Below are 57,671 nucleotides of genomic sequence, written 5' to 3' on the forward strand. Positions count from 1 at the left end.
CAATGTCGGATTACGGGCACACCGAGCCTAGGCGAGGTGCCGAGTGTTGGGGCAAGAGCCCTTTTGGTTACTTTTGGCTGGGCCGGCATTCCGGGCTTTTCCAAAAGTGACCCGCTGTAAGAGCGGAACCATAGTCGACCATCACCCAAATAACGGATATGCCCCCCATCCCCCAAAAACCCAAAAAAAATGCAATTAACTGATCATCATCTACCAGCATATTAAAAAAGGCTGATTATTAGCATATGACTACAAAGCCTTTTACAGACGTTTCTTAGACGAATACCTTTCAATCCAGCGACAACACACTCGACCCGACCCCTCGCATGGTGGAGGTGAGCACCGACGATACCCACCTGCGAGGGCCCCCCTGATCATGACGACCTGACCACACTTCCCGCCGCCACACCTTCCTTGCGTTTTCACAGCCGGCCCTGCCGAGCCACGGATTCGCTCGCCTATAAAAACTGCCTGATCAGGGGTTGCCTGTATGAGTCATTCCACACTGTTCCCACAAACCATCTACACCTTGCCCTACGACAATAATCGCCTGGCGCTGGGCGCCGTACCCACCCATGACGACCCGCTGCAAGAGCGCCTGCACCGCAAGCAACGCCTGGCCGCCGCCTATCGCCTGTTCGGCCGCCTGGGTTTCGAGGTAGGCGTGGCGGGACATTTCACCGCCCGCGACCCGGTCCATCCCGAGCAGTACTGGATCAACCCGCTGGGCGTGCCGTTCTCGCAGATCACCGTGTCGCACTTGTTGCGCGTCGATGGCAATGGCCAAGTGGTGGAAGGCGAGGGCCTGCTGAATACCAGCGCCCTGGAACTGCACCACGACCTGCAACAGGCGCGCCCGGACGTGGTCGGCATTGCGCACTTTCATGGTTTTCATGGCCGCGTCTGGTCGTCGTTGGGCCAGCTGTTCGAGCCGATCACCGCCGAGTCCGGCGCCTTCCTCAATGACCAGGTGATCTTCCCGCGTCACGCCCTGCGCACCGCCAGTGGCGCGCTGGAACAGGACCGCAACATCGTCAGCCAGGCGTTCGTCGAGACCTTCGCCGAGAACAACCTGCTGGTGTGGCAGAACCATGGCCTGTGGGTCACCGGCGCGACGGTGGAAAGCGCCGCCTGGCGGTTCATCCTCGCCGAAGACACCGCCCGCGTGCACCTGGCCGCGCGGTCGGCCGGGCAGCCGCTGGTGCCGCCGGCGGACGCCTTGGAGGACGGCATCGACAAGGCCCGCCACGAGTTCTTCGCCTGGCTCAACTTCCTGCCGCTGTGGGACCAGATCCGCACCGAAGAACCCGACCTGCTCGACTGAGGCACCTGCCATGCACACCCTGACTCGTCGGCAATTACTGTTGGCTGGCGGCACCCTTGCGGCTGGCGCGCTGCTGGGCGCCCAGGCCGCCGAACCCTTGCGCGTGTGGCGCTACAAGGGCACCGCCGCGTCGTTTCTGGCCGACGCCGGCCAGGCCGACACGCCGTACCCGGTGGAATGGGTGGATGTCAGCGGCGGCAACCTGGTACTCGAAGCCCTGAGCAGCGGCCACCTGGACTACGCGTTCATGAGCGAGATCCCGCCGATCTTCGCCTCGATCGCCAAGGTGCCGATTGCGCTGGTGGCCCAGTACGCAGGCGACCGCAACGACACGAGTCTGGTGGTGAAAAAAGGCGCTGGCATCCGCACGGTCCAGGACCTCAAGGGTAAGACCATCAGCTACGTACGGGCCACCAACACTCACTACTTTGTGCTGAACATGCTCGCGCAGAACGGCCTGTCCCTGGCCGATGTGACGGCGGTACCGCTGCCGATGCAGGACGCGCTCACCGCGTTTCGCAACGGCCATGTGGATGCCATCGCCACCGGCGGCATCAGCGCGCTGCAAGCCACCAGCCAGATGGACGGCGAACTGCTGGCGGACGTCAGCCGCTACTACTCCGGCAACTACGTGATTGCGACCACGCAACAGGTATTGGCCAACCCTCAACGCCGCAGCCAGGTAGGCGATTTCTTGCGGCGTGAGCAAGCCACCTGGGCCTGGGTCAACGCCCATCCCGAACGCTGGGCCGAGCGCAGTGAAGCGCTGACCGGCATCGATCGTGCCCTGTACCTGCGCCAGTTCCAGCAGCGCAGCCGGCCGGGCCGCCTGCAAGGCATCGATGCCGACGCCATGGCCTCCCAGCAGCAGGTGGCCGACCTGTTTTATGCCAACCATTTGATCAGCCAGAGCGTCGATGCACGACCGCTGTGGCGTGACGACTTCAACCCTATTCTGAACAGTTGACCTGCCATGAAACCCATTGCCTACCGTTCCACCCTGCAACTCGCTCCCTTGATATTCGCCGGCTTTTCCATGCTGCCAGCCTACGCCGCCACCAGCGATGACACGCTCGACACGGTGATCGTCACCGGCTCGCGCGGCAGCGAGGCGCGCACCGTCACCAGCAGCCCGTCGCCGATCGATGTGATCAGCGCCCAGCAACTGGAGAAAACCGGTTCCAGCAGCCTGCGGACCGCCTTGCAGAAAACCCTGCCGTCGTTTTCCCAGCGGCCTTCGGGCACGTCCAACGACAGCATCGCGCGGCCCTACAGCCTGCGCGGCCTCAACGGCTCCAACGTGCTGGTGCTGGTCAACGGCAAGCGCCGCCACAACAGCGCGGTGATCAACCTCGACTCCACGGCGGCCTACGGCACCAACCCGGTGGACCTGGACATGATCCCGGTCAGCGCCATCGACCATATCGAGGTGCTGCGCGACGGCGCCTCGGCGCAGTACGGCTCGGACGCGATTGCCGGGGTGATCAACATCATCCTCAAGCAGAACGACAACGGGGGCTCGGTCAGCACCTCCTATGGCGAGTACACCAAGGGCGACGGCGGCACGATTCGCCAGACCCTGAACAACGGTTTCGCGCTGCCCAACGACGGCTTTTTCAACCTGTCGCTGGACGCCAAGTCCCAGCAGACCGCCGTGCGTGCCCGCGATGCGACGGGCGCGTTCTACTACCCGCAGGCCAACGGCTCACCGGACCCGCGCGAGGCCAACGACAAGGACGTGCAGAAAAACGGCCTGCCGAAAATCAAGGCGATCAACGTCGCCTACAACGCCGAACTGCCCCTGGACGACGTGACCCTGTACTCGTTCTCGACCCTCAGCCAGCGCGACGCGCGGGGCGGGCAGAACTACCGGCGGCCCAACTCCACCAACATCATCCCCTCGATTTACCCCGACGGTACGGCGCCGTTCTACACCCTGCGCGAAACCGACTACCAGGTCGCGGCCGGCGGCAAGGGCAAGATCGCCGAGTGGAACTGGGACTTGAGTTCGACCTTTGGCCGCGACAAGGGCGTGGCCGGCGCCGACGAGACCCTCAACGCCTCGCTCGGCCCGTCGAGCCCCACGCACTTCACCACCTACACCAACTATTTCGACCAGTGGACCAACAACCTCGACCTGACCCGCGCCTTCGACATCGGCCTGAGCAAACCGCTGCAAGTCTCGGCCGGCCTCGAGCATCGGCATGAGCGCTACAAGACCGAGTCGGGCAACCCGCTGTCGTACATCAACGGCGGCTATGTCTACCCCAGCGGTCCGCTGGCCGGGCAACCCGGCGCGGTGGGCGCCCAGGGCGCAATCACCCTGACCCCGGATGACGAAGGCCAGGCCAGTCGCAACAGCTACGCCAGCTACCTGGATGTGGGCCTCAACCCCACCGAGAAACTCTATGTGGGCGTGGCCGGGCGCTTCGAGCATTACGACGACAGCTCAGGCAACACCAGCAGCGGCAAGCTCTCGTTGCGCTATGACTTCACCCCTGAATTCGCCTTGCGCGGCACCCTCAGCAACGGTTTTCGCGCGCCGTCGCTGTCGCAATCGGTGTATGCGCAGACCGCCAACCAATACACCACCGTCAATGGCGTGGCGCAGTTCGTCGAGGCCAAGTCGGTGCGGGTCGATTCGCCGCTGGCCCAGGCGCTTGGCGCAGAGGATCTGAAGCCGGAGAAGTCGCGCAATATCAGCCTCGGCTTCGCCTACAAGCCGGTGCCCGAAGCGAATATCACTGTGGACGCCTATCAGATCGAGATCAGCGACCGCATCGCCCAGACGGGTTTCCTCTACGGCAGCGGCGTCGACCAGATCCTGCAGGCCAACGGCTTCCGCCCTGGCTACCGGGTCAAGTACTTCACCAACGCCGCCGACACCACCACGCGCGGCATCGACCTGGTCACCGACTACCGCGTCGATTACGGCGCCTTCGGCACCGTCAAATATGGCGTGGCGGCCAACTACAACAAGACCACGATCGACAGCATCAAGTCGACGCCCGCCGCACTCACCGCCGTCGGCAGCAACCTGGCGCTGTTCGACCGCGTGGCCCAGGGATACCTGACCGTGGCCAACCCCAAGACCAAGCTGATCCTCAGCGCCAACTGGAAGGTCGACAAGTTTGACATCAACGCCGGCCTGACCCGCTACGACAAGGTCATCGCCCGCGACACCAACCCGGCTTATGACGTGACCTACGGCGCCAAGTGGCTCACCGACCTGGAGGTGGCCTACAACCTCACCAAGGACCTGAACCTGGCGGTGGGCGCCAACAACCTGCTCAACGTCAAGGCCGACAACAACGCGTTCCCCCAAGGCGATATCAACGGGTTCCCCAAGTTCGGCAGCATCTCGCCGTTCGATCCCTACGGTGCGTTCTGGTACACCCGCGCGACCTACACCTTCTGATGAGGACTGCGACATGAGCCAACAAGAACGACAGATACTGCTCGGCGCCTTCATTCCGAGTGCCGGGATCATGGGGTCGGCCTGGCGCCACCCGAGTGCCGCCGCCGACTCGTTCCGCGATTTCGAGCACTTTCGCTGGATCGCCGAAAAGCTTGAAGCGGCGCGTTTTCATGCGTTGTTTTTCAACGACACGGTGAACGTCGACCTCGACCCCCTGGCCCTGGCGCGCGGCCCCAACAGCGTGCGCTGGGACCCGCTGGTGCTGTTGCCGGCGCTGGCCCTGGCGACGCGGCATATCGGCCTGATCGCCACCGCCAGCACCACCTACAACGAGCCGTACAACATTGCGCGCAAGTTCGCCAACATCGATCACCTCAGCGGTGGCCGGGTCGGCTGGAACCTGGTGACCTCACTGGGCGGCGGCGAGAACTTCAACCGCGATGACCACATCAAGCACGCCGACCGCTATGAGCGCGCCGAAGAGTTCTACGACGTGGTCACCGGCTTGTGGGACAGCTGGGCCGATGATGCATTTATCCAGGACAAGGCGTCCGGGCAATGGCTGGATACCGACAGGCTGCACGTGCTCAACCACCACGGCAAATACTTCCAGGTGCAGGGCCCGCTCAACGCCGCACGTCCGGTGCAGGGCTACCCGGTGATTGCCCAGGCCGGCTCCTCCGATGCCGGCCGGCGCTTGGCGGCGCGGGCCGGGGAATTGATTTTTACCGCCCAGCACACCGTGGAGCAGGGCCAGGCGTTCTACCGTGAAATCAAACACACCGCTGCCGGGTTGGGACGTAACCCCGAGCACCTGAAAGTACTGCCGGGCGTCTCCACCGTGATCGGCCGTACCCAGGCCGAAGCCCAGTCCAAATACGATCAACTGCAGGAGCTGCAGGACCCGAAGGCGTTCCTCAGTTCGATCTCGCGCTTTACCAGCTTGGGTTTCGACCTGTCGGAGCTGCCGTTCGATTCATTGGTGCCGCTGCCGCCCGAGCAGTTCGATACCAACACCCACAAGAGCCGGCAGAAGCTGGTGTTTGACCTGATCCGCCGCGAGCGCCCGACCGTGCGTGAGCTGTTCAACAAGCTCACCGCCGGTGGGCATCGCATCCTGATCGGCACGCCCGAAAGTGTGGCGGATGACTTCCAGGAATGGTTCGAAAGTGGCGCTGCCGATGGCTTCAACGTGATGTTCTCCGGGCTGCACCAGGGCATCGCCGATTTTGCTGATGGCGTGGTGCCGCAGCTGCAGCGCCGCGGTTTGTTCCGCCAGGAATACCAGGGCCAGACCCTGCGCGAAAACCTCGGCTTGCCGTATATCGCCAACCGTCGTCAGGGAGCGCGTTCATGAAGCCGTATTCAGTCGCACTGTTGGCGCTGCTGCTGGCCGGCTGTGGCGGCCCGTCCGGCGAGGTCAGCCAGGCCGACCCGTCCAAGCCCCACAGCGGCGGCACTCTGCGCGTGGCCCTGGACGGCGACCCGCAATGTGTCGACCCGCAGCAGGCGGGTAATAACACCGCGCTGAACGTCGGGCGGCAATTGGTGGACTCCCTCACCGACCAGGACCCGGTCACCGGCGCCATCGTGCCGTGGCTGGCCGAACGCTGGGAGGTGGATGCGGATTCGCGGCGCTTCACCTTTGTGCTGCGCCAGGGCGCGACCTTCAGCGACGGCGCGGCGGTGGACGCTGCGGCGGTCAAGGCCAACCTGGAAGGCATCCTGGCCCTGGGCGCGCGCTCGATCCTCGGCTCGACCTACCTGGCCGGGCTCAAGCGCATCGACACCCCGGACAGCCACACGGTGGTGGTCGAGTTCGAGCAGTCCAACGCGCAATTCCTGCAAGCCACCTCGACCATGACCCTGGGACTGTTGTCGCCCGCCAACCTGGCCTTGTCGTCAGGTGAGCGCTGCCAGGGCCAGTTGGTCGGCTCGGGGCCGTTTGTACTGAAGTCGTTCGTGCATAACCAGAAAGTGTCGCTGAGCCGGCGCGAGGACTACGCCTGGGGTTCTTCCTTGGCGGCCCACACGGGCAAGGCCTGGCTCGACGGCATCGAGTTCCTGATCATTCCCGAATCCGGCGTGCGCCTGGGCAGCCTGGCGTCCGCGCAGATCGAGGTGAACACCAGCGTCGCGCCACAGGATGAACCGGGCATCGAAGGCCAGGGCCTGGTGCTGTTGACCCGGGCCAATCCCGGCGTGGTGTTCAACCTGGCGCTGAATGAATCGACGCCGCTGTTCGCCGATATCAAGGTGCGCCAGGCGCTGAACAAGGCAATCAACCGGGCCGAGTTGCAGCGCATCATTTCCCGCTACCAGAAACCCGCCACCGCCTTGCTCGCCACCAGCACGCCGCTGTATCGCGACTTTTCCAGCCTGTTGGCCTATGACCCTGACGGCGCGCGCCGGCTGTTGGACGAGGCCGGCTGGCAAGTGGGCGCGGATGGCGTGCGGGTCAAGGACGGCAAGCGCCTGGCGTTTCGCCTGGATTACTGGCAGCAGACGCCCATCCTGGAGCTGGTACAGCAGCAATTGAAGGGCGTGGGCATCGACTTCCAACTGAATAAATCCACCATCAGCCAGGTCACGGCGATCCAGGCCGGTGGGGATTTCAGCGTGCGCTTTCTCAACCTGACCCGCGCCGACCCGGACGTGCTGCGCACCGTGTATGACGCCCGGGGCTACAACATCAACAAGCGCGAACCGGGCGAGGTGGACCGGCTGTTGAGCGAGTCGTCCAAGACCCTCGACAGCGCCAAGCGCCAGGGGCTGATCGACCAGGCCAGCGAGTTGCTGCTGCGTGACGGTCATGCGATTGCCCTGGTGGAGTTGGCGACGGTGCTGGCCCACGGCAAGAAGGTCCAGGGCCTGCATTACGAAGCGTCCTCGCGGCTGCAGTTCTTCGACACCTGGTTGCAGCCATGAGGGGCACCGCGCTGTACCTGTTGGGCCGTGGTGGCCAGGCGTTGCTGGTGCTGTGGGCGGCGTTCAGCCTGTCATTCGTGATTCTGTACGCGCTGCCCAGCGACCCGGTGAGCATCATGCTCAACCAGAGCGGCGAGCAGAGCACCGTCAACCAGCAGCAAGTCGCGGCGCTACGCGCGCAGTACCTCCTCGACGAGCCGCTGGCGGTGCAGTACGGCATTGCCCTGTGGCATGCCGTGCAGCTGGATTTCGGCAACTCGATCCAGAGTGGCCAGCCGGTATCGGCGTCATTGGCTGAGGCCTTGCCGAAGACAGCGGCCCTGGCGTTGGTGTCGCTGGCGGTGGCGCTGGTGCTGGGCGTGAGCCTCGCGCTGGTCGCCAGCCTGACCCGCCGGCGCTGGCTGCGCGACCTGTTGCTCGGGTTGCCGGCGGTGGCCGTGTCGTTGCCGACCTTCTGGGTGGGGCTGCTGTTGTTGCAGTGGTTTTCCTTCGGCTGGCACTGGTTTCCAGCGATGGGCAACCAGGGGTTTGCCTCACTGGTCCTGCCGACCCTGACACTCGCGATTCCGACCAGCGCGGTGATCGCCCAGGTACTGGCGCGCTCGTTGGCCGCCACCGCGCGCCTGCCATTCGTGGATGCTCTGCGCGCCAAGGGCCTGAGCCCGCTGCGGGTGCTGTTGACCCATGTGCTGCACAACGCGGTGATCCCGATCCTCAGCTTGAGCGGGGTGATTGTCGGCTCGCTGCTGGCCGGCTCGGTGGTCACCGAGACCGTGTTCTCCCGTGAGGGCGTCGGACGCCTGGCCCAGGGTGCGGTCAGCACCCAGGACATTCCGGTGGTACAGGGCGTGGTGGTGTTGGCGGCATTGATCTTTATCGCGGTCAACCTGCTGGTCGACCTGTTGTATCCGTTGCTCGACCCACGTATTCGCGGAGCCGCACGATGAGCCTTGCCTTGACCGCTGTTTTGCCGCGTCCGCACCACTTGCGCGCGTTGCGCCGCCGCCCGTTGCTGCCGCTGGGCGTGATCGTCCTGCTGCTGGTGTTGGGCTGGGCGTTGTGGCCGCAACTGTTCACGCATTTCGACCCGCTGCTCGGGGTGCCGGCCAATGCCTTGCAGAGCCCGTCCCTGGCGCACTGGTTTGGCACCGACCACCTCGGCCGCGACCTCTATAGCCGTACGGTGTATGGCGCCGGGCTGTCGTTGCGCGCGACCTTGCTGGCGGTGCTGATTGCGTTGGTCAGCGGCATCCTCCTCGGGGTGTTTGCGGGGTTCTTCGGCGGCTGGGTGGACGCGGTGCTGATGCGCCTGGTGGAAGTCTTGATGGCGATCCCGGCATTGCTGCTGGCCATGGCGGTGATCACGGTGCTGGGGTTTGGCACGCTGAACATCGCCCTGGCGGTGGGCCTGTCGTCGGTCGCGACCTTCGCGCGCCTGGTGCGCGGCGAAGTGTTGCGTTGGCGTGCAAGTACGTTTGTCGAGGCCGCATCGGCCTGTGGTGTCGGGCCGTGGACCATTATCGCGCGGCACATCCTGCCCCACGCCAGCGCGCCGGTGCTCGCGTTGGCCGCGCTGGAATTCGGCAGTGCGGTGCTGTCGGTCTCGGCCTTGAGTTTTCTCGGCTTCGGCGCGCCACCGCCGCAACCCGAATGGGGTTTGCTGGTGGCCGAAGGGCGCAACTTCATGATTGCCGCCTGGTGGTACACCAGCCTGCCGGGCCTGGTCGTGGCTGCGGTCGTGGTGTCGGCCAACCAACTGGCGCGGGCGTTGCAACAGGATCAAGGAGGCACACGATGACAGACCACCTTTTGCTCGACGTACGCGACCTGCGTATCGCCTATCACGGCCGCGATGGGCGCACCGAAGGCGTGGCGGGCATTGATTTCCAGCTCAAGGCCGGCGAGATCCTGGCGATTGTCGGCGAGTCCGGCTCGGGTAAATCGACCACAGCGGCAGCCTTGGTGGGCTTGCTGGCGGGCAACGCGCAGATCGAATCCGGCAGCATTCGCCTGGCAGGCGAGGAATTGACCACCGCCAGCGAACGCCAGTGGCAAAGCATTCGCGGGCGCAGCGTGGGCTTTGTGCCGCAGGATCCGGGCTTGTCCCTCGACCCGGTCAAGCGCATCGGCCACCAACTGGTCGAGGCCCTGACCCTGCACGGCGTGCCCAAGCCGCTGGCGCGCCAGCGCAGCCTGGCACTGTTGCGCGAAGTCGGGCTGGCGGACGCCGAGCGTGTTGCTCGCGGTTATCCGCATCAACTCTCCGGCGGCATGCGCCAGCGCGTGCTGATCGCCATCGCCCTGGCCAATGACCCGCCGCTGGTGATCGCCGATGAGCCGACCAGCGCGCTGGATGTGGGCGTGCAGCGGCAGATTCTCGACCGCCTGCAAACCCTGGCCCGTGAACGTGGCACGGCGGTGTTGCTGATCACCCATGATCTGGGCGTGGCCCTCGACCGCGCCGACCGGCTGCTGGTGATGCACCAGGGGCGCATCGTCGAAACCGGCGACGCCCGTCGCGTCTTCGAGACGCCGCAGCATGCCTACACCCGGCAGTTGCTGCAGGCGGCGCCAAGCTTGTTGGTGCAGCAACGCCGGCAGGTGAGTGCGCAGCGTGTGGAGGCCACGCCGCTGTTGACGGTGCAGGGGCTGCGCAAGGATTTCTCGACCTGGCGCCACCCGACACCGCTGGCGGTGGACGGGGTGTCGTTCCATCTGCCGCGTCACGGCACCACCAGCCTGGTGGGGGAGTCGGGCTCGGGCAAGTCGACCACTGCGCGCCTGATTCTCGGGTTGGAGCGGTTGGACAGCGGCAGCGTGGTGTTCGATGGGCAGGACATCAGCCACGTGTCGCGCCGCGAGTGGCTGGCGTTGCGGCGGCAGATCCAGGTGGTTTACCAGAATCCCTATGCGTCGCTGAACCCACGGTTGAGCCTGGAGCAGATCATCAGTGAGCCGTTGCAGGCCTTTGCGTTGGGCGACAGCGCCTGGCGCCGCCAGCGCGCGGCGACCTTGCTGGAACAGGTCGAGTTGCCGGCGCGGTTGCTGGGGAGTCGGCCGGTGGAGCTGTCGGGCGGGCAGCGGCAGCGGGTGGCGATTGCACGGGCGTTGGCATTGGAGCCGCAGTTGCTGGTGCTGGATGAGGCGTTGTCGGCGCTGGATGCGTCGATTCAGGGACAGATTCTGACGTTGCTCGCGGACCTGCAAGAACGGCTGGGCTTGAGCTACCTGTTTATCTCCCATGATCTGGCGGTGGTGCGGCAGATTTCCGATCATGTGGTGGTGATGCAGGCGGGCAAGGTGGTGGAGCAGGGCGCTTGTGAACAGATCTTCACCGCGCCTGCCCATGACTACACCCGTAGACTGCTGGCCGATATTCCCGGCCAGCACACCCCCTGCAGGCGCCGGCTGGCCGGCGATGAGGCGCCTTCTTTGAGCGTCAATTCGGCGACCGCCATCGCCGGCAAGCCGGCTCCTGCCAGGAGGGTGGTGCAGCTTTAGGCCTCGATAAGCTGCGGGCTGCCACTCTCCACGACAAAGTGCTTGAGCGTCGACACCGTGGCGTTGGGGTCCAGGCGATCGGAGATCGCCTGCATCTTCACCGCCAGGCGCTCCGGCGTCAGGTCCAGCGACAAATACCCACGGGGCCGACTGTCGTAAAAGCGGATCTGCGGATTCGCCGGCAATATGGACTGCACTGCCTCGTAGCTCGGCCCATTGGAGGTGATCGAGGTGCCGACAAACTCCGCCGCCACCAGTTTCGAATCCGGATCCTCCGGCCGCTCATACAAATGGTTGGCCCAGAACGAGTGATAGTCCCCGCTCAATACCACCGGGTTCGCCACTCGGCTGTCACGCAGGTTGTCGATCAGCCGCCCGCGCGCCGCCTGGAAACCGTCCCAGCTGTCGGTCCAGTACCGCGCGCCATCGGTGCCCGGCCGTTCCGCCCGCAACGGCGCCACCAGCAGATCCTGGGCGAGCAGGTTCCAGCGGCTGTCGCTGCGGCGCAAACCGTCGTACAGCCAGCGTTCCTGCTCAAACCCCAGCAGCGTGCGCTTGGGATCGGAGAGGTCCACGCAGCTGCTCAGTTCCATATGGCCTTTGCCGAAATTCGGCGCCTGGTAGCACGGCTGGCGCGAGCGGTACTGGCGGCCATCGAGCACCGGGATCGCGGCGAGATCGCCATAGGTGAAACGCCGGTAAATCTGCGGACTGCCATTGCTGCCCAGCGGCGGGCGCCGCAACGGCATGTTCTCCAGGAAGGCCTGGTACGCCGCCGCCCGGCGTTGCTGGAAGGCCGCGAGGGTCACGCCCGGATCCTTGGAGGACACACCGGAGTAGTCGTCCTGCACCTCATGGTCGTCCCAGGTCGCGATCCACGGTGCAGCGGCGTGCAGCTGTTGCAGGTCCGGGTCGGTCTTGTGCAATGCGTAGCGGTACCGGTAGCCGGCCAGGTCGGTGGCTTCGGGGGCGCCGTATGAGCGGGCCAGGCCCTGTGTGCCGGGGGCGTTGGTGTATTCGTAGATGTAGTCGCCGAGAAACAGCACCAGGTCGGGACGCTCGTCGGCCATGTGCCGATACGCACTGAACAGCCCACGCTCGTAATGGGCGCAGGAAGCGACGCCCAGGCGCAGGTGATCGACTTTGGCGTTCAGTGCCGGCAGGGTCAGGGCGCGGCCGGTCGGCCCGCGCTCGCCCAGGGCGATGAAGCGATACCAGTACTCGCGGCCCGGTTGCAGCCCGTGCAATTGCACATGCACGGCGTGGCCGTTGATTGCCAGGGCCTGGGTCCGTCCGCGCTGGGCAATGCGTTGGAAGTGTTCATCCAGGCCGACTTCCCAATCCACCGGGATGCTCGCCGGCAGCGCGTATTCATTGCCGGGAAACAGCGGCAGCGTGCTCAGTCGAGTCCAGATCACAAAGCCATCGGGCCAGGGATCGCCACTGGCGACCCCCAGCGTGAACGGCGTGGCGACATTCGCCAGCGCGCTGCCGTAACGCAACACCAGGGGCGCAGCCGCCACCCCGGCCAGCAGGCGCAGGGCCTGGCGGCGGTTCAGATCAAAAGTCATGACAGGTCCCTAGAATTTGTAGCTGGCCTGGACACCCACGGTGCGTGGGTCGCCCGGCGTGGCGATTTGGGCGTTGGACAGGAACGAGCCGTGGTACAGGTCGTATTTCTTGTCGAACACGTTGCGGGCCCACAGCGCGCCCGACCAGTTGCTGCCCTTGGGCGTCACACCCAGGCGCGCATTCGCCAGCCAGTAGGCCTGGGTGGTGGTGCCGTTGCTGCCGGTGATGCGGTCGTGGAACGAGTAGTCGCTCTCGGCGCTGAAGGTAAAACCGCCGACGTCCCACACATATTGCAGCTGGCCGCCGTAGCTGATTTTCGGGAAGTTGGTCAGGCTGGAACCGGAGAAGTCGGTGTACACCGGGTAGGCAAACCCCACCGCGCGGGTCGCGGTGCTGTTCAGGCCCTGGTAGTCGACGTACTTGCCTTTCTTGGTGCCGAAGTACTGGCCGAGGGTCAAGCCCGACACCGGCTCCCATTGCAGTTCCAGCTCATAGCCGTAGATCTTCGACTTGGGAATATTCACCAGCCGGCCGACGTTGCCCACTGCCTGGCTGATCCACACCTGCGACTGGTATTGCTGGTCGCGATAGTCGTAGTAGAACGCCGAGCCGTTGAAACGCAGCGTGTCGCTCAAGTCACTCTTGAAGCCCACTTCATAGGCCAGCAGTTTTTCCGGTTTGACCGGTGCGATCTGCTCGGCATAGCTGGAGTTGTAGGCGGTAAAACCACCGGACTTGATCCCGCGGCTGACCGTCGAATACAGCAGGGTCGACGGTGTGAGCTGGTACTCGAGGCCGAGCTTCCAGGAGGTGGAGTTGCTGTCCAGGTCGCTGTCGGCGGCCGGGAAACTCAACTGCCCGAGACGGTACACGCCGTTGTTGACGAGGATGCGCTGGGTGGAGAAATCCTCGAGTTCGCGGTGTTCTTTTTCCTGGCGCACACCTACGATCAATTTCCAGTCATCGGTCAGCTGGTAGTCGCCCTGGGCGAAGGCGCTGTAGGTGTTGGATTTCTGCGTGTAGGAGGTGTAGGTGCCGTAGCCGAGGTTGGCGCTGAAGTCCGAGTAGAAGTTTTCGTCCAGGCGGTCCTGGGCGAAATACAGGCCGGTCTGCCAGTTGAAGCGCTCGTTGTCGTGTGAGGCCAGGCGCAGCTCCTGGGAGAACACTTCGATCTTGGAGTCGAAGTATTCATCCGATTGCGGGATCACCGACGCGTCCCAGTCGATGTATTCGCGGCGCCGGAAGCGGTCGGATGCGGTGATGCTGGTCACGCTCAAATGGTCATTCAGGTCGAACGTGCCCGTGAGCGCGAAACCGGTGTTGTCGTTGTCGCGATGCGGCTTGTCACCTACCGACAGCCCGGTGAGCTTGGCAAAGCCCGGGGTGAGGCCCCAGCCGGTTTTCTTGCCGTCGTTTTCCGGGCTGATGCTCGCGTAGGCGGCGCCGTTGGCGTTGGGTTTCAGCCCCTGGTACAGGTACGAGCCGCGGCTGTCGGACTTGTCCTCACCGGCATGCACGCTCAGGTTGAAGTTGATGTCCGGCGTGGCGTCCCAATCGAACTGGCCGCGCACCGAGGTGTTGTCCTTGTCGCCCAGGCTTTGCCCGGTCACCCGGTTCTCCTGCCAGGCGCCGCCTTGTTCGGTGATGAACGCCAGGCGTGCGCGCAGGGTGTCGCTGAGCGGCCCGGAGAGAAAACCCTCGACGTTGCTGGCGTTGTAGGAGCCGTAGCTGGTGGTCAGCCCACCGTGGAATTCACGCGTGGGTTTGTTGGTGATGAAGTTGATCGCGCCGGCTGTGCTGTTGCGCCCGTACAGCGTGCCCTGCGGGCCACGCAGTACCTCGACGCGTTCCAGGTCGAAGAGCTGGCCCTGGGTCTGGATCGGGTAGGGCAAGGCGACCTGATCCAGGTACACGCCGACGGTGGAGGTATTGTTGCTGCCGTAATCCTTGAGCCCGACGCCGCGAATGCGGAACAGCGGGTTGCCGCCGCCGTACTGCGGCGCGATGTCGAGGTTGGGCACGTAGTTCTGCAGCTCGTTGACGTTGGTCACACCCTTGTTCTGCAGGTCCTGGCCGCTGAGCGCGGTCAGGGCGATACCCACGTCCTGGGCGGATTCTTCATGCCGCTGGGCGGTCACCGTGACCTGGGGCAGGGCAGTCGTGGTCTGGTTGTCGGCTCCCAGCGCATCGCCGGCCAGCAACGCCATGAAGGGCGCACTGGCAAGGACAAACGGGCGGGCGGGTTTGGTGTAGCGATGGTTGCGAAGCAGCGAGTGCATGGCAAGGTCCCTTAAGAAATCCGATTCTTGAGCGCGGGGCAGGCGGAATGCCGTCCCATCGCGCAGGGGCCGCTCTTTGAAGAGTAAGCTGCTGACATCGATAGCAAGCTATATGCCATCATTTTGTCATAATTAAGTCGATGAATTTATTCAGGATTTTTCAACGGGCACGGTTGGCGCGTTGCTTATGCAACACGCGGGCGGCAGGTTGTTACGCAAGCAACAGCGGCAGTTACCCCCTTGCACGAGCCGGCTTGCCAGCGAAGATCGTCAACGATAACGCGGCAACCCAGCCACAACGTGGTGCCCGAAAGATTTTCGCCTGCAAGCCGGCTTCCACAGGGTCAGCGCGTACCCGGATACCGCGTCTCCATCACGATCGACAGCGCATCCGGGCGCCAGTATTCCTGGTCGAATTCCACCGCCTGGTTGTCCTCGCCGAAGTTCAAGCGCTCCAGGTACACACTGGTGGAGCCCGGCGACAATTGCAGCAACTCGGCCTGTTCTTCATTCACCGTGCCGATGTGCATCTGCAGTTCACAGCGTGATTGCACCCGCGCAAAACGGTCGCGCAGCAGTTGGGTCAGCGAGGTATTGAGGTCGGCTTCCAGCAGGCCGGGGCACCAGCTGGCGAGCAGTGCGTTGAATTCCAGCAGCACCGGGCGGCGGTCGATCCAGCGGCGGCGCTGCAGGAAAAACACCGGCTCCTGCGTCGAGGCCAGGCCCATTCGCTTGGCCAGCCAGGCGCCGGCCGGGCGCAGTTCGGCGTGCAGGCATTCGGTGCGGGGTGTGCGGCCCTGGGCGCTGACGTAATCCATGAAGCCGCTGATACGCGTCGGGTCGTAGCGGATGCGCTGCGGGCTGACGAACCAGCCCCGGCGGTTTTCGCGGTACACCAGGCCCTCGGCCTCGAGTTGCTGCAAGGCCTGGCGCAAGGTGACGCGGGTGCAGCCGAAGCGTTCGATCATTTCCCGCTCGGAGGGAAATTTCTCGTCGGCCTGGGGTACACCGGCGGCGATGTCGTGGGCGATCTGTTCGCGGATGCGCTGGTAGTGCGGCGAGATGGGGTCGAAAGGCATCCTGGGGTTCCGTGTGCAGGCATGACGTGGGGCAGACTCTACCGTTCCTGTTGGCGCAGGTCACCTGCTCCCACGCAGGCCTTATGCAAAGCGGAACGAGGCGCCATGCGCCGAGGCGGGCAGGCGATCACTGCCGTCGACGCTGAGCCGCGAGCGCAGCGTGCCGGTTTGCGCAGTGGTGCGGTACAGGCCGCGCTTTTGCAGGGCCGGGATCACCAGTTCGACAAAATCATTCAGCGAGCCGGGGCTGATCAGCGGGTTGAGCATATAGCCGCTGGTGCCCGAGATGCGGGCGTGCTCCTCGATCTTTTGCGCGATCTGCTCCGGGGTGCCGACCAGGATCAGGTCGCTGCCACGGGTGACATTCGCAAAACGCTGGCGCACCTCGCCGGCAGTCAGCGGCTTGCCGCTGCCATCGGGTTTCATCACGTAGGAGGTCATGCCTTCGGTGTGGGTCGACAGCGCTTCATTGTCGGCGTAGCGGCTGATGTCGATGCCGGTGTCGCCGGCATAGCTCACCAACTGCGCTTGCAGGTGATAGTTGCTTTGCAAGGTGTCGTATTTTTTCTGCGCCTCGATAGCGGTGGGCGCCGTGACGATGCGCAGCACGGTCAGTGACTTCACGTCGGCGGCGCGGCGGCCACGGGCTTCGGCCTGGCGCCAGATGTCTTCGAGGCCCTGGCGGATTTCCAGTGGATTGGACTTGGCGATAAACACCAGCTCCGCGTGCTTGGCCGCAAACTGCCGACCGCGCGCCGACCAGCCGGCCTGGATCAGCAGCGGCGTGCGTTGCGGCGATGGCGAAGTCAGATGCGGCCCGGCCACGCGGTAATGCTCGCCGGCATGCGCGATCGGCCGCACGCGGGCGCCATCGGCGTAGGTGTGCGCCTGTTTGTCGGCGCGCACCGCGTCATCGGCCCAGCTGCCTTCCCAGAGCTTGTACACCACGTCGAGAAACTCCTCGGCGCGCTCATAGCGGTCGTCGTGCTTGATCATCTGCTCCAGGCCGAAATTGCGCGCTGCGCTGGACAGGTACGAGGTGACGATGTTCCAGCCGATCCGCCCTTCAGACAGGTGATCAAGGGTGCTGAAGCGCCGCGCGTGGGTGAACGGGTGCTCGTAGGTGGTGGTCACGGTGACGCCGAAGGCGAGCTTTTCGGTGAGGGCCACCAGCGCCGGAATAATGCTTAAAGGATCGTTGGCCGGGGCTTCCACTGCCCATTTCAACGCCATGGCTTCGGAGCCACCGAACACATCGTAAAAGCCCAGCACGTCGCCGAAAAACATCAGGTCGAGGTTGGCTTCATCCGCCGTGCGGGCCAGGTTCGACCAGTATTTGAGGGTATTGATGCCCAGCCTTTCATCGCTGGGGTGGGTCCACAGGCTGGGCGCGCCGCCGCAGCCGACACTGGCTTGTTCATAGAGACCGAATAACAGCGGGGTAGGATCGGACATGGTGCTTCCTGCGTGCAAAAAAAGTGCGGCGACAGACTATCGCCCGTGGAGATAAGCCTTGCCGTAGTGCCGTTCCAGCCGGGCCTGGATCAGTTCCAGGCCGATCGACAACAGCCAGTAGATGACGGCGGCCGTGGTAAGCATTTCGATATAGCGGTAAGACGAGCGGCCATAGGATTGCGCGAGGAACATCACCTCCCACACGCCCATCACCGAGACCAGAGACGAGTCCTTGAGCATCGAGATGAACTGGCTGGTGGTCGGCGGAATAATGGTGCGCATGGCCTGGGGCAGCACGATCTGCCAGAACGTCACGGCCCGGCCCATGCCCAGTGCAGCGGCGGCATTGCGTTGGCCCTGGGACACGCCAAGAATGCCGGCGCGGAAGATCTCGCTGAGGTAAGCCCCGTAGTTCAACGACAGCGCAATGATCCCGGCACTGATCGCGCCGGGCACTACGCCCAGTTGAGGCAGGCCGAGGTAGATCAGCAGAATCTGGATCAGCAACGGCGTGCCGCGAAAGAACGAGGCATAGAAACTGGCGATCCCGAACGCCACGGCGCTGCTCGACAGGCGCGCCAGGGCGGTGGCGAAACCCAGGGCCACCGACAGCCAGATCGAGCAGAAACACAAGAACAGCGTCAGCGCCGCGCCTTGCAGAAAGCCCTGGGGCGAAAGGTGCAGCCCCACCAGGTTCTGCCACTTCGCGGCGACGATGGCGAACTGCAGGTCAAAGCTCATGAACATCGCGGTGAACAGGCCCAGCATCACGCCCCAGGTCAGCCATAGCCGCACACGGAACGACAGCCGTGTGCGCTTGGCCACGGGCGGCTTGATCGTGGTTGGAGGGGTAGGAAAAACACTCATTGGGTGATGTCTGAGCCGATCCATTTCTGCGAGATCTTCGCCAGCGTGCCGTCGCTTTTCAGCTCGGCGAGAATCTGCGTCAATCTGGCATCCCATTGTGGATCACCCTTCTCGGTGGCGACCACGTTCGGCTCGGCGTACAGCACCGCGCCGGTGATCTTGAAGCGTGGGTCGTGGTCGATGCGTTCCTTGGCGGTGACCAGGTTGGTGACCATGGCATCCAGGCGCTTGCCGGTGCCCAGCGCGAGGTCCTGGAAAGCGATGGTCTCGTTGTCGTAGGGCACCGCCTGCACGGCCTTGAACGGGTAGTCGATCGGTGTGTTGGCGCCTTCGATCACCAGGTCCTTGGCCAGGTACGCCTCGTAGGTCGATGCACTGCCCACGCCGACTTTTTTACCGCTGAGATCGGCTGCCGACTTGATCGTGTCGTCGTTGCTGTTTACCACGACCACAGCCGGCGAGGCGTAGTACTCGAACGGGAAGTTGAAGACCTGGCCGCGCGCGGCGCTGGGGGTCATGGAGCAGATGCACACGTCGTAGCGGCCATTCCAGCGGCCAGCGGCGATGACTTCCCAGGACGGCGTTTCGAGTTTCAGTTTCACCCCGAGTTTGTCGGCGACGGCCTTGGTCACGTCGACGTCAAAACCATCCAGCTGGTTTTGTTCGTTGAGGAATGAGAAGGGCGGGTAATTCTCCATCAGCACGCCGACCAATTGCTTGGATTGGGTGATGCGGTCCAGGGTCTGCCCGGCGAAGATCGCCGGGCTGGCCAGGAGGAGAGTGACGCTGAGCGCGGCAGCAGTGCGTAAGTTCATAAAAGCATCCAAGCGAGGTTTTTTATATTTAAACGCGATAGATGCACTTGTGTTTAATGATATTAAACGCTGTAAACCGAAGCTTTGGTTATATGTTCCTGTTGGTGCAGGTCACGTTGCCATGCCCGCAGACCATAGGCCGCCAGCCCTACAAAGCCGGCGTAGAGCGCGGCGGTGAGTTGCAGGTCCTTGTACAGGAACAACCCCACATAGGCCGCGTCCAGCAGGATCCACAGCCACCAGCTGACCACGTATTTGCGCGCCGCCCACAGGCTCGCCACCAGGCTGAAGGCGGTGAGCAGCGAATCCAGCCAGGGCAGCGCGGCATCGGTAAAGTGGTGCATCACGGCGCCCAGGGCCACGGCGCCGATCAGCCCCGCGAGCAGGTGGCGCCACGCCTCCCGGAGTGGCAGGCGTTCCACGCGGACCTTGCCCGCCTCGATGCGCCCGGTGCTCCAGCGCCACCAGCCATAACCTTGCAGCACGGCGAAGACCAACTGCAGGAGCATGTCCGAATACAGCTTCACGTCGAAGAAGATCCAGGCATACAGCAACACCGCGACCACGCTGACCGGCCAGCACCAGCGCACTCGCTGTGCGGTGAGCCAGACCCCGGCGATGTTGAAGAACACGGCGACGATTTCCAGTGGCGACATAGGGTTCTCACACGGCTAGTTTTCTAGAGGCAGCGCCTGTTGCTTGAGCTGGCGCTTGCGTTCAAAGGGCAGTTTTTCCTGATCGCCATAGGGCGCGCTGTACCAGTTGCCATACGTAGGGTTGGGCAGCAGGAACCAGCGTTGGCCGAGCCAGGCCAGGTACGGTTCGGCTGCCTTGCGCTGGTCGGCCAGGGTGTTGTGCTTGGCCTGCACGAAATCGCCCAGCGAGTCGCCGGCGAGCATCAGCACACGGGCATGCGCGGCCACCCACTGGCGGCGGCAGTTTTTGCCATAGCCGGCCTGTTCGCAGTGGCCGGTCGGGGTGCTGGCGGCCAGTACCTGTTCGTTGCGCTGCACCGGGAAACCGCGCAGGCGCAGGTTGTCGACCGTGGCCTGGACCTGGCTGTGTTCACGGTTGGTGATGTAGTAGACGGTGATGCCTTTTTTATCGGCCGCTTGCAGGAACGCTACGGCGCCGGGCAGCGCCTGGGCCTTGGCCTGGTCGACCCAGGTGTTCCAGCGGTCATAGGAATACACCTGGTTGTTGATGATGTCCCGCGCGTTGAGCGGCACGTTGTCGAGCACGGTTTCATCGATATCCACTACCACTGCCGGTGGCAGCCCGGCGAGGTTGCGCGGGGGCAAGGGCAGGGCGTCCCAGGTCGGATCGGCCAGCGCGGCGTCCAGCTGACGCGTGGCGCTGGCGAATACCTGGCGATAAATCAGCTCGTGTTCGATGGAGGTCTGGGTCCACAGCACCGCGTCCAGTTGGTCGTTGGCGGGCGGTTGCTGCTGGCAGCCGACCAGGGCGGTGGAGAGCAGGCAGACACTGGCAAACATCAGATTACGCATAAACACTCAGCCTCAGAAATTGACGGTGGCGGACAGCCGTGCGGTACGCGGCGCCCCCAGGAACAGGTAGCCGTCGCCTGCGGATTCACCCACGTCCCGCCAGTAGCGTTTGTCGAACAGGTTGTCGACGGTCAGGCGCAGCACAGTAGCGTAATCGCCGACTTTGGTGGTGTAGCGACCGCCCACATCGAACACCGCATAGTCGTCGACTTTCACCGTGGCCTCGCGGTTGGCGTATTTGCTCGCGCTGTATTGCACCCCGCCGAGCAGGGCCAGGCCCGGTACCGCCTGGATGTTGTAGTCACCGTGCAGGCTGGCACGCAGCTTGGGCACGTTGATCGCCTGGTGGCCGTCGTAGTCTTCGGTGCCGCTGCCGTCGACTTCGGCGCGGATCGCCGCGATGCTGGCCGACACTTGCAGGTCGGAAGTCACGCGGCCGTTGGCCGACAGTTCGATCCCCACGTTCTTCTGCTTGCCTTGCTGCACGAAGGTGATGCTGCCGTCGTCGTTGGGGCGGTTGTATTGCAGGTCCTGGGTGATCTGGAACAGCGCAGCGGTCAGGCTCAGGCGCTGGAAGTCACGCTTGATCCCGACCTCCAGCTGGCGCGAGGTGGTCGGCGGCAATACCTCGTCGGCGTTGCTGCTGAACCACGCGGCCTCGCCACCCAGCGACAGGCCTTTGCTGTAGCTGGCGTACAGCGAGGTGTCCGGACGCGGTTTGTAGATCAGCGCCACTTGGGGCAGGAACACGCTGCGCTGGGTATGACGCGTGGTGGCGCCGGCCTGGTTGTAGGTCTCTTCGTCGAGGCGGACCTGGCGCCCGCCGAGGAGGGTTTGCCATTGTTCGTTGAAGCTGATGCGATCGCTGGCGAACAGGCCGTACTGGCGGCTGTCGAGGCGTCGGTAGGTGTGCCCCAACGGGCCGTCGTAGGGTTCCAGTACCGGTGACGGCTGGTAGATATTGCCCTCGCCAATGTACTCGTTGACCGACTTGCGCCGGTCCACCAGGCGGCGGAAGGCGGTGGTGCCGAAGGTCAGGTCGTGCTTGAGAAAGCCGGTGTCGAACTGGCCGTTGAGGGCCGCCTGGGCTTCCTCGTTGCTGCGGGTGTCGTCGGGGCTGCGGTAGTCGGAGATGTCGTAGTCGCCCTCGGCGCTGAAGTGGTTCGGCACGGCGCTGTTCGCGCAACTGGCGGCGCCGTAGCAGCCCCAGGCGAAGGTGCTGTAGTCGTCGATCACCACGCGGCTGCGCGACGCGCTGAAGCTGGCTTTCCAGGCTTCGTTGAAGCGGTATTCAAACAGCCCGTCGAGGTTCAGCGACTGGATGCCCACCGGGTTCGACCAGCTCTGGTACGCCAGCAGGTCCTTGGGCGACACATGGTGCGGCACCTCGGTGCCGCCGAGCAATTGATAACCCGGCACCGAGCGCTGCTCGCGTTTCTGGTACTCGGCGTTGAGTTGCAGCAAGGCGTTGGGGCTGATGTTCCAGTCCAGCGCCAGGGAGGCGAAATCGCGCTTGCCGTCGGCGTGCTCGACATAGGAGCGGATATCTTCGTGGGCCAGGTTGATGCGCACGCCCACCTGTTGCTCGGTGCCGAGCCAGCCGCCGATATCGGTGGCCAGGTAGCGCTCGCCCTGCTCGTTGGTGGACACCGTCACCGAGCGCACATTCTCCGGGCGCTTGCTCACGTAGTTGACCAGCCCGCCGGGTTCGGACACGCCGCTCTGCAGGCCGGCCAGGCCCTTGAGCACTTCCACTTGCTGTTTGTTTTCCAGCGCCACGTTCTGCTCGCCGGTGATGGTGCGGCCGTTGATCTTGTAGCTGCTTGCCGGGTTCAGGGCGAAGCCGCGCACCACGAAATTCTCGTAGTAGCCGACCGGGGCGTAGCTGTCGCCTACCGACGCGTCATTCTTCAACACCTCGCTGAGCAGGCGTGCCTGCTGGTCTTTCAGGCGCGCTTCGGTGATCACCGCGACCGAGGCCGGGGTGTCCAGCAACGGCGCGTTGTCAAAGCCGGCCACGGCGGCTTTTTTGGCCTGGTAATCGCTGGCCTCCTGGCCGACCACGGTGACGGTGTCCAGGGTCGCCTCCTGGGCATGCGCCGCAGTTGCGGCGAGGGTGATGCTCAAGGCGAGCAGGGTGTGGCGATAAGGTGTAGCCATGTAAGGAGCGCTCCAAGGGCCGGACCGCCGCTGCCGTACGCTTTTATCGGGCAAAAGGCTGCCCAGCGCTGCGCAACGAACGGGTTGCCAGTACGAAATGAAAAAGCCGAGTTCGCCGAAAGTGGCGTCAGGCCGGAGCTGCTCCGGTAGTCATTGGTAAACGTGCGTCGGCAGCCCATTCCTGCAGGGAACCGTCGTAGAGGGCGATGTCCTGGCGACCCAGCAGGGTCAGGGCCAGGGCGTTGGCGGCGGCCGAGATGCCGCCGCCGCAATACAGCACCAATGGGCCTTCGCTGTGCAGCAGCGTGGGGCCGATGGCCAGGGCCAGGGCATCCTTGGGCAGGTAGCGGCCGTGGGCGTCGAACAACTCGCGCGCCGGCAGGTTTTGGCTGCCGGGGATGTGCCCGCGTCGGGCGTAGCGGGTGGGCGCGGTGCCTTCGAACAGCGCCGCGCCAAGGGCACAGATCAACACGCCGGGTGCTTGCCCGGCGACGATGGCTTCGACGCCGCGGCGGTCGATCCACAGCCCGGCACGCGGGTTGATTGCCCAGGGTTGCACCGGCATGACCGGCTCGGCTGGGCCGTTATGTTCCGGCAAACCGGCGGTACGCCAGGCGTTGAACCCGCCATCGAGTACCTGGGCGTCGATGCCTGCGCCGCGCAGCATCCACCACAGGCGAGCGGCCCAGAAACCATCGGCACGGTCGTAGATAACCAGGGTTTTCCCTTGGCCAGCACCGAGCTTGGCCAAACTGTTTACCAGCGCTTCAGGCGTTGGCAGGGCGAAGCTGAAACTGGCGCGGGTGTCGGCCAAGTCAGTCACTAGATCTGCATGTCGAGCGCCTGGAATATGCGCCTGCAACCAGCCGTCTTCGCCGCTTTGGACGCGGTAATCGCCATCGAACGAAGGCGACGGCAATACCACCGTGGCATCCAGTATCACCAGCGTGGGATCAGCCCGATGCGCGTGCAGCCACTGAGTATCGACCAGCATGCTCATACGCTTTTACGCCGGATATGGCCAAGCAACCGTTGCCCCTCGGCACCGGCGAACCAGCGCAGATGACCGAGCAGGTAGGCGTAATAGGCGATATCGGCGCTGGCGGTGGAGCCCACCACGTCCTGGTAATACGCCACCTCGGACAGGGCGAAATCCACGTGCACCAGCGGCAACAGGGCGCTGAGGGTGAGCAGGTCGCGGGTGCTCAATGGGCGTACTTGGTGATACCCGGCGAGCAGGGCATCCACGCTGTCGAGATCGGCGCGCGCTACGCCACCCGTATCAAGGTCCAGCCAGGGCACGGCGTTGCGTTCGATGGCAGTGGCGAGGTCGAAGAGGGCGAAAGTGCGGTCGGCCAGGCCGAAATCCAGCACGCTGGAAACGCTGCCGTCGGCGTTCCACAGCAGGTTGGAGGCGTGCCAGTCGTTGTGGGTCCACAGTGGCGGTTGCTCAGGCAACAGCGGATGCAGTTCTGCGTGCCACGGCAACAGCAACTCGCCGAGTTGAGTGCGCCACTCCTTGTCGGCGAGGTAGGGGCTGCTGATGCCTTCCAGCGGGTTTGATTGTTCTATCAACCGTGCGTTGGCCAGCAGCACCTGGGTCTGGCGTTGAGGGGCGTCATAGGCTTCGGCGGCCAGGTGCAGACGGGCCAATGCCTGGCCTGCGGCGAAGGCGTGCCGGGTGTTTTGAAACGGCGACCACGACAGCGCGTCGCGGTACAGGTCCAGGCCCTCGGCGAAGTGGTGCACTTCATACGTCCACACGCCCTGCGCGGTTGCCGTCGCCCCGTGCCGGTTTGGCACCACTGCCGCCACTGGCGCGCCCTGGCGATGCAGGTGGGCGATCAGGCGGTGTTCTTCCTCCAGCCACGCGGCTTGGCGCACGTGCTGGTGATGACGTTTGACGAACACCGTCGCCTCGCCAGTGGTGATCAGGCCGGCGGCGGAAAACGGTCGCGGGCTGTGCCAGTGCAGGCTCTGCAGCGGGCCCAGTTGCGGGTAGTCGTGCAGCAGCTGTTCGATATCGGTTTCGTGCAGGGCCGGCCAGTCGGCCGCGACGGGCTCCAGCCCCAGGCCGTGGGCGGTGCGTTGCGGATTCATGCGCGCACCTCGGGCAAGTAGGCGTTGCTGGTTGCCCCTTCCCACACCTGCGGATTGTCGAGCACCGCATGCGCGTGCAGCCATTCGGCGTAGGGGGCGAGCAGCGCCTGGCGTTGTTCGCCCCAGCGGCCTTGATGCAGCCAGGTCGGGGCGATTTTATGCAGCGATGCGCTGAGCAATTCCGCCGGAAAATACGGCGTGGTGTGCTCGTAGGCGGCGAGAGCAATCGACGGCTCCTGTGCCACCGCCAGATAACCGCGGGCAGTGGCTGCGAGGAAATCGCGCACCACCTCGGGCCGGTCTGCCAGGGTGCGCTCGTGGGCGCCGAGCAGGTAGCTGTGATACGCCGGCGCGCCGATCTCGTCGACCGGCAGCACCACCCGGCGCGCGTCTTCGATAGGGCTGTGCATCAGCGCTTCCCAGGCCCAGTAGCCGCCGAAGCTGGCATCGGCGACGCCCTCGGCCAACTGCTCGGGGCGCAGCTCGCGCACGCCGCTGTCCACCAGGATCACGCCATCGGGATCGCCGCCATCGCGGCTGACCAGGTGACGCACCATGGCCAGGCCGCGCGGGGTCGGGTTGAGGGCCAGGCGCTTGCCCACCAGGTCGCGGGGGCGACGGATGCCGGAGTCGGTGAGGGTCTGGATCGACTCCAGCCCCGCATGGTTGATCGCCGCGATGCCTTGCAGCGTCTGGCCGAGGCCACGGCGCACCAGCAGGCGGTTGCTGGGGAACACGCCAAAATCCGCGGCACCGGTGAGCAGGTGCTCCAGGGTGTCGCCACGGTAGGGGTCGTGCACCACCAGCTCTACATCCAGGCCCAGTTCTTCATACCAGCCGCGTTCCCGTGCCAGGTACAACCCCGCCGAATTCGGCCAGGGATGAAAGTACTCCAGCATTACCTTTACCGACACCATCGCGTGTTACTCCAGCCCAACGTCCTGTGATGGGGGCGATTTATAAGGGAGCAATCTGGTATATACCAATATCGTTTATTGCTATGGATATAACTGGGTGGGCCTTTTGGGGGCATATCCGTTTTTGGGTAACGGCTGCTGATGGTTCCGCTCTTACGGCGGGTCACTTTTGGAAAAGAGCCCAGAATGCCGGCCTGACCAAAGGGGCTCTCGCCCCAACACTCGGCACCTCGCCTAGGGAAGGAAGCCGGACACGGTCAAAAATGTGGGAGCGGGCTTGCTCGCGAATGCGGTGGATCAGCCAATGAACTTGTTGACTGACACACTGCATTCGCGAGCAAGCCCGCTCCCACATTTGGATCTCCATTTGTCAGATAGACAGTGGTCTGCCCTGGCTCTGGCTCTTGATTTGGCTTGTGATCTTGATCTTAGGCACCGAGTGGTGGGGCAAGAGCCTTTTGGTCACTTTTGGCTGGGCCGGCCTTCCGGTCCTTCCAAAAGTGACCCGCCGCAAAGGCGGAACCCATATCAGCCGTTACCCAAACAACGGATTTGCCCCCCCCACATCACTGATAACTGGCAGACACCCCTTGCAGGTGCTGCATGACCATGTCGCGAAACAGCAGCGCCTGGGGGGACAGTGGCTTGAAGCTGTTGTGGATCACCGAGATGTTCACCGCCGCCGGGCTGTCGAAAGGCCTGATCACCAGGGGCAGCAGATTGCCGGAAACCGCAAGGGCGTCGACCACGGCGATCTCGCCGCTGGCCAGGCTGAACAGGCTGGCGATCAACCCCGAGCGCACTTGCAGGCCGATGTTCAGTTGCGCCAATACGTCGCCCTACACCTTCTCTTCATTGATCCCATACAGCTCTACCTGATCGCGCAGCCGCCCAATCCCCAGCGTGACAACAGGGGCTGGAGGATGTCAGCCAGTTGCCGAAGATCACCGAAGCGTTGCTGCAGGCCGGGTACAGCGAGGCGGATATCGGCAACATCTGGAGCGGCAACCTGCTGCGCCTGGTGGGCCGGGCGCAAGCGCAGGGGCGTCAATTGCAGGCTGAGGGACAGTGTCGGGGTGAGTGAACATTGCGAAATGTTTCGTCGAATGCGAAACTGACGTAATTGTGAATACTTATCATCTGGCCCCATCTTTATCCCCCAGCCCGCGCATCCTGATCATCGAGGATGACGTCGAGCTGTGCACGCACCTGAGCAACCATCTCAGCCGGCGCGGCTTTGCCTTGAACAGCGCCCATTGCGGTGGCCAGGGCCTGGACCTGGCGCTGCAGGCACCGGTGGAATTGATCCTGCTGGACATCATGCTGCCGAGTGAAAGTGGCTTGAATATCCTGGCGCGGCTGCGCCAGGAGCGCGGTACGCCGGTGATCCTGATGTCGGCCCTGGGCGCCGAGCAGGATCGCATCACCGGCTTCAGCCAAGGCGCCGATGACTACCTGCCCAAGCCCTTCAGCCTGGCCGAACTGGATGTGCGCATCGACGCGTTGCTGCGGCGCGTGGCGATCGATTGCGGCACGCGGGCGCCGTCGATGCCTTCGCGGCATTCCGCCCTGGCGTTCGACGCGCAGGCGCGGGACGTCAGCTTCAACGGCCGCGCCGCCGGCCTGACCTCCTCGGAATTCCGCCTGTTGTGCACGCTGCATGAGCACACAGGCGAGGCACTGACCAAGGCCTTCCTCTACCAGCATGTGCTGCACCGGCCATACACCCGCCTGGATCGTGGCCTCGATGTACATGTGTGCAACCTGCGGCGCAAGCTGGCTGCCATCGAGGTACAGGGCATCCGCATCGACGCGGTGCGCCATCAGGGTTATGTGCTGTTGTGCGACGGCGCCTGATGCAACGTCGTCATCCCTTGCTGTGGAAAATGGCGCTGCTGCAAGTGTGTGCCTGTTTGCTGCTGGTCTGGCTGGTGTGGAGTTGGGGCTTGCGGGTGGAGCGCAACACCTACTTCCTGGAGACGTCCGACCGCATCGCCCTGGCTGCCTATGCGGCCGAGGCCGAGCACGTGGCGGCCACTGGCGACCCCGCGGCGGTAGAGCGCTGGCGCCTGGCATTGCAGCAGCGCGAACACACCTGGGTGGCGGTGCTGGATGACTACCTGCAAAGCCTGGGCACCACGCCGTTGAGCGCCGAACAGGTCAGCCATCTGACGTTCATGCGCAAGCTCAGTTGGCCAATGAGCAAGCGCCTCGAAGACGAATTGCCGTACGTGAGCATGGCCTTCCCGGAGCACCCCGAGCGTGGGCGGTTGGTGATGCAATTGCCCGAACGGCTGTTGCCGCCGGGGCTCACGCCGTGGACCCATGTGTTCACCCACGGCCTGGTGCCGGCGTTGTTGGCGCTGGCACTGGGGCTGGTGTTGTACCGCCATCTGGTGCAGCCGTTGAATGAACTGCGCGAACGCGCCAACGCGTTGAGTGCCGGCGACCTCGCACCGCTGGCCAGCAGCAGCGTGACGCGCCGTCCGGATGAACTCGGCGAACTGGCCCGGGCCTATGAACACATGGCCGAGCGCCTGCGCCAGAGCCTCAATCAGCAGCGGCAATTGCTGCGCACCTTGTCGCATGAAATCCGCACGCCACTGGCACGTTTGAAAATCGCCAGTGACAGCGGCCTGCCGCCCGAGCAGTTGCAGCAACGCCTGTCGCGGGAAGTGGAGGAGATGCGCCGGCTGGTGGACGACTCCCTCAACCTGGCCTGGCTCGACACCGAAAAACCTCGCCTGGAAGCCGAAGCGGTGGTGGTGGCCTCCGTCTGGGAAGCGCTGGTGCAGGACGCGCATTTCGAAACCGGCTGGCCGCTCGAAGCGCTGGTGTGCGAGCTGGACAGTACGTGCCAGGTGCACGTACACCTCAACAGCTTTGCCCAGGCCGTGGAAAATATCCTGCGCAACGCCATCCGCCACTCACCGCCCAACGGCGTGATTCGCCTGAGCGGCCAGCGGCAAGGCGACCGCTGGTGGCTGGTGATCGAAGACCAGGGGCCAGGCGTTGCCGAGGGCGATCTGCAGCGCATCTTTGAAGCGTACCTGCGGCTGGACGGCACGGTGGGCACGGGTTTTGGCCTGGGATTGAGCATCGCGCGGCGTGCCATCGAACTGCAGGGCGGCGAGTTGTGGGCGACCCAGGGTGCCTCGGGATTGCGCATGAATCTGCGCCTGCCCACGGCAAATGTTTAGAAAGTTAATGTTCTTTACTCGCAATTGCATCTGATTATCATCTGCGATCTTTGATGGCCCACCGCTATCGGTCGGGCTGCGCTTGGAGATCCCCGCATGTTCCGCTTGTCCCTGCTTGCCGTGAGTATTTGCAGCCTGTTGCCCGTCAGCAGTTTCGCCGCCGAGGCCGAAACCCCTGCGCAGATGGAGCTGCCGACCCAGACCGTATTGGGCACCGCTCAGGAAGAGATCAAGCAGATGCCCGGTGTGTCGATCATCACCGCTGAAGACATCAAGAAACGCCCACCGGCCAACGACCTGTCGGACATCATCCGCACCATGCCCGGCGTCAACCTCACCGGCAACTCCAGCAGCGGCCAGCGCGGCAACAACCGCCAGATCGACATTCGCGGCATGGGCCCGGAAAACACCCTGATCCTGGTGGACGGCAAGCCGGTCGGCAGCCGCAATTCGGTGCGCTATGGCTGGCGTGGCGAGCGTGACAGCCGCGGCGACAGCAACTGGGTACCGGCCGATCAGGTCGAGCGCATCGAAGTCATTCGCGGCCCCGCGGCAGCGCGTTATGGCAACGGCGCGGCGGGTGGCGTGGTGAATATCATCACCAAGCAGCCGGGCACGCAAACGCACGGCTCGGCAACGATCTACCACAACTTCGCCCAACACTCGGCCGAAGGTGAGACCGAGCGCATGAACTTCGGCCTCAATGGCCCGCTCACCGACACGCTCAGCTACCGCGTGTACGGCAACGTGGCCAAGACCAACGCCGACGATGCCGACATCAACAGCGGGCATGAATCCCTGCGCACCGGCAACCAGGTCGGCACGCTGCCGGCGGGGCGCGAGGGGGTGCGCAACAAAGACGTCAACGGCCTGCTCAGCTGGAACTTTACTCCCGAGCAAACCCTCGACCTGGAGGCCGGTTTCAGCCGCCAGGGCAATATCTATACCGGCGATACCCAGAACACCAACAGCAACGCCACCGTGAAGAACATGCTGGGGCATGAAACCAATATTCTCTACCGTGAAACCTACGCCGTGACCCATCGCGGCGAATGGGATTTCGGCAGCACCCTGGCCTACGTGCAGTATGAAAAGACTCGCAACCGCCGTCTCAATGAAGGCCTGGCCGGTGGCCTGGAAGGGATCTTCTCCGCCAACAGTTTCAGCACCAACGAACTGCGCGACCTGACCGCCCACGGTGAAGTCAACCTGCCGCTGCACGCAGGTGTCGACCAGGTGCTGACGCTCGGCAGCGAGTGGGTCGAACAGAAGCTCGGCGACCCGAATGCCAACCTGCAAACCACCACGGCTGGCGGCAGCGTGCCTGGCTTGTCGAGCACCTCTCGCAGTGACTCGTCGGCGTCGCGCATCTTTTCGCTGTTCGCCGAAGACAACATCGAGCTGCGCCCCGGCACCCGCCTGACCCCGGGCCTGCGCCTGGACCACCACAACGTCGTCGGCGACAACTGGAGCCCGTCGCTCAACCTGTCCCAGGTACTCACCGACACGTTGACCTTGAAGGCCGGCATCGCCCGTTCGTACAAGGCGCCGAACCTCTACCAGCTCAACCCCAACTATCTGCTGTACAGCAACGGCCAGGGTTGCTATGGCCAGACCACCAGTTGCTACCTGCAAGGCAATGCCGACCTCGACGCGGAAACCAGCGTCAACAAGGAACTGGGCCTGGAGTACCGCAATGACGGTGTGGTCGCCGGCCTGACGTATTTTCGCAATGACTACAAAAACAAGATCGAGTCCGGCCTGACCCCGGTCGGCACCGCGTCCGGCGGCACCGGCAGCACCGCTCGCGCGAGCATCTTCAAGTGGGAGAACGTGCCCAAGGCGCTGGTCGAAGGCCTGGAAGGTACCGTTGCGCTGCCGCTGGGCGAGCAGGTCAACTGGACCAACAACTTCACCTACATGCTCCAATCGAAAAACAAACAGACCGGTGATGTGCTCTCGGTCACGCCCAAGTACACCCTCAATTCGATGCTCGATTGGCAGGCCACCCAGGACCTGTCCCTGCAGGCGAGCGTGGCCTGGTACGGCAAGCAGACTCCGAAGAAATACGACTACCACGGCAACCGCGTGACCGGCACCAGCAACAACCAACTCTCGCCGTATGCGATTGCCGGGGTGAGCGGTACCTACGCCCTGACAAAAAACCTCAGCCTCACCGCCGGCGTGGACAACGTGTTCGACAAACGCCTGTGGCGCGAGGGCAATGCCCAGGGCGTGAACAACATCGAAGGCGCCGGCGCCGCGACCTACAACCAGTCCGGGCGCACCTTGTACACCAGCCTGACGGCGTCGTTCTGATGGGGCGCGCATGCTGGTTGGCGTTGTTTTTTGTGCAATGTGCCTGTGCCCAGCCGGCACCCGACCAACTGATGGATGCACCGGTATTGCGCGAGGCCAGCGACTACCAGTTCAGCACGCTGGAGCTGGACTCGACTGACGGCGCGCGGCACTACCGGGTGTGGCTGGGGCGCCCGCTCAAGGTCAGCGCGGCCAGCCCCGTGGCCTATCTGCTCGATGGCAATGCGGCGATGGCGGCGCTGGATACCGAACTGCTCAACCACCTGTCCCATCGCCCGGCGCCGCCGGTACTGGTGGCGGTGGGGTATGCGACGCCGCTGCGTATCGAGCGCAATGCGCGGACGTTCGACTACACCCCGAGAGTGGGCGAGGGCGCGCAACGTGATCCCTTGACGGATGTGCCCAGCGGAGGCGCCGATCAGTTCCTGGATTTGCTGACGGAGCAGATCCGGCCGCTGGTCAACCAGCGCCTGGAGATACAACCCAGGCGGCAATTGCTGTGGGGGCATTCCTATGGTGGGTTGTTGGTGCTGCATGCCTTGACGACGCGTCCGCAGGCGTTTGACGACTACGCCGCGGCGAGCCCGTCGCTGTGGTGGAACAATGGCGTGATTCATACCGACGGACTCGCGCAGCGCCTGCACGCAAAGCGACCAACCTTGCTGCTGATGCGCGGTGATGCAGAACCGGCCAGCCCGACCAGGGCCGCCAAGCCGCAGGATGATGGCGCGGTCAAGCGCCTGTTGGCCTCGCTGCAAAGTGTCGAGGGGCTCACCGTGCGCTACCAGGCATTCCCGGGCCTGGGGCACGGGCCGATGTTGGCGGCTTCATTGCGCTACACGTTGGAGCAGATGAGCCAATAACTGCAGCTCCCACCTTTGATCTTCATACACCCGGGGTCTCAGGCCCCACCCCAATCCCCTGTGGGAGCGGGCTTGCCCGCGAAGGCGGCCTGTCAGTTGATGCATTCGCTGCCTGACCCACCGCTTTCGCAGGCAAGCCAGCTCCCACATTTGATCTCCACACATCCGGGTGCCTGGGCCCTACCTCAATTCCACCTGTTGGCCTTCTACCCCAGCTTCAAGGCGCGCACACCAGCGCCTGGCGCTCATAGTTCAGCGCCTTGTTCTGTGGTGCCAGCGCATAGTGGGCATTGCATTGCTGGTCGCCCCACTTGATCACTAACGTACCTTGATCCTGTTCGACCAACGCCAGCGCATTCCCATTCGGGTCGGCAATTGCCAGTTGCTTGCCGTTGCCATCTTCCAGTGAAGCGCCGAACGACAGCGGTTTGTGCTGTGCATCAAACAACTCGAACAGCACCCGCCGTCCGGTGGTGCCGCTGTAATGCGCGACGACCACGGCGCCTCGGCGCGGCACCAGTTGTTGGGTGGCGTTGGTGACTTCCACATTGCCGCCCAGGTCGCGGGTGTCCAGGCTGATCCAGTTAACCCGGTAAGGTTGCGCGGTCGGGATCACCGCATAGCCGTTGTAGCCGGTCTCCACGCCGCTGTAGCTGCTGATCTTCGCCCCGGAGATGCCCGGTACTTCAGCCAGCGCGAAAGTTTCGCTGACGGTTTGACCCAGGTTGATGCCGCCTGCATGGGCCACCACTGAGCCGGCGATGTTGAGGTTCTGCGAGTTGTAGCCCTGGCCCTGGCTGTAGCCGAGGCTCACGTCTGCCATGGAGGTGCGGCTGTTGAGGTTCACCGAACCGGAACTGCCGCTGGTGTCGCTGTGGCCCGCTTGCACCGAATAAAAGGTGTCGCTGGTGTCGGCGACGTAGCCATTGATACCCGCCTGGGTGGTGGTGTCGCCGTGCTGGCGGCTGGTGGTGACAAACGCCCGCGGTGCGCGCGCCTGGCTGCCCAGCGGGAACGAGATGGACAGGTTCAATTGCGTGTCGCTGCTCGGCGCGCCCCAGGTCACGATTTGCTTGGTGCGCGTCACACCGAGGTTGTAGCTCAGGTCACCCCAGTTGCTGGTGTAGCCGGCCGAAAAGCTCTGCGACCCACCGCGATTCCAGTAGCGCTGGTCACTGGCGTTCACATACAGGCTGCCGAACGCATTGTTGCGGCCCAGGCTCTGGTTGATGGTCATGTCGGTGCGGGTTTTCGAATGGCCGGTGCGCACGCGCACGTCTTCGCTCATGTCTTCGACGTGGTCGGTGAGGGTGCGGTAGCCCTCGGTGGAGTAGCGGTAGGCGGCCAGGGTGAAGTTGGTGTCGGTGCCGGCAAACGTCTTGGCATACAGCGCGCGCACGCTGCTGCCCTGGGTGGTTTGCCCACGGGCCTTGCTGGATGAATGCGTGGCATCCAGGGAAAACGCGCCCAGCGCGGTGTTCTTGCCGGCGCCGATCGACAGCGCGCTGTAGTCCTCGCTGGCTTGCACGCCGACGATGCCGCTGAGGTTGCTGGTCAAGCCGTACGCCAGGGTGCTGCTGATAAAACGCGGCGTCGCCAAACCGTCGGCATTGCTCTTGAAGGTACCCGCCGAGAGGCTGTATTTGATTTGCCCCTCACGCACCATGATCGGCAGGCTGGAGAACGCCTGCATCGTCACGCGGCGGCTGCCGTCGGACTCGATCACGGTGATTTCCAGGTCACCGTTGGAGCCGCTGGGGTAGATGTCGTTGATTTCGAACGGCCCCGGTGCGACGTTGGCGGTGTAGAGGATGTAGTCGTTCTGGCGGATTTCGACGGTCGCGTTGGTCTGCGCCACGCCCCGAATCACCGGCGCATAACCGCGCTCGCTGTCTGCGCGCATGCCGTCATCCGAGGCCAGTTTCAAGCCGCGATAGCGCACGCTGTCAAACAGGTCGGCGTCGGAGAAAATCTCACCGGCGCTGAACTGGCCCTTGATCGGCGTGACGTCATGCTGCAGGTAGGTGCGATTGCTGGTGAACGTGTTCGAGCGCCCGGTGCCGCCATTCATGTTCGACTCGTTGCGCAGGCGCCAGGCACCCAGGTTGATGCCGTTGCGCAGGCCGAGGTTGTTGTTGATGCGGGTGTCGGCGTCGCCAGCGCTGCGGTTGCTGTTGAGCTGGTAGTTGATGAACGCGGCAGGCACGCCGTCGTCCCACAACTGCGGGTCGACATACCCGCGCAAACCGCGCTGCATGGCCACCTGCGGAATGCTCGCCAGCAGGCGCAGGCGACTGCTGTCGTAGCGCACGCTGGCCTCCTCGATCATGTCGGCGAGGGCGTAGCAGTCCTGCGGGTGCTGCGGATCCAGCTTGCCCTGGGCCTGCAAGCGGGCCATGTCGATGCCCAGTTGCTTGAGCAGGTCGAGGGTCAGGCAGGCTTCGACGCGACCGTTCCCGGGGTTGCGCTTGAAGTCGATGTCACGGCGACCCACCAGCACTTCGTTGCTGTACAGGTCGACGCGGTAAGTACCCGGCAACACGCTGTTAGCCGACAGCAATTGCTGCAGGTCGACGGCGGACTGCGCGCCTTGCAGGAAGGTGGTGTTGAAGGTTTCCGCAGGCTCGTCGGCCAGTGCCCAGGCGGGCAGGCTGGCGGCAATCGCGAGCGACAGCGTCTTCAACTTCAGTGCGCCACGTACGGGCCTGTTGCTGGAAATAAAAGACATGCGAAGACCTGTGACATCCCTGGTTGGCGAACAGCCGGGCACGCAAACACGCACGCGAAGTGAGCCTGTGGGTTAGACGAAGTGCTTAGGGTTTGAGGCGCGATTCAGTCGCGTACGCGGCTGCCGCAGCGCCGATGGACAGGGGCGCGGTGTAGTGGTTTTGCGCGCCGTAGTCATTGATGCTGGAAAACGACAACTGCACCGGGCCGCTGGCGGGCGTCGCGCCGAGCGGGAACTGTTTTGCCTCGCCGGGCGCAATCATGGTGGAGTCGCTGGCCAGTTGCGCCTGCACTTTGATGTCGGCCATCGACACGTGGTACAGCGTCGGGTTCTTCACCAGCAGCAGGGTTTGCGTGCCCTGTTTGGCCAGGCGCCACTCCAGCTGCGCCGGGGCTTGCAACGCATTGCCGGGCAAGCCGGCAGGGCGGTAGAAGATCTTGATGCGTTGGCGGATGGCCAACTGCAACGTGTTCTCGGCCTCACTGGCCTTGGGGATTTCCTGCACATTGAGCCACACCACCGACTCGCGGTCGGTCGGCATGCCGGCGCCTTGATAGAGGATGCGCAGCAGTTGCTGCTCCTTGGCAAACACCCGTGCCAGGGGCGGGGTGACGGCAAACGGTGCACGGCTGCCACTGGCGTCGTTCATGTCGACCCAGGACTGAATCAACACGTCCTGGTTGCCGTTGCGCACGGTGATATTGGCTTCCTTGTGGCTGCCATCGAACACGATACGCGTGGCGTTGAGTGAAATGCTGGCGGTGGCCTGGGTAGCCATAAGCATGCCCAGCAGCACCAGGCTCGCGGTGATAATACGAGGCTGCATGAGGGTGTCCGGTGTCATCAAAAATAAATGGCGAGGCCGCAGGGCCTCGCGCGTTCGGTGCTCAGGCGCGCCGAGTTACTCGTATTGCAGGATGAACGGCAGGGTCGCGTCACCGCGACCGGCGGTGGAGGCACCGGCGGCACCGGTGGTGACGTAGGCGGCTGCGAAGCTCATGGTGGCGTCGCCGCCTTCAGTGCCCTGACCGTGCATGGTGCTTTCAATGCGTGCGGTGCTCGGCGAGCTGAGGTCGATCAGGCTGCCTTTGCTGTCGAGCAGGGCGATGCCGACGTTTTGCGCGGTGGCCGAACCCGGGTTCAGGGCCAGGACTTTCTTGCCGGTGACCAGGCCCGAACCGCCGTTGTTGGCGTCAAAGATCATCGCGACTTTGGTGCCCTGGTTGCAGTTGACGTTCAGGTTGAAGTCTTTGGCGGTCACGCGACCTGCGGTTGGGTTTTCGGCGGTGCCCATGTCCTTGATCGAGACGTTGCCCATGTCCACGGAGATGGTGCGGTCGGAGTTGGCGCCGTCCACCGAGCACGCGTCATTGTTGATCACGCCAGTGAAGGTAATTTTGCCGCTGCCGCCCAGGGTCGGCGTCGGTGCCGTTTCATCGGCAAATGCGCTGCCGGAGGCCGCAACCAGGGCCGAGGCGATAACAGCCAGGGAAAACTTCTTCATGATGATGTCCGTTAGTGTGAGTTGGAAAGTGCGGTTGTTGAACTGCGGGGCAAGAATAGAAAGTCCAAGGTTTGGACGACATAAGACGATTCTTATAAACCCTGGAGCAGGCGGGAGAGCTGCGTTCTAGAGCGGTCAGGGGCGGGGGCGGGGCGAAGCCATTGCCTTGAATGGCTTGCTGGAGGGGCAGGTCAGTTGAAGATATTACGCGCCAGGCAATAAGCGAGCAGGTCCTGGTCGCTGCTCACTTCAAGTTTGCGCATGGCCGATATCTTTTGCGCACTGATGGTCTTGGAACTTCGATTCTGGCTGCGCGCAATATCACTCACGCTCATGCCCGAGATAAACAAACGCAGGATCTCGAACTCCTTGGGCGACAGGCTGGTGAAGCGCTCGTCGAAGTCCGTGAGCGTCTCGATCACTGATGTCTTCGGCGGTTCCAGACTGCGATAGGCGCTCTTCTGGGCAATCGCCTTGAGCGCCAGTTGGATCTCGGTGTGCAACTGGCTTTTCTGGATGATGCCGACCACGCCCAACTCCTGCAGGCGCGTGAGAATCAGCTGGTTGGAAATCATCGTCAGGATCAGGATCTGCACCTGCGGGAAATGCCGCTTGAGGTACTCCACCAGTTTCAGGCCATCGCCGTAGGGCGAGTCGCCCGGCATGTTGTAGTCGGTGATCACAATGTCGACGCCCTGGCGCTGCAACAGCGCGATCAGCCCGGCTGAACACACGGCCTCGCCGACCACTTGGAAGCGGGTATCGCGCTCCACCAGCTCGCGAACGCCCAGCAATACGATCGGGTGATCGTCCGCGATTACCACGTTGAATTTTTTCATAAAGGGCCGTCCGTAGTGCCAGTTCAGGTGAGTGAAGGGTGCCCGGGCCGAAGCGTGTCCAGGACGGCCGACAGGCGCTGCATCACCGCCTTCACCTTGAGCGCAAGGGCAGTGTCGAGGCTGCCGCGGTTAAGTTGGTCTTCCAGTTCGATACAGGCCTGGGCCAGGTCGAGGGCCTGCACGGCACCCAATGCGCCGGCGGCCGAATGCAGCAGTTGGCCGAGGGCACGCGCATCGCGGCGTTCGAGCGCCGCGCCGATGCGTTGCAGGTCCTGCTCTACGCTGTTGATGAACAACGGGCGCATGGTGTCCGACAACTGCACGCTGTCGTCGCAGGGCACGAGGTCGGGCTCGACCGGCGGCTTGACCAGCGGCTTGACCTTGCACAGTCTGATCAACTGGCCGCGCAGGGTCTGCAGGCTCAACGGCTTGACGATCCAGGCGTTCATGCCCACCGCCAGGCAGCGCACGCCTTCCTCGCGCATCGCGTTGGCGGTCACGCCGATAATCGGCAACTGCGGATCATGCTCGCGCAGGGCGCGGGCGAGTTCATAACCATTCATCAACGGCATATTCACGTCGGTGAGCACCAGGTCGAAGGCCTGCGGCAGCCACAGCTGCAACGCCTGCTCGCCGTTGGCCGCCAGGGTCACCGAGCAACCGAGCGCCTCCAGCTGTTCCTTGATGATCGCCTGGTTGACCGGGTTGTCCTCGGCCACCAGGATGCGCAGCCCCAGTTGCCCGGCACTGTGCGGCCGGGCCGCTGGGGGTTGCTCGTGCTTGCCGTGCTGCGCCAGCGACACGGTGGCAGCGATGGCGCGCACGTCGTGCAGGTCGACGACCCAGCCCTGCTCGGTGTGCAGTGGCGGGCTGTGAGCGCCTGGCAGGCAGCGCACGCGTTGGCCGGCCCAGGGTTGGGCGGGGTCGCCGGGCAGCAGGTCGACGAGCACTGCATGGCGGCTGTCCTGCTCCTGGGTGGTCGCCGCCAGCGCCGCCGCGATGCCCAGGCGATTGAGCCAGTCACTCATCGACTGCGCCAGTTCGCGCACCGGCGCCTGCACATAGACTGGCGTCGGGCTGGGCTCGATCAACGGCAGTTGGGTCAGCGCACCGCCACACAGTGGCAGGCGCAATTTCAGGGTAAAGCTGCTACCCAGGCCCGGCTCGCTGACTACGCGGATCTCACCGTCCATCATCTGCGCCAGCCACCGGCAAATCGGCAGCCCCAGCCCGGCCCCGCCTTCGCTGGCGGTGTCCGGTGCCTGGTAGAACAGATCGAACAGCTTGGCCTGCTGGGCCTCGGGGATACCGACGCCAGAGTCGGTGACCTGCCATTCCAGGTCGACGTTGCCGGCGTCGCGCGCAGTGACCCTGGCGCGAATCACCACGCGCCCGATGTCGGTGAACTTGATGGCGTTGCTCACCAGGTTGTTGAGAATCTGGCGAATACGCATCGGGTCGCCCATTACGCAATCGGGCAATTGCGCATCGATGCAACTGTAGAGCTGCAAGCCCTTGCGCTGGGCGGACGCGGCGTAGGTGTGCAGGGTGTCTTCGAGCATGTCCAGCGGGCAGAAATCCACGGCCTCTATCGCCATTTGCCCGGACTCGATTTTCGACACGTCCAGCACATCGCTGATCAACTGGAACAGCGTGCCGGACGAGCGCTGGATGGTGTGCAGGTAGGTTTGCTGGTGCGGGTCGAGGTCGGTCAGCCCGAGCAGTTCGAGGGTGCCGAGCACGCCATACAGCGGCGTGCGGATTTCATGGCTCATGGTCGCCAGGAATAATGTCTTGGCCTCGTTGGCGGCATCCGCGGCGCGGCGTGCATCTTCGAGTGCCTGGGCGTCGTCGATGTGGCGGGTGATGTCGTTGAAGGCGTAGAGGCGCACGTCTTCGGCCTGATAACGGGTCGACACAAAGCCGATCTGCAGGTGCCGGCCTTCGATCTCCAGGTGCGTCTCGCCGCTCTCGGCGCTGTCATGCGTGCCGGCCATGGCGGTGACCAGGCGCGCGGTGCCGGGCCATTGCTGGGCGCGCTGGTTCTCGATGAGGACTTTGCCGTCGCTGCGCCGCACCACGCACAAGCCGGTGGGCGCGGTGTCGATGATCACTCGGCTGAAGGCCACGCTTTCGGCAATGCGCTCGTGGGCCAGGCGCGCCGGGTTGATCACCTGGCGCCGGTACCAGCGGCTGCCGCCCCAGCCCAGGGTCACCAGGCCGACGAAGAACAGCGCCAGGCTGCTCAGCGGCCACAGCGCGGAGTGGAAGAAGTGCGAGTAGTTCAGGCCATACACCGCGCTCCACGGCTGGTCGCCTGGCTGGGTCATCTTGAATTCAAAGCCATTGGCATTGAAATGCACGCCATCGCTGAGCTGCCCGACGTCCGGTCCTGCCAGCCGGGTGCCGTCGGGCGCGATCAGGGTCAGGCGATCAAAGGCCGAGCGGTCCAGCGCGCGCTGCACATCGTCGACCCGCGCGAGGTCGAGCAAGGTGCCGACCACCGCCTGTTCCTGGCCGTCCAGCGGCAGTCCGATATAGGCCAGCAAGTGTCCGGGCGCGGGGCCGGCCTGCCAATACACGCGGTTTTGCTCGAGCGGCTGCGGGGTGTTTTCCAGGGTTTGCTGCACGGCGTTGACCAGCGCCACCAGGTTGCCGGTTTCCTCGGTGTTCTCTCGACGCTGGTAGCCCACCGACGGCACCGTGATGGTGTAGTGGGTGTGGCGATTGAATAGAAAGGTTTGCGGCGCCTCGTACGGCGACGAAGACCAGAAGGCGCTGTAGTAGCTGGTCAGGTGCGCGCCGAGGGCGAAAATCTGCGGCCGCGCGGCGGGACCGACCTGCTGCTCATCGAACTTGACGCTGAAGGGCACCGAAAACGAGTACTTCTGGCCTTCGTACAGCGTGCGGTGGTTGTCGACCATGCGGCTTTTCAGGCTCACCTGCACGTTGGTCGCGCGCAGCAGTTCGGCCTGGATGCCGGGGTGCGTCAGGCTCCTGAGGTACGACTCCTGCTCCGTCAGGTTTTCCATCAGCCGCGCGAAATGAAAGCGCGTCGCGCCGTAGCGGGTCTCGACCCCGCGTTGCAGCGACCAGTAGTTGGTCAGTATCAGCAACAACGCGATGCCAATCAGCACCATCAGGCCTTTGTTCAGGCGCAGGGAGCTGCGGGTGAAGGCTTCGAGTATCGCGTTGTTGTGCTTCATCAGGGGGTTCCGCAGGCGCAGGATAAATCGGCACTGGAGGGAGCTTACTCCTTATTAAAGAGCAAATAATCCAGGGCCGGCTGCTAGTGAGATGTCGCAGGGCCATCATTGTTCAGAAGTTGTTGAAATTGATCCGAAGACACCGCGTGGGAGATCAGGAAACCCTGCACCTGGTTGCAGTCGATCTTGCGCAGCAACGCCAGTTGCTGGGGCGTCTCCACGCCTTCGGCGACCACGGTCAGGCCGAGTTTGCGGCCCAGCGCAATGATGCTCGCCAAGGCCTGGGCGATGCCTTCGTTGTCATGGCTGCCCTGGACCAGCGCCTGGTCGATCTTGAGTTCGGTAAACGGCGTGGACACCAGGTTGAGGTAGGAGCTGTAGCCCTTGCCGAAGTCATCCTGGGACAGGCCGAAGCCTTTGATGCGCAAGCGGCAGGCGCCGGCGTAGAAGTTGCTGATGTCCTGTGGCACCGAGCATTCCATCAACTCGAAGCAGATCATCCCCGGGATACCGTCGTGGTGCAGCACGAATTCCAGCAAACGGTCGGCCAGGTCGTGGCTGTTGAGCAGGTGGGTGGGCAGGTTGATCGACACCGGGATTTCATAGCCGCGCTGGCGCCACTGCTCCTGGGCGTAGATTGCCTGCTTGAGCACCAGCCACAACAGCCGTTCCTCCAGCTCGAAGGCCTTGATCGCCGGCAGGAACGCGGCGGGCAGCATCACGCCTTGCTCGGGGTGCATCCAGCGCACCAAGGCCTCGGCGGCGACGATACGCCCGTTGGCGAGGGATTTTTTCGGTTGGAACCAGGCCTGGAACTGGCCCGCGCTCATGGCCTGGACCAGCGTGTGGCGGTCGATGTCCAGGTGCTCGGGCAGTTCGGGGGAGGGCGTGCGTACTCGGTTGCGCAACTGGTCCACCAGGCTGCGCAAGGCGTCGGCGGCGACCGGTTTGGAGATCAGCCCGATCACCTCCACATCGAGGTTTTTCGCCACCAGGCTGGCCGCCATCAACATGCGCCGCGACGCCGCGCTCATGATCGCCAGCGCCGGCTTGCAGCGCAGGCTGGCCAGGCACTGGATAAACTGCACGCCGTCCATGCCGGGCATCAGCAGGTCGGTGAGTACCAGGTCGAAATCGCGCTGGCGCAATCGCTCCAGCGCTTCTTTGCCGTCCTCGGCGGTTTCGAGCCTGAAATCCCCCAACTCACTGAGCAGGTGCTGCAGGTAGATGTGCTGCAGGGGGTGGTCCTCGACTATCAGAATACTAAGGGGCTTCATGGGTGTTCCGTGCATAAGGCGCCAGGGAGTTGAATAGAGCCCGCAACGCAAAGGGTTTGACCAGGCAATGGTTCATGCCGGCGGCCAGGCACAGGTCGGCCTCGCCGCGCATGGCGTTGGCGGTGGCCCCGATGATCGGCAACGGGCAACCCTGGCGGCGCAATTCGCGCGCCAGTTCATAACCGTTGATGTGGGGCATGTTCACGTCCGTCAACACCACATCGAAGTTGCCGGCGGTGTACAGCTGCAACGCTTCCTGGCCATCGGCCGCCAGCTCCACGGTGCAGCCGAGTTCTTCGAGTTGGTCGCGCAATATCAGCTGGTTGATGATGTTGTCCTCGGCCACCAGCAGATGCAGGTTGAGTTTGCTCAAGTCACGCTGGCGTATTTGCTCGTCGCTACGGGCCACCCACAGCCCTTGCGCCTGGCTGACGGCCTGGTGAATCGCCGCCAGGTGATTGAGGTTGACGTGCCACGCGCCGGCGTCGGCTTCCACGGCGGTGCAGGCGTTGCTGCTCACGTGGATCACCGGGCCCGGCCACTCGGGCGCCAGCGACGGGTCGATGCTGCCCGGATGCACTTGCAGCAGCAGATGACTGTCCGCCAGCGTCGGCAGGCCGGTCTGCGCCCTGGCGCCCCAGCGGCGCAGCCAGCCGCTGATGGAGTGCGCCAGCTCGGGGATCGGCGCGACCACGTAGATGGTCTCGGCCAGCAGCGGGGTCATCGGCGGGGTGGGCGCTTCTTCCAGCGGCAGGATCAGGCTGAAACTGCTGCCCAGGCCCATTTCGCTGACCATGCGGATATTGCCGTTCATCAACTCCGTGAGGCGCTGGCAGATGGGCAGCCCCAGGCCCGTGCCGGCGACGACGTTGGTGTTGCCTTCGCTCTGGTAGAACGGTTCGAAAATCATCGCCTGGTCTTCCTGGGCGATGCCTTTGCCGGTGTCCGACACCTGCCACAGCAGGCTCGAGCGCTCGCCGTCGCGCCCCAGCACCTTGACCCGCAACACCACGCGCCCGTAGTCGGTGAACTTCACCGCGTTGTTGAGCAGGTTGTTGAGAATCTGGCGGATGCGCGTCACGTCACCGATCAGCCGCTCCGGCAACTTCGGGTCGAAGCAGGCATACAGTTGCAGGCCCTTGCCCTGCGCGGCTGCGGCGTAGCCCTGGATGATTTCGTGCACCAGCTCCAGTGGCGAGAACTCACTCAACTCCAGGGCCAGTTGCCCGGCCTCGATCTTCGACACATCGAGCACGTCGCAGATCAACTGCAGCAGGGTCGAGGACGACCCTTCGATGGCGTGCAGGTAGTCCTTCTGCTGGGCGTCCAGTTGCGTGCGGGCCAGCAGTTCGAGGGTGCCGAGCACGCCATACAGCGGCGTGCGGATTTCATGGCTCATGGTCGCCAGGAACAGGGTCTTGGCAGCGTTGGCGGCATCGGCTGACTGGCGGGCTTCCTCCAGCGCCGCTTCGACCTGCTTGCGCGCACTGATATCGCTGAATGCACAAAACAACACGTCTTCGCCGCGATAACGGGTGGGGGCGCTGCTCAGGTACAGGTGGCGGCCGTCGATGGTTTCAAAGTAATCGCAGTGTTCGTGGGCGTCATCGGCAAACGCCTGCTCGATCCAGCCTGCGCGCAATGCCTCACGCTCCGGGCCATGGCCCAGCCATTGCTGGGCCAGGGTGTTTTCCAGCACCACCTGGCCGTCGGTGCGGCGCAGCACGCAGAGGGCGACGGGCGCGGTCTGGATCACATCGCGGCCGAACGCCTCGCTTTCGATCAGCGCCTGGATACGGTGGATCGAGGGGATGATGAAACGCTGGTCGACACGGCGCATCACCAGCCAGATCAGCGTCACGCTGAGCAGGCAGAACAGCAGCGAACCGAGCAGCTGCTTCCACAGCCCGGAGACCACGGCGTGCAGGTCGATGGAGTACATCAGTTGCCAGTCCGAAGACTTCAGGTGCTTGCGAATCACCAGGTGATCGGGCAGCCAGCCGTTGCCGACAAAGCCGAAAAAACTCTCTTCCTGGGGCTTGAGGCGTTGCTGGCTCCACTGCGCATCGTCGCTGTTGGTGAACACCAGCATGCCCTGGGAATTGAGCATCATGAACTCGCCGGCGCTCTGGTCGCTGAGGGTCTGGGACACCTCGCGGCTTTCCATCTCCAGGCCCAGCCAGCCGGAGCGAGGGTCGCGCTCGTCCAGGCGGATGAAGAGGTAGAGGTGCGAGTGGTGCTCGGTCTTGTCGCTGAGCCACAGCTCTTTGAGCGTCGACGGGTCGCTGCGTTGCAAGGCCTTGAGGCGATTGAGCAGGCACTTGGAAATCGGCAGCACTTGCGTGGTCGAGTCGTACAGGCGCGTCACCTGCGGCTCGGGGCCGGTGTTCACATAGAGCAGGTTGACCTGCTTGGCCTTGAGGTAGTCGCGCATCCGCGCGGTCAGCCAGATGCTCCACTGGTTGCCCGGCGTGTCACCCAGTTGCAGGTGTTGTTCTTCTTCGGAGGAGGGGTAGAGCCGCGCCTGCTTGCGCACTGCCGAGAGGCTGAGGCTTTCGAGTAAGGCCTCGCGGTTGGTGAAAAAAGTGTGGGCTTCGGCGATGGCGCTGCTCATGTAGCCGCGGCGTTGGGAGATGTCGTTGTTGAAGGTCGACAGCAGAAAGGTATACACCCCGCTGAAGATGCCGATAAGCAGCACGGTCGCAAAAATACGCAGCAGCCTTCTGGCTGCTTCGGGTCGGGAGAGGACGGGGTTGATCTGCAGCAGGTAACTTTTCAATCGCATCGGCGCACTGTAGAGACCCGCGTGCGCCAAGGGCATAAGACGATCCTTAAAATTCGCCTACTTGTAATACATGTCTACCACCACGGCGGCGTCGAAGGCGCCGGGGAGCGGCAGGGTGCGCCATTTCAGGTCGGCGCGAAATTCATCGTGGCTCTGTCCCAGCCCCATCAGTTCCTGCAGGGTGAACCACGCGTTGAACGGCAGTTGCTGCTGGCTCTCGGCGCGCGACAACGAAATGCCCACCGAATTGTTGTTGTCCGGCACCAGCAAGCCATTGCTCACACTGCCGCCGCCCGCGGTGGTCGCGAAGCGCGCACTGACGGTGTAGGGCGTGTCGCAGCCCTTGCGCAGGTTCAGGCTGAAGTTGGCGCTGCTGGCGACTTCGCCGATCGAGGCTTTGCGCGACGGTGTCGGGAAGTTGACCACGCTGGGAGTGATGGTCAGCTCGGGCGTGCAGGGCACGAAGCGGATGCCGTTCATGCCGGTGACCACATAGTTGAAGTTGCTGTTGGGCCGCGAGTTTAGACCGCGTACGCCGTCCAGCTGGAACACCCGGTAAGAGGTCAGGGTACTGGCCTGGCCACTCGGTGGGGTAGGGTCGTATTTTTCGATGAACACGCTGAAGTTGAGGGTGAAGCGCGCCTTGTCCCAGCCCACGCAGTTGGCCAGGTTGCAGCCACGGTCGGAATAGAACCCGGTGCCGACTTTGCCGCTGCTTTGGGTAATTGGCTGGTTGTTGTAACGGATGCCCACGCGGATACCGGTGCCGATGCTCACGTTGGCCGGGTTGACGTAGAAATACACTTCCTCGCGGCCATGGTTGTAGTCGTCCTTGCAGATCACATTGGTCGAGCGCGGGCCGGATTCCCAGATGATGCTGCCGTTGGGGGCATCGGCAGCCACCGCCAGCGCGGTGCCCAGCGCCTCCTCGGTGATGATCGAGTTGGTGCCGTCCTCGCGGCAGGCCAGCGCGAGGCTGGTGGCGGGCAACACGGCACAGGCCCATAGCAGCAGGGACAGGAAACGTTTGGTCGGTGACATAGGTGCAAGTACCCCGCGATCGGTCATTTGAGCCGCACGCTACGGCGCGCCTGCAGGCCGATATCGTTGATTTCGGTGAAGTGGAGGGTGGTGCCGGCGGCCAGCGGGCTCGGCGTGTCCAGGGTTTTGCGCTCGTAGGGCTTGAGCAACAGGTAGTCGCTGAGCGCCTGGCTATCGGTCTGCACGTCCACCAGCGACAGGTGAAATGCACTGGGATTGCTGACCGTCACGCTGCCCCCGTCGTTGCGGCCCCAGACCAACTGCTGCACCGCCTCGCTCGATCCCCCCTTGAGCGCGGGCGGGCGATACAACAGCTTGAGCCGTTGGCGGATTGCAAACTGCACGCTGTTGGAGTCCTGCGGCTTGAGCGGAATTTCCATGACGTTGAGCCAGAGCAGCGACTCGCGATCGGTCGGCAATCCTTCGCCGGCATACAGGATGCGCAGCCGGTGGTGCTCGCCGGCGCCCAGTTGTACCAGCGGCTCGGTGGCGGCGAACGGCACGGTGCGCCCGCTAGCATCGTCCTCGCCGGTGATCCAGGTCTGCACCACTACTTCACGCGGCGCCTGGTTGACCACGCCGAGGGTGGCTTCCCGGTCCTGGCCGAAATAGATCAGGCGCGTGCCCTCGATCTTCAACGCCGCATTGACGGGACGTGATGCGAGGGCCAGCAAGGCGCAGGCTAAAAACACCATTCTGAGTAGAAACATGAGCACGGGCGAATCCAGGGGAGCGTGAGGGACGCGGCCCATGGTAGGGGCAGGGCGGTGCGAGGGCTTTGAGGCGATTCTTAAAAATGCGTGGGGGTAGCGGCGTACCGTTTCAGAATCGCCTTAAAGTCAGGTTTGCTGGCTGACGGTTAACGTATTCAGCGTTGAATGATCGACGCGGATGCCCAACTGTCAGGTTTACCTATGTCCAATAAAGCGTTACGCCTTCTGATTGCCGATGCAGACCTGCTGCAACGGATCAAGATCGAGAAAATGCTCAACCAGCTGGGCTATTACCGCATCGCCCCGCTGAGCACGTTCGACGAGCTGCAGGCCTTGACGCGCTCGGGCACGGTGGCGTTCGACCTGTTGATCATCAACACGGCGCTGGTGTGCGCGCGGCCATTCAACCTGCTGAAGTACTGCCATGACAACCCGCTGATCCGCCACGCGCTGATCTATGACGGGCAATGCGTGCAGGGGTCGGTGGTGTCGGTGTCGGTGAGCCAGACGTTGCATTTGTCGCTGGCGCAGTCGCCGGACTTCAACTCGTTGCGCCGCTGCATGGAAATTATCGACCCACAGCATTGCGCGCCAGCCGTCGAGCGGCCGATGTTGCGCGCCGTCGACGGTCGGCTGCTGTCGCCCACGATGGCCCCGCGCGCTCACTATCCGCAGGATTCGGCGGTGGTGGCGTGCGCGGTCGGGCTGTCGCCCAAGCGCTGATCAACCCGCCAGGCTCAGGCGGATCGGCACCGATTTGGCCGCCGGCACCTTGCTGCGTTCGGCATGGTGCCAGAGCGGCACCAGCGGGTTGCATTCAGGGTAATACGCCGCGGCGCAGCCTTCGGGAATGTCATAGGCGACGATCTCCAGCGGCCCCACCTGGCGCTTGACCTGCGGCTCTATGGCGGTGGTCAGCATCACGCCCTGGCCATTCTCGAAGCCCAGCCGCGCGATGTCGTTGCGGTGCATGAAAATCACCTCGCGCGTGCCGCTGATACCGCGAAAGCGATCCTCGTAGCCATAAATGGTGGTGTTGAATTGATCGTTGCTGCGCAGCGTCATCAACTGCAGCACATCGCGTGGCAGCACCTCGGGGTTGACGTCGTCGTCTTCGTTGAGGGTGCTGGGCAGCACGAATTGTGCCTTGCCGCTTTGGGTCAGCCACTCACGCCGGGCGACCGCGATGGGGCGGTGGAAACCACCCGGTTCGGCCATGCGGGTTTCCATGTCGTGGAAGATCTGCGGGTAGATCGCGCCAATGGCGGTGCGCACCTGCGAGTAGTCGGCGCTCCAGCCTTGCCAGTCAATCTTGCTACCGGCCGGCAAGGTCGCCAGGGCCAGGCCGGCGACGATGCTGGCCTCGGCTCGCACCTGCAGGCCGACCGGTTCTGCGCTGCCGCGCCAGCCGTGGATGCAACCGGTGCTGTCCTCGGTGGCCCAGGTCTGGGCGACGCCGTTCTGCCGGTCGATCTCGATGCGCCCCAGGCACGGCAGCAGCCATTGGTGGGCTGCAGGCAACAAGTGCGTGCGGTTGAGCTTGGTCGCGATCTGCACGTTGAGTTGCAGCGTCTGCCAGGCCGGTTCCATGCGCGAGGTGTCCGGGATCGCGCGCAGGAAGTTGCCGCCCAGCCCGATAAAACCGCGCACGCGCCCGGCGAGGATGCCTTCGCAGGCGTCAACGGTGCACAGGCCCATCTGCTCGGGCACCTTGAAACCGAAGTGTTGTTCGATCAATTCGACCGGGACTTTCTTCGGGTCTTCGGTAATGCCGACGGTGCGCTGGCCTTGCACGTTGGAGTGGCCACGCACCGGGCAAATCCCGGCGCCCGGCTTGCCGAAGTTGCCGCGCATCAGCAACAGGTTCACCAGCATCTGCACGTTCTGCACCCCGTGGCGATGCTGGGTGAGGCCCATGCCATAGATCATCATCACCCGCTCGCTGCGCGCATACACCTGCGCGGCGGCCTCCAGGGCGCTGCGGCTCAGCCCGGACTGGCGCTCGACAGTCTGCCATTGGCAAGCCCGCACCAGCGCCGCGAAGGCCTCGAAACCCTGGGTGTGCTGGGCAATAAAGGTGTGATCGAGCATCGCCGCGCGCCCCTCGCGCTGCGCCTGGTCGTCCATCTCCAGCAGCACCTTGGCCAGGCCGAGCAGGGCGGCGCTATCGCCGCCAATCGCTACCTGGTGGTATTGCGTGCTGATCACGGTGGATTCCGGCGTGAGCATCTCTACCGGCGACTGCGGATTGACGAAGCGCTCCAGCCCGCGCTCACGCAGCGGGTTGAAGGTGATGATCGGCACGTCGCGTTTGCGCGCATCCTGCAGTTGATGAAGCATGCGTGGGGCGTTGCTGCCGACGTTCTGGCCAAAGAAAAACAGGCAGTCGGTGTGTTCGAAATCTTCCAGGGTCACGCTGCCGACCGGTATGCCGATGCTTTCCTGCAGCCCCACCGAGGTGCTCTCGTGGCACATGTTCGAACTGTCGGGCAGGTTGTTGGTGCCGTAGGCCCGGGCGAACAGTTGGTACATGAACGAGGTTTCCAGCGACGCACGCCCGGAGGCGTAGAACACCACGCTGTCGGGTTGCATCGTCTGCAATTGCGCGCCGATCTCGCGGTATGCCTGCTCCCAGGTGGTCTCCTGGTAGCGGTCGGTGGCTGGATCGTAGCGCAGCGGGTGGGTCAGCCGCCCGTGTTGCTCCAAATCGTAATCCGACCATTGGCGCAGTTCGCTGAGGGTGTGCTCGGCGAAGAACGCCGGCGAGGTCTTCAGCGAGGTCAACTCCCAGGCCGTGGCCTTCGCGCCGTTCTCGCAAAACTCCAGGGCGTGCGGCTTGCCCGGCTTGGCCCAGGCACAGCTGACGCAGGCAAAGCCGTCCGGCTTGTTCTGTTTCATCAGCGCGCGCGGGCCCTTGGCGAAAGCCTGCTCGCGCCACAGGATTTTCATTACCGACTGCGCCGAGCCCCAGCCGCCGCTCGCATGGGTGTAGGGGTGAAAGTGGGCTTTTGGATAGATCAGCATGGCGGCACCCGGGTGCTATCAGGAGGGATAAGGCTGTGACGAATGCGCGCTGCAAAAGGTTCGAGCTGATCTCCGGACGGTAGGCGGCCACCGCTCGTCCGACGTCATGCCGATTTGTTGAACATTCATTTGATTGCCCCGGACCTATGAATCACCACGCCTGGATTTTTTCCGGCGTACCTGACTATTAGAAAAAGCCTGCCGTGAACCCTATGCCGAGCGGAGAGATACCTGATGAACGACCTACCTGTAGTCAATCCAGTGCGTGCGCCGTTGCCCTTTGAAGCGTCCTTCGAACAGATCCCGGAAGATGAAGCGCAGACCAGCGCGGAGCTGGCCGAAGCCCTTCACGGCATTATGCAGACCACGTTTCGTGACAGTGGGCACGCCACCCGCAGTGTTCACGCCAAGGCCCACGGTTTGTTGCGCGGGCACATCACGGTGCTGGATAACCTGCCGGCCGAACTGGCCCAGGGCGCCTTCGCCAAGCCGGTGACACTGCCGGTGTTCATGCGCTTTTCGACCAACCCTGGCGACATCCTCGATGACAAGGTGTCCACCCCGCGCGGGCTGGCGGTCAAGATCGTCGGCGTCGAGGGTGCGCGCCTGCCGGGCAGCGATGGCGAGGTGACGCAGGATTTCGTCATGCAAAACGCCAAGGCCTTCACCGCCGCGACGCCGAAGGATTTCCTCAAGACCCTGAAGTTATTGGCCAAGACTACCGACAAGGCCCCCGGCATGAAGAAAGCCTTGTCGGCAGTGCTGCGCGGCGTGGAGGCGACGCTGGAGTCGCTCGGTGGCGAAAGCGGTACCCTGAAAAGCCTGGGCGGCCACCCACAGACGCATATCCTCGGCGAGAGTTTTTCCAGCGTCGTGCCGATGCTCTACGGGCCTTACTACGCCAAGGTCGCGGTGGTGCCGGTGTCGTCGAACCTGACGGCGCTGACTGACCTGCACGTGGATTTCGGTGGCAACCCCGATGGCCTGCGTGCAGCGGTCGAAGCCTACTTTGCCCAAAGCGGCGGCAGTTGGGAGGTGCGCGTCCAACTGGCCACCGACCTGGAAAAAATGCCCATCGAGGACGCCTCGGTGCAGTGGCCTGAAGACCTCAGCCCGTATGTGACCGTGGCGCGCATCGACCTTGCACCGCAAGCGGCCTGGAGCCCGGAAAATGTGCAGCAGATCGACGATGGCATGGCCTTCAGTCCGTGGCACGGGCTGGCGGCGCATCGGCCTCTGGGCGGGGTGATGCGGGTGCGCAAGCCCGCTTATGAGATGTCGTCCGGGTTCCGGGCCGAGCACAACGGCTGCCCGATCCATGAGCCACGGCCGTCAGCCACGCCATAACGGCCGTCGTTGATCATCCAGCGTCCAATGCGGCTGGCGGGGTGAGAGACACACGCCGCCAACCCAGCGCACGTCGCTGGCATGGTCCAGCCAATAGGCATCGCCCTGCAGTACCGCGTGGCCCAACGCGGTGAGCGCCAACGGGCGGCGAGGCCATGGCTGGTCGGTGCCGGTCTCGATCAGCAACGGCTGCTCGGCATCGATCAACGGACGCAGCAGCGCATGGAACATCATGTCGCCCAGGAACGGCAGCGGCTCACGCTTGGCCATCAACTCGGCAAACACCCGGCCGAAAGGCACCGGTCCAGCCTCGGCGATGTAGCCCAGCGATAACTGTTCGGTGAGTGACAGACCGTTGTGCTGGCTGGGCAACTCCTGCAACTGACGCAGTAGCGCCGGCGCGAGAAAGGGCAGGGAAGGGTGATTGCCGTGCGCCAGTTCGGCGAGGGTGACGGGCGAGTTGTCGCAGTACGCCGACCACACCTGTCTGGCCAATTGCACCGCGTCATCGTCGATCAGCCGACGCTGCGGCCATAGCCACGCCAGGACGTCAGGCGACAGTTGGCCGATGCCGATGAAGCGCTCGACGCCCGGAATGCGGCCCACCTCGATCAGCTCCAGCTTGCGCGGCGCGTGTTCCAGACTTGCCAGTGTGCGGACCAGGAACAGCTGGTCATAGGCGTCCGCCTCGCACCACAGCACGCTGTGATCGGCGCCGGCCAAGGCATTCAGCTGTTGGTATTCATCGTCCACGCGGCGCGCTGTCTCGGTGTGGTCCAAGGCAAAGGCCTGGCTGATGAAGGCGCTGCGCAGCGCGCGGAATGCTTCATCCGGCACATCACGCACGGGGCCCATGCATAACGGGTCGGTGAGCATCCGGAACCGGCCCTTGAACCCGGCCAGTTGCAAGCTATGGGCGATGTCATTGCCACAGCGCCAATGGGTGGTGCGCGCTTCATCGCTGGCGGTGAAGTCGGGGTGCTGCGCGGCGAAGTCGATGGCGTCGATATGCGCCTTGAGCCTGGGCCAACTGCTGAAGCCCAGCTGTTTGGCGATCGTCCATTGGGCCTGGGACAAAGTCGCGTGCGGGTCTTGGGTTTTCAGGCGCGGCAACAGTTCCTTGGCGCGCTTGCGCTGCTGCTCAAGGTTGAGGCGGCCATCGGTGTTGAAGTGTTGGGACATACGATCTCCTTGCACAGACCTTTTCCGCTTTAAGGCTGGGGAGTCGTAGAAAAAAGGAGGTTGCAGTGTCTTGGGCGCAGCCCTTTCCGCGGAAGGTGGCGTAGAGAGCGCCAGGCGGGAAATATAGGCAGCATTGCCGTTCACTGCAACCCTCAAGAGGGGGGCGCGAGCATGCCCGCGCCCACATTCAGACCGGCTTACTTGTCCTTGCGTGCGTCCATGGTCTTTTGATGCTCGGCCAGGAACGGCTGTTCTGCCGGGTCAAAGCGGTCGATGCCTGCAGTAAACCGGTGCCAGTACGGGTACAACGGCTGGCGACGGGTCACGGCCTCGATGCGCGAGGATTGCTCCTCAGTGAGCTTCAGTTCGGTCGCCGCAAGGTTGTCGCGCAGGTGTTCTTCGGTACGTGCGCCGACGATCAACGAGGTGATCCCGGGGCGATCCTTGAGCCAGGCCAGGCATGTGCGGGCCACCGAGACGCCATGCTCGTCGCCGACGGCAGCAAGGGTTTCGATGATATCCAGCGCGCGCTCCTGGTCATGCACGTAGGGTTCCGGCCAGCCGCTGCCTTGGCGGGTATTGGCCGGTGGCTGGTGTCCGCGCCGGGTCGAGCCGGTCAGCAAACCTTCGCCCATCGGGCCCCACACCAGGGTGCCGATGGACTGGTCCAGCGCCAGTGGCAGCAACTCGTACTCGGCCTCGCGCGATTCCGGGGTGTAGTAGATCTGCTGGGTGATGGGCTTGAGCATGCCGTGCAATTCGGCTTTGCCCAGGGTTTTCATCATTTGCCATGCGGTGAAGTTGCTGGTGCCGAAGTAGCGGATCTTGCCCGATCCCACCAACAGCCGCAGGGCTTCGAGGGTTTCCTCGATGGGCGTCATGCCGTCCCAGTTGTGCAGTTGATAGAGGTCGATATGGTCGGTGCCCAGGCGCTTCAGGCTGGCTTCGCACGCGCGGATCAGGTGGTAGCGCGACGAACCGGAATTGTTCGGGTTCTTGTCCACCGGGCTGCGGCCCTTGGTCGCCAGCAGGATGTCGTTGCGCTTATCGCCCAAGGCCTTGCCGACCACTTCTTCGGCCAGGCCGTGGGAGTAGAGGTCGGCGGTATCGACCATATTCACCCCGGCGTCGAACGCGATGTCGAACATGCGCTTGGCCTGGGGCACGTCCACCGAGCCGCATTTTTCGAACTCGGCACGACCGCCAAACGGCACGGTGCCCAGGATGATTTCGGATACCAGCAGGCTGGAATGGCCCAGTTGTCGGTACTGCATGTCGCCTCCTGTTTACGTTGCACGTGAAGGTGTGAACGACGTGGCTGGCGATAGTTTGAATTTTTTCATGAAATCTTCCCGCGTGTGCCGCACCATTGCGCCTGGCAGGATTTACGAGGAACCCCGCGTCCATGAGCGCATTGATACAAACCCGCGCCCTCACGCGCGTGGATGAACGCCGCGAGGTGGCCTTGCTGCAACCCACGGACTTCACCTTGCACGCCGGCGACCGCGTGTCGATCACCGGTTCGTCCGGCTCCGGCAAAAGTGTGTTCCTGCGCGCCCTGGCGTTGCTGGATACGCCGACCTCGGGGCAGATCCTGTGGAACGGCCAGCCGATCGCCAATGCGCAGATTCCCCACTACCGCAGCCACATCAGCTACCTGTCGCAACGCCCGGCGCTGCTCGAAGGCACGGTGGAAGACAACCTGCGTTTCCCGTTCAGCCTCAAGACCCTGCGCAAGCGCCACTTTGACCGCGCCTCAGTCATCACGCTGCTGGAGCATGCGGGCAAGGCGCCGGACTTCCTGGCCAAGCACGCGCTGGACTTGTCCGGCGGTGAATCCCAGGTGGTGTCGCTGATCCGCACCCTGCAACTCGACCCCGAAGTGCTGTTGCTGGACGAACCCACCGCCGCCCTCGACCCGGCATCTTCGCGGGACGTCGAAGCGCTCATCGACGCCTGGTTCGCCGCGGACAACGCGCGCGCCTATGTCTGGGTGTCCCACGATCTCGACCAGGCCCGGCGCATGAGTGACATCCACCTGCAGATGAGCGCAGGCGTGCTGGATGGAGCGGCCCAGCCATGAATTATCAGAACCTCACGGCCCTGGACATGGGCATCGCCGCCTCGCTGATCCTGATCAATGGCGCGCTGTCAGTGCTGTTGCGCCTGGGCCTGGGCCGACAGTTACTGTGGGCGGCGGTACGCACCGTGGTGCAACTGTTGGCGATCGGTTACCTGCTGGGATGGGTGTTCGAGTTTGCCTACTGGTACGTGGTGCTGCCGTTGATGTGCGCGATGACCTTGATTGCCGGCCTCTCGGCTGCCGGCCGTGGACGCCGCACGTATCGCGGGCAGCGCGTCGACAGCATCCTGTCGGTGTGGGGCAGTTCCTGGCTGGTGACGGCGGTGGGGCTGTTCGCGGTGATTCGCATCCATCCCTGGTACGAGCCGCAGTACGCGATTCCGATCCTGGGAATGATCCTCGGCAACACCCTGACCGGCGTGTCCCTGGGCATCGAACGCATGACCCAGGAACTGACCTCGGGCCGCAACACCATCGAGATGATCCTCGCCCTCGGCGGCTCGCGTTGGGAAGCCGCGCAGGAAGCGATCCGCCAGGCAGTGCGCGCCGGCATGATCCCGACGCTGAACCAGATGACCGTGGTCGGCATCGTCAGCCTGCCTGGCATGATGACCGGCCAGGTGCTGGCGGGGGAAAGCCCGGTGGATGCGGTGCGGTATCAGATCGTGATCATGTTCCTGATCGCCGCATCGTCGGCGCTGGGCACGGTGGGGGCGGTGCTGCTCACCTACCGACGGCTGTTCTCCGCCAGCCACCGGTTTTTGCGTGATCGGTTGCAAGAGCGCTGAGTGCGGGCTGGTTGTCGTGGCACGCTTGGTTGCGGGCACGCTTGTTCTGGCAGGCGCGCTTGTTGGTGAGCAAGATTGTCCTGGCAGGCTCGCTTATTGTGGTGAGTGGGCCTGTTGTGGTGAGCGGGCCTATTGTGGTGAGCGGGCTTGCCCCGCGTTGGGTGGCGAAGCCGCCCTAAAACCATCCACCGCATTGTGTCTGACGGAATGCGGCGGTCTTATTGGGGGACGCGCTTATTGTGGTGAGCAAGATTGTCCTGGCAGGCTCGCCTATTGTGGTGAGCGGGCTTGCCCCGCGTTGGGTGGCGAAGCCGCCCTAAAACCATCCACCGCATTCTGTCTGACGGAATGCGGCGGCCTTATTGGGACCGCTTCGCGCTCCAACGCGGGGCAAGCCCGCTCGCCACAATAAGCAAGCCCGCTCACCACAGTTTCACTTTCAGCCACAATCTCATTCCCTGCCACAGTTTCACTTCCAGCCAAAATCTCACTCCCAACCACAATCCCATTCCCAGCTCCCACCCTCACAACGACGCAGTAATTCCCCCATCCACATAAAGAATATGCCCGTTGACGAAGCTCGCGGCGTCGCTGGCGAGGAACACGGCGGCGCCGGCCAGTTCGGCCACGTCGCCCCAGCGGCGGCTCGGGGTGCGCTGCACCAGCCAGTCGCTGAATTCGGGGTGGGTCACCAGGTTGGCGTTCAGTTCGGTCTTGAAGTAACCGGGGCCGATGCCATTCACGGTCAACCCATGCGGGCCCCAGTCGATGGCCATGCCCTTGGTGAGCATCTTCAACGCGCCCTTGCTCGCCGCATACGGCGCGATGCCCGGGCGGCCCAGTTCACTTTGCACCGAGCAGATATTGATGATGCGCCCACGCTTGCGCGCGATCATCGCTCGCGCCACAGCCTGGCCGACCAGAAACGCGCTGTCGAGGTTGGTGCTGATCAATTCGCGCCAGTGCTGCTCGCTGTAGTCTTCGAGCGGCCCTCGACGCTGCATGCCGGCGTTGTTGACGAGGATTTCCAGCGGGCCGAGGCGTTCTTCGATATCCGCCACCGCGGTCTGGATCGCCGCGCTGTCGGTGACATCGAATGCCTGGGTGTGCACCTCCAGGCCCTCCAGCGTGAGCAGCGCGGCTGCATCGCACAAGTTGCCGCGATTGCGTCCGTTGAGCACCACCCGTGCGCCGGCCTGGGCCAGCCCGCGCGCAATGGCCAGGCCGATACCTGCACTGGAACCGGTGACCAGCGCGAGCCGGCCATCCAGGCGGAAGTTGTCTAAAACACTGTGCATGGAACCGTTCTCCGAACGCGCGGGTGATAACCAAACAGGGCTTAATGGGCTTAACTTCGCTGCAATCCAGGGGGTAGGTCCAATGTTCATTTATGATCTTCTGATCAATATCGGTGATCACCAGGGTAGGGTATGGAGCTCAAACACTTGCGGGCCTTTGTGGTGCTCGCCCAGGAGTTGCATTTCGGTCGGGCGGCAGCGCAGCTGTCGATTGTGCAACCGGCGCTGAGCATGCAGATCAAGTTGCTCGAAAGCGGCCTCGGCGTGCGCCTGCTCGACCGCAATCGCCACTCGGTGGCGCTGACCGAAGCCGGTCGCGTGTTCCTGCCGGAAGCCCAGGCCACCTTGCACCAGGCGACGCGGGCGGCGGATGCGGCGCGCGCCTCCAGCCGTGGCGAGATCGGCCGGGTGCGCCTGGGGTTTGTGTCCTCGGTACTCCCGCAATGGTTGCCCGAGCTGATCCGCGCGGTGCACCAGCGTTACCCGCGCCTCGAGCTGGAACTCAAGGACATGCCCGGCCCCGACCAGGCCATCGCACTGAAGAACGGCCTGCTGGATTTCGGCCTGATGCGCCTGCCGGCCGCGCACCCGGGGATCCAGACCCGCGCGGTGCTGCACGAGAGTTTCTGCGTGGCGTTGCCCGTGGATCACCCGCTGGCGGCGCAGGCGTCCATCCAGCCCGCCGACCTGCTGGATGTGCCGGTGTATATCCTCGCGCGGCGCTATGCCCCGGGCTTCTACGATGAGTTTATCCAGGCGCTGGGCATCCCCCTGCACATCGCCTCGGAGCTGGGCGAGTTCACCACCATGCTCGCGCTGGTCTGCGCCGGGTTGGGTGTTGGCGTGCTGCCGGTGCAGGCGACGCGGGCCCTGCCGGCCAATTGCGTGTCTCGGCCTCTGCAACTGGGTGGTTTCGAGACCAGCACGGGGCTGGCCTGGACCGCGTTGGACAGCGCGGTCAAGCGCACGCTGTTCGATCTGATCGTCGATTTGTTTGGTGAGTGATTGTTTCACTGGGTGAAATGCTGGATTGTAAAACCTGGTAATTCCATCGACCCGGGCAGCGATGGAACATGCGGTGTGTCGAACCCCTCTTTCGGAGCCTTCCATGTCCCAGCCTGCGATCAAACTCTACGGTTATCCATTGTCCGGCCACACTCATCGGGTCGAGCTGATGCTGTCCCTGCTGGGCTTGCCCAGTGAGTTCATTCTGGTCGACCTCAAGCAGGGCGCGCACAAAGCGCCTGAATTCGTCGCGACCCTCAGTAGCTTCGGCCAGGTGCCGGCGATTGACGACAACGGCACGGTGCTGGCGGACTCCAACGCGATCCTGGTGTACCTCGCGAGCACCTACGGCAAAGGCCAATGGCTGCCGAGCGATCCCTTAGGCCAGGCGCGCGTCCAGCGCTGGCTGTCGGCCGCCGCCGGACAACTGCATGCCGGCCCCGCTGCGGCGCGCCTGGCCCTGGTGTTTGGTGCCCAGATCGATACCGATACCGCGATCAGCCGTTCCCACGCCTTGCTGCAGTTGGTGGAGCAGCAATTGCGCCA

At 63.9% G+C, this 57,671-nt stretch carries 45 protein-coding genes (1 of these 45 running past the window's edge); 19 read left to right on the forward strand and 26 right to left on the reverse strand.

What is annotated here, in order from left to right; genetic code table 11:
• Positions 1-490: 490 nt before the first annotated feature.
• The 8 genes from AC07OJ_RS26590 to AC07OJ_RS26625 are packed head-to-tail and all read left to right on the forward strand — an operon-like array spanning position 491 to position 11,171.
• Complete coding sequence (locus AC07OJ_RS26590; RefSeq protein ID WP_495095496.1) at positions 491-1,324, forward strand: class II aldolase/adducin family protein; 834 nt, start codon at positions 491-493, stop codon at positions 1,322-1,324.
• 10 nt (positions 1,325-1,334) lie between these two features.
• Complete coding sequence (locus AC07OJ_RS26595) at positions 1,335-2,291, forward strand: ABC transporter substrate-binding protein (protein ID WP_065904267.1); 957 nt, start codon at positions 1,335-1,337, stop codon at positions 2,289-2,291.
• Positions 2,292-2,297: 6 nt separating this feature from the next.
• A complete protein-coding gene (locus AC07OJ_RS26600; protein WP_120449141.1) occupies positions 2,298-4,742 on the forward strand; it encodes a TonB-dependent receptor plug domain-containing protein in 2,445 nt (814 codons plus the stop codon).
• 13 nt (positions 4,743-4,755) lie between these two features.
• On the forward strand, positions 4,756-6,099 hold the full coding sequence (locus AC07OJ_RS26605; protein WP_495095497.1) for an LLM class flavin-dependent oxidoreductase: 1,344 nt from the start codon (positions 4,756-4,758) through the stop codon (positions 6,097-6,099).
• Entirely contained in the window at positions 6,096-7,670 is a 1,575-nt protein-coding gene (locus tag AC07OJ_RS26610; protein WP_201145409.1) for an ABC transporter substrate-binding protein, read from the forward strand. Before AC07OJ_RS26605 ends, AC07OJ_RS26610 begins: the two co-directional genes overlap by 4 nt.
• Entirely contained in the window at positions 7,667-8,617 is a 951-nt protein-coding gene (locus AC07OJ_RS26615; protein ID WP_495095498.1) for an ABC transporter permease, read from the forward strand. Before AC07OJ_RS26610 ends, AC07OJ_RS26615 begins: the two co-directional genes overlap by 4 nt.
• Entirely contained in the window at positions 8,614-9,468 is an 855-nt protein-coding gene (locus AC07OJ_RS26620; RefSeq protein WP_495095499.1) for an ABC transporter permease, read from the forward strand. Before AC07OJ_RS26615 ends, AC07OJ_RS26620 begins: the two co-directional genes overlap by 4 nt.
• Positions 9,465-11,171, forward strand: a complete 1,707-nt coding sequence (locus AC07OJ_RS26625) for a dipeptide ABC transporter ATP-binding protein (protein ID WP_495095500.1) — start codon at positions 9,465-9,467, stop codon at positions 11,169-11,171. The genes AC07OJ_RS26620 and AC07OJ_RS26625 overlap by 4 nt, the downstream gene beginning before the upstream one ends.
• Here AC07OJ_RS26625 and AC07OJ_RS26630 read toward each other — a convergent pair.
• The 13 genes from AC07OJ_RS26630 to AC07OJ_RS26690 form a co-directional block, all read right to left on the reverse strand.
• Complete coding sequence (locus AC07OJ_RS26630) at positions 11,168-12,742, reverse strand: alkaline phosphatase D family protein (protein WP_495095501.1); 1,575 nt, start codon at positions 12,740-12,742, stop codon at positions 11,168-11,170. The genes AC07OJ_RS26625 and AC07OJ_RS26630 overlap by 4 nt on opposite strands.
• Positions 12,743-12,751: 9 nt before the next feature.
• Complete coding sequence (locus AC07OJ_RS26635; protein WP_495095502.1) at positions 12,752-15,022, reverse strand: TonB-dependent receptor; 2,271 nt, start codon at positions 15,020-15,022, stop codon at positions 12,752-12,754.
• Positions 15,023-15,366: 344 nt separating this feature from the next.
• Entirely contained in the window at positions 15,367-16,101 is a 735-nt protein-coding gene (locus AC07OJ_RS26640) for a UTRA domain-containing protein (RefSeq protein WP_065904260.1), read from the reverse strand.
• A gap of 81 nt (positions 16,102-16,182) precedes the next feature.
• A complete protein-coding gene (locus tag AC07OJ_RS26645) occupies positions 16,183-17,556 on the reverse strand; it encodes an LLM class flavin-dependent oxidoreductase (RefSeq protein ID WP_065904257.1) in 1,374 nt (457 codons plus the stop codon).
• Positions 17,557-17,592: 36 nt separating this feature from the next.
• Complete coding sequence (locus AC07OJ_RS26650) at positions 17,593-18,423, reverse strand: amino acid ABC transporter permease (RefSeq protein WP_065904255.1); 831 nt, start codon at positions 18,421-18,423, stop codon at positions 17,593-17,595.
• The gene (locus tag AC07OJ_RS26655; protein ID WP_495095503.1) at positions 18,420-19,238 is read right to left on the reverse strand and encodes a transporter substrate-binding domain-containing protein; all 819 of its coding nucleotides are present in this window, start codon (positions 19,236-19,238) and stop codon (positions 18,420-18,422) included. Before AC07OJ_RS26655 ends, AC07OJ_RS26650 begins: the two co-directional genes overlap by 4 nt.
• Positions 19,239-19,300: 62 nt before the next feature.
• Positions 19,301-19,894 (reverse strand): nicotinamide riboside transporter PnuC, encoded by a 594-nt coding sequence (pnuC, locus tag AC07OJ_RS26660; protein ID WP_065904251.1) that lies wholly within the window; start codon positions 19,892-19,894, stop codon positions 19,301-19,303.
• Between the two features lie 15 nt (positions 19,895-19,909).
• Positions 19,910-20,746 carry a 5'-nucleotidase, lipoprotein e(P4) family gene (locus tag AC07OJ_RS26665; RefSeq protein WP_495095504.1) on the reverse strand — a complete coding sequence of 279 codons (837 nt, stop codon included), beginning with the start codon at positions 20,744-20,746 and terminating at the stop codon, positions 19,910-19,912.
• Positions 20,747-20,758: 12 nt separating this feature from the next.
• Positions 20,759-22,906: a TonB-dependent siderophore receptor gene (locus tag AC07OJ_RS26670; RefSeq protein ID WP_495095505.1), complete on the reverse strand. Its 2,148-nt coding sequence runs from the start codon at positions 22,904-22,906 to the stop codon at positions 20,759-20,761.
• A gap of 127 nt (positions 22,907-23,033) precedes the next feature.
• Complete coding sequence (locus AC07OJ_RS26675) at positions 23,034-23,900, reverse strand: sulfurtransferase (protein WP_495095506.1); 867 nt, start codon at positions 23,898-23,900, stop codon at positions 23,034-23,036.
• 2 nt (positions 23,901-23,902) lie between these two features.
• Complete coding sequence (locus AC07OJ_RS26680; RefSeq protein ID WP_495095507.1) at positions 23,903-25,006, reverse strand: phosphotransferase enzyme family protein; 1,104 nt, start codon at positions 25,004-25,006, stop codon at positions 23,903-23,905.
• Positions 25,003-25,923, reverse strand: coding sequence for an ABC transporter substrate-binding protein (locus AC07OJ_RS26685; RefSeq protein ID WP_495095508.1), 921 nt, complete (start codon positions 25,921-25,923; stop codon positions 25,003-25,005). Before AC07OJ_RS26685 ends, AC07OJ_RS26680 begins: the two co-directional genes overlap by 4 nt.
• Positions 25,924-26,489: 566 nt before the next feature.
• On the reverse strand, positions 26,490-26,753 hold the full coding sequence (locus AC07OJ_RS26690; RefSeq protein WP_495095509.1) for a hypothetical protein: 264 nt from the start codon (positions 26,751-26,753) through the stop codon (positions 26,490-26,492).
• 86 nt (positions 26,754-26,839) lie between these two features.
• Between AC07OJ_RS26690 and AC07OJ_RS26695 the strand changes: the two genes are divergently transcribed.
• From AC07OJ_RS26695 to AC07OJ_RS26715, 5 genes are all read left to right on the forward strand, one after another.
• Entirely contained in the window at positions 26,840-27,007 is a 168-nt protein-coding gene (locus AC07OJ_RS26695; protein ID WP_495095554.1) for a membrane dipeptidase, read from the forward strand.
• Positions 27,008-27,048: 41 nt separating this feature from the next.
• On the forward strand, positions 27,049-27,780 hold the full coding sequence (locus tag AC07OJ_RS26700) for a response regulator transcription factor (RefSeq protein ID WP_495095510.1): 732 nt from the start codon (positions 27,049-27,051) through the stop codon (positions 27,778-27,780).
• The gene (locus AC07OJ_RS26705; RefSeq protein WP_495095511.1) at positions 27,780-29,123 is read left to right on the forward strand and encodes a HAMP domain-containing sensor histidine kinase; all 1,344 of its coding nucleotides are present in this window, start codon (positions 27,780-27,782) and stop codon (positions 29,121-29,123) included. The genes AC07OJ_RS26700 and AC07OJ_RS26705 overlap by 1 nt, the downstream gene beginning before the upstream one ends.
• A gap of 96 nt (positions 29,124-29,219) precedes the next feature.
• Positions 29,220-31,442 (forward strand): TonB-dependent siderophore receptor, encoded by a 2,223-nt coding sequence (locus tag AC07OJ_RS26710; RefSeq protein ID WP_262133308.1) that lies wholly within the window; start codon positions 29,220-29,222, stop codon positions 31,440-31,442.
• Complete coding sequence (locus AC07OJ_RS26715) at positions 31,442-32,305, forward strand: alpha/beta hydrolase (protein ID WP_201145383.1); 864 nt, start codon at positions 31,442-31,444, stop codon at positions 32,303-32,305. The genes AC07OJ_RS26710 and AC07OJ_RS26715 overlap by 1 nt, the downstream gene beginning before the upstream one ends.
• A gap of 217 nt (positions 32,306-32,522) precedes the next feature.
• Here the strand turns inward: AC07OJ_RS26715 and AC07OJ_RS26720 are convergent, their stop codons facing one another.
• From AC07OJ_RS26720 to AC07OJ_RS26760, 9 genes are all read right to left on the reverse strand, one after another.
• On the reverse strand, positions 32,523-35,033 hold the full coding sequence (locus tag AC07OJ_RS26720; RefSeq protein ID WP_495095512.1) for a fimbria/pilus outer membrane usher protein: 2,511 nt from the start codon (positions 35,031-35,033) through the stop codon (positions 32,523-32,525).
• Between the two features lie 85 nt (positions 35,034-35,118).
• Complete coding sequence (locus tag AC07OJ_RS26725; protein ID WP_106803268.1) at positions 35,119-35,859, reverse strand: fimbrial biogenesis chaperone; 741 nt, start codon at positions 35,857-35,859, stop codon at positions 35,119-35,121.
• Between the two features lie 75 nt (positions 35,860-35,934).
• Positions 35,935-36,537 (reverse strand): fimbrial protein, encoded by a 603-nt coding sequence (locus AC07OJ_RS26730; protein WP_065904210.1) that lies wholly within the window; start codon positions 36,535-36,537, stop codon positions 35,935-35,937.
• 191 nt (positions 36,538-36,728) lie between these two features.
• Positions 36,729-37,376 carry a response regulator gene (locus tag AC07OJ_RS26735; RefSeq protein ID WP_065904208.1) on the reverse strand — a complete coding sequence of 216 codons (648 nt, stop codon included), beginning with the start codon at positions 37,374-37,376 and terminating at the stop codon, positions 36,729-36,731.
• Positions 37,377-37,399: 23 nt separating this feature from the next.
• Complete coding sequence (locus AC07OJ_RS26740; RefSeq protein ID WP_495095513.1) at positions 37,400-40,582, reverse strand: hybrid sensor histidine kinase/response regulator; 3,183 nt, start codon at positions 40,580-40,582, stop codon at positions 37,400-37,402.
• Between the two features lie 83 nt (positions 40,583-40,665).
• Entirely contained in the window at positions 40,666-41,859 is a 1,194-nt protein-coding gene (gene pvrR, locus AC07OJ_RS26745; RefSeq protein ID WP_065904201.1) for a response regulator cyclic di-GMP phosphodiesterase PvrR, read from the reverse strand.
• Entirely contained in the window at positions 41,846-44,644 is a 2,799-nt protein-coding gene (locus AC07OJ_RS26750; protein ID WP_495095555.1) for an ATP-binding protein, read from the reverse strand. Before AC07OJ_RS26750 ends, pvrR begins: the two co-directional genes overlap by 14 nt.
• Positions 44,645-44,701: 57 nt before the next feature.
• Positions 44,702-45,685 (reverse strand): fimbrial protein, encoded by a 984-nt coding sequence (locus tag AC07OJ_RS26755; protein WP_495095514.1) that lies wholly within the window; start codon positions 45,683-45,685, stop codon positions 44,702-44,704.
• Between the two features lie 23 nt (positions 45,686-45,708).
• Entirely contained in the window at positions 45,709-46,395 is a 687-nt protein-coding gene (locus tag AC07OJ_RS26760; RefSeq protein WP_495095515.1) for a fimbrial biogenesis chaperone, read from the reverse strand.
• Positions 46,396-46,599: 204 nt separating this feature from the next.
• Between AC07OJ_RS26760 and AC07OJ_RS26765 the strand changes: the two genes are divergently transcribed.
• Complete coding sequence (locus AC07OJ_RS26765) at positions 46,600-47,121, forward strand: chemotaxis protein CheY (protein WP_495095516.1); 522 nt, start codon at positions 46,600-46,602, stop codon at positions 47,119-47,121.
• On the opposite strand, the gene AC07OJ_RS26770 is transcribed toward AC07OJ_RS26765, so the two are convergent.
• Positions 47,122-49,422, reverse strand: a complete 2,301-nt coding sequence (locus tag AC07OJ_RS26770) for an FdhF/YdeP family oxidoreductase (protein WP_495095517.1) — start codon at positions 49,420-49,422, stop codon at positions 47,122-47,124.
• Positions 49,423-49,653: 231 nt separating this feature from the next.
• Between AC07OJ_RS26770 and AC07OJ_RS26775 the strand changes: the two genes are divergently transcribed.
• Positions 49,654-50,769 carry a catalase family protein gene (locus AC07OJ_RS26775; RefSeq protein ID WP_371920695.1) on the forward strand — a complete coding sequence of 372 codons (1,116 nt, stop codon included), beginning with the start codon at positions 49,654-49,656 and terminating at the stop codon, positions 50,767-50,769.
• Here the strand turns inward: AC07OJ_RS26775 and AC07OJ_RS26780 are convergent.
• Positions 50,755-51,951, reverse strand: coding sequence for a DUF1835 domain-containing protein (locus tag AC07OJ_RS26780; RefSeq protein ID WP_495095518.1), 1,197 nt, complete (start codon positions 51,949-51,951; stop codon positions 50,755-50,757). The genes AC07OJ_RS26775 and AC07OJ_RS26780 overlap by 15 nt on opposite strands.
• Before the next feature lie 197 nt (positions 51,952-52,148).
• Entirely contained in the window at positions 52,149-53,225 is a 1,077-nt protein-coding gene (locus AC07OJ_RS26785) for an aldo/keto reductase (RefSeq protein ID WP_495095519.1), read from the reverse strand.
• A 131-nt stretch (positions 53,226-53,356) separates the two neighbouring features.
• Between AC07OJ_RS26785 and AC07OJ_RS26790 the strand changes: the two genes are divergently transcribed.
• Positions 53,357-54,034 carry an ABC transporter ATP-binding protein gene (locus AC07OJ_RS26790; protein WP_495095520.1) on the forward strand — a complete coding sequence of 226 codons (678 nt, stop codon included), beginning with the start codon at positions 53,357-53,359 and terminating at the stop codon, positions 54,032-54,034.
• Entirely contained in the window at positions 54,031-54,822 is a 792-nt protein-coding gene (locus AC07OJ_RS26795) for an ABC transporter permease (protein ID WP_495095521.1), read from the forward strand. The genes AC07OJ_RS26790 and AC07OJ_RS26795 overlap by 4 nt, the downstream gene beginning before the upstream one ends.
• Positions 54,823-55,346: 524 nt before the next feature.
• Here the strand turns inward: AC07OJ_RS26795 and AC07OJ_RS26800 are convergent.
• Positions 55,347-56,120: a glucose 1-dehydrogenase gene (locus tag AC07OJ_RS26800; protein ID WP_495095522.1), complete on the reverse strand. Its 774-nt coding sequence runs from the start codon at positions 56,118-56,120 to the stop codon at positions 55,347-55,349.
• Between the two features lie 132 nt (positions 56,121-56,252).
• On the opposite strand from AC07OJ_RS26800, the gene AC07OJ_RS26805 reads away from it, so the two are divergent.
• Together AC07OJ_RS26805 and AC07OJ_RS26810 are read left to right on the forward strand one after the other, a co-directional pair.
• Positions 56,253-57,125, forward strand: coding sequence for a LysR family transcriptional regulator (locus AC07OJ_RS26805; RefSeq protein WP_495095523.1), 873 nt, complete (start codon positions 56,253-56,255; stop codon positions 57,123-57,125).
• A gap of 103 nt (positions 57,126-57,228) precedes the next feature.
• Positions 57,229-57,671, forward strand: partial view of a glutathione S-transferase family protein gene (locus AC07OJ_RS26810; RefSeq protein WP_495095524.1) — the 5' portion only. It continues 190 nt past the right edge of the window; 443 of the gene's 633 nt are visible here — the first part of the coding sequence; the start codon lies at positions 57,229-57,231; its stop codon lies beyond the right edge, outside the window.

This window comes from Pseudomonas sp. GW821-FHT09C08 (assembly GCF_059418125.1).

Excerpts from the sequence above, each read along its gene's own strand:
- AC07OJ_RS26590 (WP_495095496.1), top strand. The coding sequence starts at position 491 with ATGAGTCATTCCACACTGTTCCCACAAACCATCTACACCTTGCCCTAC.
- AC07OJ_RS26595 (WP_065904267.1), top strand. The coding sequence starts at position 1,335 with ATGCACACCCTGACTCGTCGGCAATTACTGTTGGCTGGCGGCACCCTT.
- AC07OJ_RS26600 (WP_120449141.1), top strand. The coding sequence starts at position 2,298 with ATGAAACCCATTGCCTACCGTTCCACCCTGCAACTCGCTCCCTTGATA.
- AC07OJ_RS26605 (WP_495095497.1), top strand. The coding sequence starts at position 4,756 with ATGAGCCAACAAGAACGACAGATACTGCTCGGCGCCTTCATTCCGAGT.
- AC07OJ_RS26610 (WP_201145409.1), top strand. The coding sequence starts at position 6,096 with ATGAAGCCGTATTCAGTCGCACTGTTGGCGCTGCTGCTGGCCGGCTGT.
- AC07OJ_RS26615 (WP_495095498.1), top strand. The coding sequence starts at position 7,667 with ATGAGGGGCACCGCGCTGTACCTGTTGGGCCGTGGTGGCCAGGCGTTG.
- AC07OJ_RS26620 (WP_495095499.1), top strand. The coding sequence starts at position 8,614 with ATGAGCCTTGCCTTGACCGCTGTTTTGCCGCGTCCGCACCACTTGCGC.
- AC07OJ_RS26625 (WP_495095500.1), top strand. The coding sequence starts at position 9,465 with ATGACAGACCACCTTTTGCTCGACGTACGCGACCTGCGTATCGCCTAT.
- AC07OJ_RS26630 (WP_495095501.1), bottom strand. The coding sequence starts at position 12,742 with ATGACTTTTGATCTGAACCGCCGCCAGGCCCTGCGCCTGCTGGCCGGG.
- AC07OJ_RS26635 (WP_495095502.1), bottom strand. The coding sequence starts at position 15,022 with ATGCACTCGCTGCTTCGCAACCATCGCTACACCAAACCCGCCCGCCCG.
- AC07OJ_RS26640 (WP_065904260.1), bottom strand. The coding sequence starts at position 16,101 with ATGCCTTTCGACCCCATCTCGCCGCACTACCAGCGCATCCGCGAACAG.
- AC07OJ_RS26645 (WP_065904257.1), bottom strand. The coding sequence starts at position 17,556 with ATGTCCGATCCTACCCCGCTGTTATTCGGTCTCTATGAACAAGCCAGT.
- AC07OJ_RS26650 (WP_065904255.1), bottom strand. The coding sequence starts at position 18,423 with ATGAGTGTTTTTCCTACCCCTCCAACCACGATCAAGCCGCCCGTGGCC.
- AC07OJ_RS26655 (WP_495095503.1), bottom strand. The coding sequence starts at position 19,238 with ATGAACTTACGCACTGCTGCCGCGCTCAGCGTCACTCTCCTCCTGGCC.
- pnuC (WP_065904251.1), bottom strand. The coding sequence starts at position 19,894 with ATGTCGCCACTGGAAATCGTCGCCGTGTTCTTCAACATCGCCGGGGTC.
- AC07OJ_RS26665 (WP_495095504.1), bottom strand. The coding sequence starts at position 20,746 with ATGCGTAATCTGATGTTTGCCAGTGTCTGCCTGCTCTCCACCGCCCTG.
- AC07OJ_RS26670 (WP_495095505.1), bottom strand. The coding sequence starts at position 22,906 with ATGGCTACACCTTATCGCCACACCCTGCTCGCCTTGAGCATCACCCTC.
- AC07OJ_RS26675 (WP_495095506.1), bottom strand. The coding sequence starts at position 23,900 with ATGCTGGTCGATACTCAGTGGCTGCACGCGCATCGGGCTGATCCCACG.
- AC07OJ_RS26680 (WP_495095507.1), bottom strand. The coding sequence starts at position 25,006 with ATGAATCCGCAACGCACCGCCCACGGCCTGGGGCTGGAGCCCGTCGCG.
- AC07OJ_RS26685 (WP_495095508.1), bottom strand. The coding sequence starts at position 25,923 with ATGGTGTCGGTAAAGGTAATGCTGGAGTACTTTCATCCCTGGCCGAAT.
- AC07OJ_RS26705 (WP_495095511.1), top strand. The coding sequence starts at position 27,780 with ATGCAACGTCGTCATCCCTTGCTGTGGAAAATGGCGCTGCTGCAAGTG.
- AC07OJ_RS26710 (WP_262133308.1), top strand. The coding sequence starts at position 29,220 with ATGTTCCGCTTGTCCCTGCTTGCCGTGAGTATTTGCAGCCTGTTGCCC.
- AC07OJ_RS26715 (WP_201145383.1), top strand. The coding sequence starts at position 31,442 with ATGGGGCGCGCATGCTGGTTGGCGTTGTTTTTTGTGCAATGTGCCTGT.
- AC07OJ_RS26720 (WP_495095512.1), bottom strand. The coding sequence starts at position 35,033 with ATGTCTTTTATTTCCAGCAACAGGCCCGTACGTGGCGCACTGAAGTTG.
- AC07OJ_RS26725 (WP_106803268.1), bottom strand. The coding sequence starts at position 35,859 with ATGCAGCCTCGTATTATCACCGCGAGCCTGGTGCTGCTGGGCATGCTT.
- AC07OJ_RS26730 (WP_065904210.1), bottom strand. The coding sequence starts at position 36,537 with ATGAAGAAGTTTTCCCTGGCTGTTATCGCCTCGGCCCTGGTTGCGGCC.
- AC07OJ_RS26735 (WP_065904208.1), bottom strand. The coding sequence starts at position 37,376 with ATGAAAAAATTCAACGTGGTAATCGCGGACGATCACCCGATCGTATTG.
- AC07OJ_RS26740 (WP_495095513.1), bottom strand. The coding sequence starts at position 40,582 with ATGAAGCACAACAACGCGATACTCGAAGCCTTCACCCGCAGCTCCCTG.
- pvrR (WP_065904201.1), bottom strand. The coding sequence starts at position 41,859 with ATGAAGCCCCTTAGTATTCTGATAGTCGAGGACCACCCCCTGCAGCAC.
- AC07OJ_RS26750 (WP_495095555.1), bottom strand. The coding sequence starts at position 44,644 with ATGCGATTGAAAAGTTACCTGCTGCAGATCAACCCCGTCCTCTCCCGA.
- AC07OJ_RS26755 (WP_495095514.1), bottom strand. The coding sequence starts at position 45,685 with ATGTCACCGACCAAACGTTTCCTGTCCCTGCTGCTATGGGCCTGTGCC.
- AC07OJ_RS26760 (WP_495095515.1), bottom strand. The coding sequence starts at position 46,395 with ATGTTTCTACTCAGAATGGTGTTTTTAGCCTGCGCCTTGCTGGCCCTC.
- AC07OJ_RS26765 (WP_495095516.1), top strand. The coding sequence starts at position 46,600 with ATGTCCAATAAAGCGTTACGCCTTCTGATTGCCGATGCAGACCTGCTG.
- AC07OJ_RS26770 (WP_495095517.1), bottom strand. The coding sequence starts at position 49,422 with ATGCTGATCTATCCAAAAGCCCACTTTCACCCCTACACCCATGCGAGC.
- AC07OJ_RS26780 (WP_495095518.1), bottom strand. The coding sequence starts at position 51,951 with ATGTCCCAACACTTCAACACCGATGGCCGCCTCAACCTTGAGCAGCAG.
- AC07OJ_RS26785 (WP_495095519.1), bottom strand. The coding sequence starts at position 53,225 with ATGCAGTACCGACAACTGGGCCATTCCAGCCTGCTGGTATCCGAAATC.
- AC07OJ_RS26790 (WP_495095520.1), top strand. The coding sequence starts at position 53,357 with ATGAGCGCATTGATACAAACCCGCGCCCTCACGCGCGTGGATGAACGC.
- AC07OJ_RS26795 (WP_495095521.1), top strand. The coding sequence starts at position 54,031 with ATGAATTATCAGAACCTCACGGCCCTGGACATGGGCATCGCCGCCTCG.
- AC07OJ_RS26800 (WP_495095522.1), bottom strand. The coding sequence starts at position 56,120 with ATGCACAGTGTTTTAGACAACTTCCGCCTGGATGGCCGGCTCGCGCTG.
- AC07OJ_RS26805 (WP_495095523.1), top strand. The coding sequence starts at position 56,253 with ATGGAGCTCAAACACTTGCGGGCCTTTGTGGTGCTCGCCCAGGAGTTG.